The organism is Rhizobium sp. M1 (assembly GCF_002531805.1).
Classification (GTDB): Bacteria; Pseudomonadota; Alphaproteobacteria; order Rhizobiales; family Rhizobiaceae; genus Rhizobium; species Rhizobium etli_C.
This window is the reverse complement of sequence record NZ_NWSW01000022.1, coordinates 1-57671: the sequence shown is the minus strand read 5'-3', so window position 1 is coordinate 57671 and position 57671 is coordinate 1. Positions and strand designations below refer to the sequence as shown.

Here is a 57671-nt window from a genome sequence, read left to right as displayed (position 1 = left end):
GCTACTGCCGGTCTTGCCTCTGGAAAGAAGGCCGACAATTCGCCGACCACTTCACCTATGCGGTTCGAAAGCGCATCGGATGAAACCGCGTAATCCGCAAAATCGCGGTCGGACGCATAGACGGCCGTCGGTAGCGTATGGGCCATGAAGAAACCGAACAGCGGCCGAAGCTGATGCTCGACCATCAAGGCATGGCGGTCGCCGCCGCCGGTCGCCGTAATGATGATCGGCTTCGCGCGGAGCTCCTGCGGGTCGATCAGATCGATGAGGTGCTTGAAAAGACCGGGATAGGAGCCCTTGTAAGTCGGCGAACCGATAATCAGCATATCGGCCCTTACGATCTCGTCGACGACACGCCTGGCCTGCTCGTCGAGGTCCTTGCGCCACAAGGCGCGACCCAGCGACGGACCGAGATCGTGCAGATCATAAGTTTTGCTCGAAAAGCCGTATCTGATGCTGGCGCGTTCGGCGACATGCCGGACAAGCGCCAGTGTCTTCGATGGGCGGTTGAAGCTGCCGGCAATGCCGACGAGTTTGAAACCTGACATGGTTTTTCCTCTCTGTGGTTGCTTCAAATATTGTCTATAAAATTACTGGATTAAAGGAATGTGCGTCTCTCCTTCGCCGCTCGATTGAAAAAACATTCGTCTTGAAGTTTACGGTCTGTCGCCGCGCAGATGGCGTTCGAGGAAGGGCAGATTGTCCTGGCCCCAATAGAGCTCGCCGTCATAGACATAGCTGGGAAAACCGAAGACGCCGCTGTCGCGCGCATGCACGCGGTCTGCCGACCATTTGTTCTGGACGTCACCATCGGCTTGGCGCCTGAGAAGCGCCGCGCCATCGAAACCTGCTGCTGTCACGATCGCCTCGCGAACATCGGCCTTGCCGATATCCCTCGCCTCGCTCCAGAAAGCATGCTGCAGGGCTCTGCTAACGCCAATCCAATCCTGCCCGTCGAGATAGGCGGCGATCACGAAGAGGGACGCCGGCGTCGGATCGCTGAGCTCCGGCCGATGTTCCAGCCGCAATTCCTTGCCGCGCACCCGCGCCCAGCGCTTGAGGTCGCGCGTCCAATAAGCGCGGCGGATCTCCGGGCGGTTGCGCGAGAAGATGCCGCCATTCTCTTCGACCACCGTCGTCAGATAGGGCGTGATGACGACGTCGTTCTTCGCCGCCAGTTCGGTAAAGGCGTCGAAGCCGATATAGGACCAGGGCGAGCCGATCGAAAAGAAATATTCCACCGATTTGGTCACTGACGAATGTTCCTCGTAAAATGGTTGTTTGGTGCCGAATGGGGTACCGTCTGCCGACGGCCCTTCAGGAAGCGGCCCGAATTTCCGGCTGCGCTTTCCATCCGAGCTCCGGGGCGATTCTTGTCGCGAAGTCGTGGAGGATCTGGCGATATTCCTCGTGCTCGAACTCGTAAGGAAGCTCCAGCCGCAGCTCACGGACCTCGGGCAGAATCGGATCGGCGAAAAGCCGCTCCAGAATCTCGTCCGACGTGCCGACGATATCGCCGGCGAACAAGGTACGTCGCTCGCCCTGCGGCGAAAGCGTCCGTTCATGACGGCCGTCGGCATAATCGCGGTAGCGGCGACGCGTTGCCGCATCGGCGCTGTCGAAAGGCACGATGACGCGGCCGAGCGCAACGCGGCGCTGCGTTCCCGAATCGCGATAGGTTTTGATCAGCCTAGCTTGAGCAATGAAGAAATCGTCGGTCCCCTCCCCCGTTATCACATTGCCGGTCAACAGATTGAAGCCGTTGCGGCCGGCCCAGCCGGCCGAGCGCTGCGACCCGCCGCCATACCAGATCCGGTCGATCAGGCCCTTGGCATAGGGTTGCAGACGCGGCCGCTGCGGGCCGAAGGGCGTCTTGATGAAGGTCTCGTCGTCGCCGAGATAGGCGCCGCGCAGATTGTCGGCAAAGCGCAGCACGCGATCATGCGAGAAATCGTAACGCGTCCAATCGCCGTCGAAGGCGAGCGGACCGATCAGCTCGGCATGCAGCGGCCGGCCGGCGCTGACGCCGATATTCAGCCGGCCGCGCGAGAGAACATCGACCGTCGCAAGGTCTTCGGCCAGCCGATACGGACTTTCATAACCGATCGGAATGACCGCCGTTCCGAGCTCGATCCGGCTGGTGCGCTGGGTAGCCGCCGCCAGAAAGGCGGCGGCGGACGAGATCCCCGGCTCCAGGTGCCGCTGGCGGACCCAGGCGCTGTCGAAGCCGAGCGCCTCGCCATAATGCAGCTGCTGGAGCGTCTGCTCCAATCCCGACAAGGGATCGTCATCGGAATAGTTACCGGGGGTGAGGAAGCCGATATGGCTGATGGATATATTGCCGCCGCTCATGACCTGCTTCCCGCAATCAATATTTCGGCAGGCCGGGCGGATTGGTCTCGGATGACGGCAGAGCTTCCTCGGAAAGGTGCCAGTGAGCGAGAATCCTGGCATAGGTGCCATCCTTGATCAGGCCATTGGTGGCGATGGTCAGCGCATCGGCGAGCCCGCTTCCCTTGCGGGTGGTAATCGCGACGTCGGAACGATCCGGCCAGCCGGCGCTCAGCGTGCCCACCCGCTTGATGTTCTTGTCGCGCGCCGCAATGAAGACGAGCTGTGCGTGCGGCTGGACGATGACATCGGCCCGACCGGAGCGCAGCGCGAGAAGGCTCGCAGCCTCGTCGTCGTAATATTGCAGTTCGATCGGCTTCAGGCCTGCGGCGACGTCCTCTTCGTTCCACTTGACCAGGATACGCTCCTGGTTGGTGCCGGCGCCGACGATGATCCTCAGGCCCGCCGCGTCCTTCGGCTCCTTGATCGAGGTAATGGAACTATCGGATTTCACGAAGACACCGTGCAGGCCCTGTCGATAGGTGGAGAAATCGAACTTCTCCTTGCGCTGCTCGGTAACACCGACATTGGAGATGACGGCATCATATTTGCCCGATGTGAGGCCGAGCGGCCAGTCGATCCAGGCGACCGGGACGATTTCCAACGTCAGGCCGAGGCTGTCGGCGATGGCATAGGCATAATCGGGATCCGCGCCGACCACGGTCTTGGCATCGGTGGCGTAAGTCGCAAGCGGCGGGCCGCCGGGGCTGACAGCGATGGTGAACTTGCCCGGCGTGACGAACTTGAAATCCTCGGGGATTGCAGCGATCGCCGCATCGTTCCTGGCGGCATGAAGCCTGCCCGGCTGCTGCGGGCTCAGGTCGAAATCGTCGGCCGCATGGGCGGCACTGAGGCCAGTCAAGGCTGCCGTCAGCGCCGCGAAGAAAAAGCTGCGGATATCAAGAAAACTCGCCACGTTCGATATGTCTCCGTTTGCAGTGAAAGGCAGGGACGGACCTGCTCGAACGGCCGGCCGTCCCATAAACATTACGAACCGCTCTTCGGCAGGCCGGGCGGGTTGGTCTGCGCCTTGTCGATCGCCTCGGGGCCGAGATTCCAGGCGTCGAGGATCTTCTTGTAGGCGCCGCTGGCAATCAGGTCGTTGACGACATTGGTGACGGGCGCCGCCAGACCGCTGCCCTTGCGCGTGGTGACGGCGATCTCCGCCGTGATCGGCCAGCCGCCGCTGACGGTGCCGACGAGTTTGGTCTTGCCGTTGATGCCCGCCGCATAGGCTTGGGTGGCGTTGACGCTGAAGACGGCGTCGGCCCTGCCGGACTGGACGGCAAGATCCTTCACCGCGTCGTCGTCATAATACTGCACCTCGATCGGCTTGAGGCCGGCCGCGACATTCTGCCGGTCCCACTCCAGCAGGATCTTCTCCTGGTTGGTTCCGGCATCGGTGATGACCTTCAGGCCGGCAATATCCTTTGGCACCTTGATCGATGTGATCGGGTTGTCGGCCCTGACGTAGAAACCGAGCTCATCCTTGCGGTAGGTCGAGAAATCGAACTTTTCCTTGCGCTCTTCCGTCACCGTGACGTTCGAGATCACCGCATCGAACTTGCCGGAGGTCAGCCCCAGCGGCCAATCGGCCCAGGCAACGGAAACGAGATTGAGCTTCAGACCCAGGCTGTCGGCAATCGCCTGCGCCAGATCGACGTCATAACCGATGACCGTCTTGGAATCGGAGGCATAGTCGTGCAGCGGAAGATTGCCGCTCGAGCTGATGCCGACGGTGAAGACGCCGTTTTCGACGAACTTGAAGTCCTTGATTTCAGCGATGCGCTTCTCGTTCTTTTCCACCCGCAGCCGGTTCGGCTGTTCGGGGCTGAGATCGAACTTCTGCTGCGCCTGAGCGGAACCGAAACCGATCGCGCCAATGGCGACGGCTCCCGCTATGAGAAGCCTTACTCTATCTGTAAATGCCATGCCCCTTCTCCATTTCGTCTTCAGGTTGTGGTTGTTTGTCAGTCAACCGGAGCAGCCCGTCGCGGCCCGGCATTTCATCAGCGCTGTTCGGCGCTAGAGAACCTTGGCGAGGAATTCGCGCGTTCGAGGATGTTCCGCTTGCGTGAAGATCCGGGCCGGCGGACCGGCCTCCAGAATGCGGCCGCTTTCCATGAAGACGACGGTATCGGCGACTTCGCGGGCAAAACCGATTTCATGGGTGACGATGACGAGCGTCGTGCCGGTGCGGGCGAGCTCCTTGATGACGTCGAGCACCTCGCCGACGAGTTCCGGATCGAGTGCGGAAGTCGGCTCGTCGAAGAGCAGCACCTTGGGACGGAGCGCCAGCGAGCGGGCAATCGCCACACGCTGCTGCTGGCCACCGGAGAGCTGGCGCGGATAGGCATTGATCTTGTCGCTGAGACCGACGCGTGCCAGCAGTTCCTGCGCCAGCTGCACGGCTTCCTCACGGCCGAGGCCGCGAACAATCGGCGCCTCTATGAGGTTTTCGAGCACGGTCAGATGCGGGAAGAGATTGAAGCTCTGGAAGACCATGCCGATATCGGCGCGGCGTTTGAGGATCTCTTTTTCCTTGAGTTCGTAGAGCGTATCGCCCTTCCTGCTATAGCCGACGAAATCGCCGTCGATGGAGATGAAGCCCTCGTCGACACGCTCCAGGTGATTGATCGACCGCAGCAACGTCGACTTACCGGAACCGGAGGGGCCGAGAATGGCGGTCACGCTGCCGGCCGGCAGGTTGAGCTCGATATTGTCGAGGACCTTCAGCGAGCCGAAGCTTTTCGAGATGCCGTGGATGCGCACCGCACCGCCTGCCCGCAGAGCTCCCGCATCATGGAAACCAAGATTGCGTCCTTTATTGGCCGCGCTATCGAGAACCGGCAGCGGACGGCGGAAGCGTTCGAAAAATGCCTGGAACGGCAGCGGTGTCGGATTGCGGACGGCGCCCCTGGAGAAATAGCGCTCGATATAGTGCTGGGCCACCGACAGCACTGTCATGATGATCAGATACCAGACGGTGGCGACCATCAGCAGCGGAATGACCTCGAGATTGCGGCGGTAGATCACCTGGACGGTGTAGAACAGTTCCGGCAGCGCCAGCACATAGACGACGGACGTGCTTTTCGCCAATCCGATGAGCTCGTTGAAACCGGTCGGCAGGATGGAGCGCATGGCCTGCGGCAGCACGATGCGGAAGGCCTGGCGGCGGCGCGGCAGACCGAGTGCGGCTGCGGCCTCCATCTGCCCATGATCCACCGACAGAATGCCGCCGCGGACGATCTCGGCGAAGAAGGCCGACTGGTTGAGCGTGAGGCCGAGGTAGGCAGCGGCGAAGGGCGTCAGCAGCTGCACGGTGGGGTAATCGAGCAAGACCGTGTCGGTGAACGGGACGCCGATCCTGATCGTTTCGTAGAGATAGCCGAGATTGTTCAATATCAGCAGCAGCACGATCATGGGGATCGAGCGCAGCAGCCAGATATAGCCCCAGGAAAGGCCTGACAGCAGCGGCGATCTGGAGACGCGGGCGAGCGCCAGGGCTGTTCCGAGAATGGAGCCCGATATGGCGGCAAGGGCAGTCAGCAGCAATGTCCGGCCGAGGCCGACGAGAACCGGCTCGGCGAAGAACCATTCGGCAAAGACGCTCCAACCCCAGCGCGGATTGGTGAAGGTGGAATAGAGCACGGCGACGATGAGGACGGCCGCAAAGATCGTGCCCGCCAGCCGCTCGGGATGGCGCGCCGGCACGATGCGGTAACGGGAATGATCCTGCCTGGGTTCTGCCGTTCTGCTGCCGGGCTCAATGCCGGCGAAATCCGTCGTCAGTGCCATTCTTGCTTCCCTTTTATGATTATCGTCTTGTCGCTTTCAGAGATGTGCGCCGGCCACGCGCAGGCGCGGTTCGGCCACCTCGGTTCCGAAGACCGGCGGAACGAGATGGGTGATGTCCTTCTCGAAGGGCAGGCTCTTGTAGATCTCGGGATCGGCTGACGTGTCGAAGAGAGCGGTGTAGCCGTAGTTCAGATAGAGGCCGACGGCCTCGGGCTGCCGGAAACCGGTCGTCAGATAGATCCTCGTATAACCCTGGCGGGCCGCCTGAGCTTCCAGCTCCACCAGCAGCTTGCGGGCAAGGCCCTGGCGGCGCAGGTCCGCGCGTGTCCAGATGCGTTTGAATTCGGCGGTGCGATCATCGTAATGCTTGAAAGCGCCGCCGCCGATGGTTTCGCCATTGCGGATCAGCAGGAGAAAATTGCCGTGAGGCGGGGCGAAAGCTTCAGGGGGATAGCGGTTCAGCTCGGCCGCCGCGCCCTCGGCGCTGAAATAATCGCCGTAGCGGCTGTCATATTCGCGGATCAGCTCATCGATCAACGGCTTCGCGCGGGGATCGAGGGGGGTCGTGTAAAGAAACGTATCGCTCATATCGTTGATCACCCATTGTCTTCAGTGAGGAATGCTTCCGCGAGCCGGACCCAATAGCGGGCGGCCGGCGCGATGATCGCGTCGTTGAAATCGTAATGGGCGCTGTGGAGGGGCGCGCTGTCGCCGTTGCCAACGAAGAGGTAGCTGCCTGGATTGGCCTGCAGCATGAAGGCGAAATCCTCGCTTGCGGTTCGCGGGCGGAAATCCTTCTCGATCGCCGCGAGGCCGAGTGCGTCATAGGCGACATCCCGGGCAAAGGCCGTTTCCTTGGGATGATTGACCAGCGCCGGAAAACCGAGCCGGTATTTCACATCCGCCGCCGCGCCGAAGCTTTCGGCCTGGGCACGGGCAAGGGCTGGAATGCGCTCCTGCAGCAGCTGGCGAACCGTCTCGCTGAAGGCCCGCATGGTGAGCTTCATCTCCACGCTCTCGGGGATGACGTTCGAGGCGGAGCCGGCATGGATCGAGCCGACGGTGGCGACCGCCATGTCCTGCGGATCGACATTGCGCGAGACGACGCTTTGCAGCGCGGTGATGAAGGAGGCGGAAGCCAGCACCGGATCGACGGCGCGGTGCGGCTCGGCGCCGTGGCCGCCCTTGCCGATGATCTTGACGATCGCCTGGTCGACGGAGGCCATGGCCGGACCGGCGACGAAACCGAATTGACCCGTCGGCACACCCGGCCAGTTGTGTAAACCGAAGACCGCATCGACGGGAAACCGTTCGAACAGGCCTTCGGCGATCATCTTGCGGGCGCCGGCGCCGATTTCCTCGGCGGGCTGGAAGATCAGCCTGAGCGTGCCGCTGAAGTTGCCGTTTTCGGCGAGATAGCGGGCGGCGGCCAGCAGGATCGATGTATGACCGTCATGGCCGCAGGCATGCATGACGCCGGGATTGCTGCTGGCATAGGCAAGGTCGGTCGCCTCTTCGATCGGCAGCGCGTCCATATCCGCCCGGATGCCGATCCGCTTCCTGCCCTCGCCCCGCCTGAGGGTGGCGACGATGCCGGTGCCGGCAATGCCCGTCGCCACCTCGTAGCCCCAGGAGGAAAGGCGGGATGCCACGAGCTTGCTGGTCCTGAGCTCCTGAAAGGCCAGCTCGGGATATTGATGCAGGTCGTGGCGAAGCGCGATGATCTCGTCGAGATAGGCGGCGATGCCCGTCTCGATCGGATCGTTGCTGCGCGTGTTCAGAGCGATGGTGTCCATGGCGGTTCGCCGGCGCCTCAGGCGCCGACAGCCCTCCCCTGCTCGACCTGGTCGGCACTGACCGCATACCGGCTTTCCCGGAAGGGCAGGCCCAGATGATCCCGCAGCGTCTCGCCCTTCAGGACCGGATCGAAATAGCCGCGCTCGGTCAGGATCGGCAGAACGTGCTCAGCGAAATCGTCGAAGCCTTCGGCGATGACGGGGAAGCCGAGAATGAAGCCGTCGGCGGCGCCATGATCCACCCAGCGGATGATCTCATCGGCAATATGCTCCGCAGTGCCGATGAAAGCCGTGCGCGGCGTCGCGGAATCGAGCGCGACCTGGCGGAGCGTCAGCCCCTTCTCGCGCGCCGTCCTCTTGATGCGGTCGGTGGTGGCGCGGAAATTGTTCCTGCCGATATCGCCAATGTCAGGAAAAGCCTCATCGAGCGGGTAGACGCTGAAATCATGATGATCGAAGAAGCGGCCGAGATAGAGGAGCGCCTCCTCGATCGTGACGAGATTGCGGATCGCCTGGTACTTGGCTTCCGCTTCCTCGGACGTCTTGCCGACGATCGGGCCGATGCCGGGATAGATGCCGACTTCCGCCGCGGGGCGTCCCTGAGCAATGACACTGTCCTTGAGCTGCCGATAGAAGCCTCGAGCCTCTTCGAACGGTCCGCCATTGGTGAAGACAGCATCGGCATGTTTGCCGGCGAGCCGGATGCCGGAATCCGAAGCGCCCGCCTGGAAGACGACCGGCTGACCCTGCTTCGAGCGGCCGATATTGAGCGGCCCTTCGATACGGAAGAAGCGACCCTTATGGTTGAGGCGATGCATCTTCGCCTTGTCGACAAAGACGCCGGTCTCGCGATTGCGCACGAAAGCATCGTCGTCCCAGGAATCCCAGAGACCCTTGATCGCGTCGATATAGTCCTCAGCGATCTCGTAGCGCAGCTCGTGCTCGGGATGTTCGCGGCTGTAATTTCTGCCAGAACCCTCGAGCGGCGAAGTTACGGCATTCCACCCTGCCCTGCCGCCGCTGATGAGATCGATCGAAGCGAACTGCCGGGCAATGGTGAAGGGATCGCTGTAGGAGGTCGAGACCGTGCCGACGAGGCCGATCTTCGAAGTGGAGGCTGCCAGCGCCGAGAGAATGGCGATCGGTTCGAACCGGTTGAGGAAATGCGGGATCGACTGCTCATTGATATAAAGCCCGTCGGCGACGAAGGCGAAAGCGATGCCGGCCGCCTCCGCCTTGCGCGCCGTCGTCACGAAGAAATCGAAATTGACGCTGGCATCGGCCGGTCCGCTTGGATGCTTCCAGGCATTCATATGACCGCCCGGACCCTGCAGCATGATGCCGAACGTGACGTGTTTCTGAGCCATGGGATCGATCTCCTTGAAAAGGTCAGGCGACGAGGGAAAGCCGCTCGGCGGCGAGCAGCTCGATAGAGGCAAGGCGGTCAGCGGTTGAAAGCGCCGGCGTGTCGAGCACGAATTCCTTGACGCCGTAACGGCGATGGAGCTCGTCCAATTCCTTGCGGATCTGCTGTGCCGTGCCGTGCAGCACGCTCGGCACCTTCTCCTCGATACGGTAGTCGGTGACGCCGGCCTGGCGGGCAAACTCGGCAGCCTGCTCCGCGCTGCCGACATTGACGGTCTGCCCGTTCGGCAGGAACACTTTGACGATGCGCAGCTTGCCGACACGCTCGCGGGCATAATCCTCGCTTTCGGCAGCGAAGGCTGCGAGCGCCAGGATCGGTCGTTTGCCGCCGGATGCCTGCTCATAGGCCTCGAAGGTTCTGCGCAGATTGTCAGGATCGCCATTCAGGTGACCGGCAGAGACCAGTTCCCAGCCCTTCTCGGCCGCCAGTTCGGCGCTTTCGACGCTGGCGCCGAGCAGGAAACGATCGGGCGCCGTCGGCGGGAAAGGGGCTGCCTGCGCACCGTCGTAATTCGGATCGGCGGCGAGATAGACGTTGAGGTCGGAAAGCTGACTTGCAAAATCCGGCTTCCTAGACGGATCGACGCCAAGCTGCAGGGCGCGTGTTGCCAGCGGAAAGCCGCCCGGCGCCTTGCCGACGCCGAGATCGACGCGGCCCGGCGCGAGCGATGCCAGAAGATTGAAGGTCTCGGCAACCTTATAGGCGCTATAATGCTGCAGCATGACGCCGCCGGAGCCGACACGGATCTTCGAGGTCCTGGCGAGGAGGTAGGCGATCAGCGCCTCCGGCGCCGAGCTCGCCAGATTGGACATGCCGTGATGTTCGGCAACCCAGAAACGGTGATAACCGAGTTCCTCGGCCCGGGCGGCAATCTTTACCGTTGCCCGCAACGCATCCGCAGCAGTGAAACCCTGTTCGATCGGGCTTTTGTCGAGAAGGCTGAGGAGATAGGGCATGAGATCACGATCCGATCACTGGTTGCAAAGTTTAATCTATAAAATCAGTAGACAAACTTCATTATAAGAAATGACATTCTCTTTCGCGGAGGTTGCGTGAAAAAAAGCGGCCGCGCCTCAACCGGCAAAGGCTCCTTTCAATCGACCATTCGGTGATCTATATTTTGGTCGAAAGGGAGCGACCCCATGAGGCTGTCAGAAAAGGTGAAACCCATCAGCCATCTCAAGGCGCATGCGCCCGAAATCATGCGGACACTGAAGGACAATCCGCAGCCGGCCGTCATTACTCTTCACGGCGAGGCGAAAGCCATTCTGCAGGACGTCGGCCAATACGAGGAAACACAAGAGACCCTGGCGCTCCTGAAAGTGCTGGCGCTGACCAACCGGCAAGTCGAGGAGGGCAAGCTGCGCTCTGCTGCCGAATCCTTCGCACGCATCCGAAAACGTCTGGCCGACAGCCAATCCTGATGTCGTATCACGTTCTTTTCGCCGAGGAGGCGGAACGCGACATCGAGGATCTCTATCGTTTCACCGCCCGTCGCGACGGCGCCGAGACAGCCGAGCGTATTCTGACGGAAATCGAACGCGCATGTACCGATCTCGCAGAATTCCCTGCCCGTGGAAATAATCCGAAAGAGCTTACGAGCATCGGCCTCACCGGATATCGGGAGCTGCACCACAAGCCTCAGCGCATGATCTATCGCATCATAGGCACCGACGTCGTCGTTTACTGCGTTGCCGATGGGCGCCGCGACGCGCAGGCTTTCCTGGAGCGAAGGCTGATCCGCTGACATTCGACAAATCAAGCTGCAGCGGCCTCCAACCCTCGCACCTTATCCAGTTTTTCGGCCGGCCGGCGCATTTGCCCGCAGGAGCGCCATCAGCATCGGGCCGATCGCGAACTCTCCCTTTTCACTGCGCCGCGTCAAGTCGCGGAGGTAACCACCGGCCGAATTGATATGGCCGCCGCGCTCAAGGATGCATGCCATCACCGTCGCGGCATTTTCCGGTCCCATCGCGTTTGCGGCCTCCTCGTAGGCTGACGGACTGACGCCGAGCATCGATCGAACGGTCACGGCCGCGGCCATCAGATCGCGCCAGCTGCGGATTTCGCCATTCGCGCCGTAGGCAAGGATTTCCGGGCAGGCCTGCAGAACCAGGCCGAGCGGGAAGGATTTCAGCCTGCCGGCATCATCGCGCGCGCCCGGTCGTCGACCTTGCCTCTCCTCCTGCCTGCCCGGATGGGCAATCTCACCCCTCCCCTCTTCCAGCGTCACGGCCCCTCGCCCATTGTCTTGCTCCGGCATCGCGCCCTGCTTCGTGTCGAAGCTTGGTTCAAGTTCAGAGATGGATTCGGGGTTTGAATTCTGTATGTGACGCTCGATATAATCGGCATTGCCGCGTTGTTTTGTCGATTTAACTCGAATTTCCAGCCGGTTAAGGATATCCCCCCTGAGCGTCGTCAATGCTTCCAGCAATTGTTCAAGCTGTGCCGTCGTCGGCGACCGGGGCAGCCCTTCGACCAGATCCCGAAACTCCCGGTACAGGCCCTGCCAATCCCCCTGAACGTCTTCTTCAACAGCCGCTTCGATCAGCTTGGCGATATCGCGGCGGCAAAGCGTGATGCGTTCGCGCAGACGCTGAACATGCAGCCGCTCGGCCATCACCTCGGCGGCCAGCTGTTCGATCTCCTCGGCGCGGGCAAGCAGCGGCGCCAGCGAGAAGCCGAAAGCGTCGTTAACCTCCCCTGCCCTGTCCCTGCGGACATAACGCTTGCCGTTAGGGCTGTCCTTGCGCAGCAGAAGCCCCGCCTCGACGAGTGCTGCAAGATGCCGCCGCACGGTCTGTTCGGCCATGCCATGCGTTCTGAGCGACAGCTGGATATTCGACGGGAATACGATCAAGCCGTTTTCCTGAGCCAGCTCGTTCTTCGGATAAAAGCTCAAGAGCGCATTGAGCACGGCAAGCGCCCGATCGCTGATGCCGAGCAGCGGCTTTGCTTCGCACAGCGTACGAAACAGCTTCCATTTGTCGACCGCCTGATCAGGCTTGATCTCACCTGCCATCACCTGGCTTGCGAGCATGCCAAGCGTCATCGACCGCCGCCCGAAGGGCGTCGTTATACTTCCGGTTTCCATCTCTTCCACCTCGACGAGGCAAAAGAAATCCGCTCGCCAAAACGGCGCCAAAAACTCTTGACAGCGATTCTCGGAAGTGCGATTCTCGGAGGTGTTCAAGACTACGAGGAAAGCTTCCGTGACGGTGACGTTCGGGGGCTTTTTTCTTTTGCGGGTTATCTCCTATCCGAATTGTCAGCTGACAATCGGTCTAACTGCCTCATTTTCCCTCATTTTCCTCTTCGAACTCGGCGGCGAGGCCAACCAACCGCTGAGCCAGGAATTCTGAAAACGCCGCCGATTTGACGGTGATGCGAAAGGTTTTCCCGGACTGGGTCACCGAAGCAAGTTGCGTGCCGCCTTGGGTGCGAAGCGTTTGCTCGACTCGCTGCGGTGCGCTCTTTTCCTCCAGCGCCTTCCAGATGGCGTCGAAGCGGCTATTGCTCTCCAGCGTTTGGAAAGCGGCCGCACCAATTGCGGCCCGCGCCTTCTTCTGACCGCCTGCCTCCCTGAATTTCTCGGCAAAGGCCAACCAGCGCGGACGCCCCACTTTGGGCGCTGGCCCGATGGCAAGAATGATCTCGGGATCGATCGTCTGCGCCACCTGCAGCAGCCTTGACGTTTCCGGCTTGTCCGTCGCCAGCGCCTGGGCAATCATGTCGCGGCTGAAGCCGTGTTCATCCATGCGCCGCGCAAACAGCGCCCGTTCGATGAAGCTTAAGTCGACGCGCGGGCCGTTTTCCTGACCCTGTGCGAGGATCAGTTCTTCGTCCGTCAGTTTGCGCACCACAGCCTTGATGGGAACCCCGATCTCGGCAGCCGCACGCAGACGCCGGTGACCGTAGGCGGCCTGGTAATACCCGGCCTTCTCAGGATCCGGCCGCACCAGGATTGGAACCTGCTGTCCGCTTTCCTGGATCGACTGCTTCAACCGCTCGAATTCGGGGTCCTTGTCGACCGGGATGCGGTCGCGGATAAAGGACCTCTCGACGGCAGCCGGATTGATCTCCAGCACCCTGTCGCCGGAGGCAAGCGATTCGCGCAGCGCCTTGGCGGCTGCCGCTTCCTCACCCAATCGTCCGAGCGACAGGTTCATCGCCTTGACCGCGCCCGAGGGCCGATGCGGCGGCGGCGGCGCGCCCGGCGCCTCCGGGCGTGCCGGCTCCACGGCGCCGACCATGCTCTTCAGGATATCGCGACCTTTTGGGCTCATGTCCTGCTCCATGCACTGCGAATGAGTTGCTCGACCTCGGCATTGACATTGTCGACGGATTCGACGCCGCGGTCGTAGGTCTGGCGATGCATCGTCTCGCGTCCCGCCTCGTAGATCGTCTGCTTGGACAGGCCCGCATCCGAAACCGCCGTCGATTTGACCATCATCGAGGTCAGCACGCGCTCGCCGAACAGGCTGCGCAGGAAGGCGACGATCTGGGCCTGCGGACCGTCATTGGCCTCATAGCGGGTGACCAGATAGCGCATCCAGTCATAATCGAGGTTGCCGCCTGCCTGCTTGACCACGGCCAGGAGGTCGGAGGTCATCGTCAGGAACTGGTTCATCGAGGCTACGTCGAGCATTTGCGGATGAACGGTAATCAGCACGGCGGTGGCAGCGCACAGAGCCGACAGCGTCAGGAAGCCGAGGGTAGGGGGGCAATCGATGATGACGACGTCGTAGCTCTGCTCCAGCGAATGCAGCGCATTGCCGACCCGCATGAAGAACATGTCCTTGTCGTCGCGGTTGGTATCGGCCAGCGCCTTTGGAGTGTCGTGTTCGAACTCGTGCAGTTCGAGATTGCCGGGGATGAGATCGAGACCGGGGAAATAGGTCTGGCGGACAATGTCGGCGACGTCGCGGCGCGTCTCGTCGTACTTGATGGCGCCGTAAAGCGTTTCGTTTTCGCCGACGTCGAATTCCGGCTGATAGCCGAGCATTGCCGACATCGACGCCTGCGGATCGAGGTCGACGGCAAGGACGCGGTAGCCGCGAAGCGCCAGGAACTGCGCCAGATGGATGGATGTCGTCGTCTTGCCGGAGCCACCCTTGAAATTGGTAACGGCGATCACCTGGAGATGGTCGCCCGGCCGGCGCATCGGCAGATAGGAAGGCTTGGTGCGTCCGAGATGCTGGCGCATCGCATGAATTTCTTCGAGCGAGAACACCCGGCGGCCGGCGGCCGTCTTTTCGGGATTGATGCTTTCCACCTGGGCGGCGAGGTGGCGAACATAGCTGTCGGTGACGCCAAGCAGCTTGGCCGTCTCGGTGCTGCTGAACCGCCGCAGCGATTTACGGGCATCGGGCGAAAACAACCGCTCGAACAGCACCTGCAACTGGCTGCTGAGCATCGTCGAGTCCTGCGCAATCGTCTCGTCGATCGAGACCTGACTCGCTCTCTTGGCTTTCTCAACAATCGCGGCCTTGGTCGGCATTCACGCAAATCCTGATAAATCGGGTAATTTTGCGCAAATGATCGTGAGTCTCGTGATTCCGTCAAGCGATTTCTTGGTTAGCCAATCAATAACAAACCGGATTCGACGAAAAAATCATGTGGAATTCCGGAATCTTAGCGAAATTGTCAGCTGACAATGACGCCGGGACCGCATCCGCCGAAGCCGACCGAACTGCCAAACGTCATTGCCGGCTCATCGCGGACTGCTTCGTCGCTCGGCACGGCCCGGCTGAGGATGCAGTTTCTCACTTATAGACAGACGAACGGTCCAGGCTTTCGGCCTCCAGCCCGCGGACGGGTTCATTGCCGGAGGACTTGTCATTTGCGTCTTGGGCTTCGGGATCGCGGCGTGACGAGGCAAGGCCGAGCATTTGTTCGAGACGACCGGCATTGAGCGGAGCGCTTATTCCCTTGAAGTTCATCTTCCATCTTTCGTCTGCTTATGGGCTTGCGAGGAACCACAGAGATAAGCGCAATTTGAACCTGCGGAGAACTGCCCGCCGGCGTTATCACCATCTTTTAGATTCAAAGCCGGAAAGGGGAGGGGAAGGGGAGGAAGCGCGCGCCTGCAATACGGGGCAGGATTGTCCCGGACAAAGATGACAAAAGCTCCTGCTAGGCGAATCAGGTGCCGATGGATATGCTCGGAGGCCATAGACCGGCTGAATGATTGCCATTCTCCCAGCCCAACCGATCCCGCATTCCGCTACGAATGAACCGTCTCTAGCGGAACTTATGGACGGCTTCACTTCCGTCTGCCAAATTCCTCTTTATTTACCGACTATTTACCATAAGCCTTTGCAGCCATGCCTGCGCCAGCCATGCAGCGCGGACAGATGGTCAGCCGCTATCGCGCGTTCATCCCTTCGCGATTGGTAAAATGAGCATTGCCCAGGCCTGTGCCGATGGTCAGCACCGCCCATCTCGACACGTCGTGCATGAAGGGGATCTGCGACAATCCCTGCACGACGGCGTCGTTGTGCATCATCACGAATGTGCTGTGGTCGCCGATCTCGGGAATGGCCTTTATCAGCGCGGCGGGGAGATTGAAGCTGTCGCTTTCCCAATTCCCGCCCGGCAGATTCTGCCCACCGCGTTCGATCGAGCCGTCGGCCTTGATGATGCCGGGACAGCCGATCCCGATAATCGGCGCCGGTTTCAAATTGGCTTTTTCGGCCTTGTCGATCAGCCCCTGCAACATCGCCGCCAGCTTCTCTATCGTCGCACTGCGGCTCGGCTCGTCGTTGGCATGGCGCCAGATGACCGATTCCCAGACGCGCGCATCCGAAAAATGCGGCGTTTTTTCCTTTCCGAATTCAACGACGCCGGCGCGGACGTTGGTGCCGCCGATATCGACAGCCAGCATCGTCTCGTAGCCTTTGAACATCCAGGGTGGCATGAGATGCACGGAGCCGATCAGTCCCGCCTCGTCCGGATGGTGGACGATTGGCACGACCTCGATATTGATGCCCGCCGCCTTGAGCAGAACCATGGTCCTGGCGATCGTCAGCTCCCCGAAGCGGCTTTGCCTGAAGCCGCCGCCGACAACGATGCGCTCGGTCTTGCCCCAACGCTTGTCCTTCAGAAATTTTCCGATCACCTCGGCAAAGTCCTGCGCGAAATCCTCCACCGCACCCATGACCAGTGCGGCGGCCTCCATATCGTCTCCCTTCAGCAGAGCCTCGATCTTTTTCTTGGAGAGCTTTGCCGTTGCAACCTTGCCGATCGGATCGTCTCCGAACTTGCGGACATGTTTTCTCCAATCATCGAGCTTCTGCTGAAAGGTTTCCTTGTTGGCGTTGTCGCCGACGAAACCGTTCTTGTCGCGCAGTTCGTTGTTGTAGTCGTCGATGGTCACCAGCGGCAGAACAGCCGCACCATGCGCCAACGGCGCATTGACCTCCTCGCTATGCTTGGAACTGCTTTTGGCCATCAATGTACCTTTTACGGCGGGAGTGCTTGTACGGGCGGCCAGATAAAACGCCGATTGGCCTTCGGATGTTCCGGAGTCTGAATCTCACCTTGCCCTCGTCGGCCGGCGACCTAGCTTCAATGATTGCAGAGTTTGGAGAAGACCGTGCAGGACGACACCGCCACACAGGAAATGCTTTCATTGGTTTTGGACGAGCCGGAGCGCTGGGCAATGTTTCTCGACATCGACGGAACGCTGCTCAATCTCGCGCCGACGCCGGATGCGATCGAAGTCCCGGAGGCTCTTCCCGGACAGCTTCACCGCCTGTCGAACAAGCTTGGCGGCGCCCTGGCGCTGGTGACCGGACGGTCGCTTGCCTATGCGGACGCGCTGTTCAAACCCTTTGCATTCCCGACAGCGGGCCTGCATGGCGCCGAGATCAGAAGTGCCGCCGGAATGCATACGCTTGAGGCGACACCCGAGTTTCAGGCTCTGAAACATGCCCTGACCGCCGAAGCCGAGCACTATCCAGGCGTGCTGATCGAGGACAAGGGTGCCGCCGTTGCCGCCCATTACCGGCTCGCGCCCGAATATGAAAAAGTGCTCGAAGAGCGCATGCATCACTATGCCAAGGTCGCCGGGCCGAACTGGGCGCTGCAGCTCGGCAAGATGGTCTTCGAGCTGCGGCCGGCACGCTCAAGCAAGGGTGATGCGTTGGAGCGTTTTTTTCAGTCCGACCCATTCAAGGACCGCTGCCCGATCACCATCGGCGATGATCTGACCGACGAGTCGATGTTTGCGATCGCCAATGCGCGCGGCGGCGTTTCCGTACGCGTCGGGGCGATCGGCGCTCCGAGCTGCGCCACGAGCCGGCTGTCTTCGGCTGCGCTGGTCAGGAACGTCATCGCCGCCCTGGCCGCCTGACGTAGGTCTTTGGGCGATCTCCGATGCGGATTGTCGTCGTCTTTGCACCGCCTGCGCGGCGTCAACCGTCAAAAAAGTATCGGTTTTGACCGTGAATCGTGGTGGCAGGCGCGAAACGAGATCACTACACTCCGCTCAACAATAAAGCCAAAAAGGGAATTTGGCGGGTGGGCTTGGAACCCGTCCTCGGAGGAGGAAACGATGGAACCTGACTTGGAAGTCGTTCAGATCCGTCCGGGCGAATCTTTCGCGACGAAGGCGCACGGTTATCCCTATCATACGGTTCGCTGGCATTTTCATCCGGAATACGAGCTGCATCTCGTCGTGGCGACAACCGGTCGATATTTCGTCGGCGATTTCATCGGGGAGTTCGAACCGGGCAATCTCGTGCTTGCCGGCCCCAATCTTCCCCACAACTGGATCAGCGACGTCCCCAAGGGATCGAGCATTCCGCTTCGATGCCAGCTCATTCAGTTCAGCGAAAATTTCATCAGCGACACGATGAAGGTGCTGGCCGAACTCGGCCCCTTCGAGCCGGTCCTCGAAGCGTCCCGCCGCGGCGTGCTCTTCGGCGCCGAGACCAGCCGGCAGGTCGCGCCGCTGATGAACGAGGTGCAGCAGGCGCAGGGCGTGCGTCGCATCGAGCTCTTCATGATGATCGTCGGCCTGCTCAGCCGGGCGCAGGATGCCCAGCTTCTCGCCAGCCCAAGCTATCTGCCCGATCCATCCGGCTACATGTCGGCCGGCATCAACAAGGCACTCGCCTATATCAGGGAGAACCTGACGAAATCCTTCGACGAAGCCGACCTTGCCGGGATTGCCGGACAGTCCACCGGCGCCTTTTCGCGCGCCTTCCGCCGCCACACCGGTATGTCGCTCGTGCAATATGTGAAACGCCTGCGCATCAACCTCGCCTGTCAGATCCTGATGAGCGACGATCACGCATCGATCACCGATATCTGCTTCGAGGTCGGTTTCAACAATCTATCCAATTTCAACCGCCAGTTCCTCGCGGAAAAGGGCATGACGCCCTCCCGCTTCCGACGATTGCTGGGCGACAATATCAACGTGGTCAAGGCGGCTTAAGGGCGCCGGGCGAGCACGGTTCCGGGTAATAGGAAGCAACCATCCGCCGAAGAAGGCGATAGGGAGGACGGGAGGAGGGACAAAACTGACACTGGTTTGAACGCGAACACGCGATGAGCGGTTCGCGAGAGCAGGCGCTTGTCCTCAGAAAACTGCAAACTGCCGGGACAGGCGAGGAGGCGGCTCGTTTAGAGAACACCGCAACGACGAAACTACACAAGTTTTCCAATGGGAGGAGATGGAAATGATGAAATTCTCGACAAAAGCGGCAGGCGCGGCAACACTTGTCCTGTCATTGCTCGGCAGTGCTTCCGCCTTCGCGCAAAGCGCCGTTGCGGATGCGACGGTCGCATTCCTCATGCCTGACCAGGGCTCGACCCGTTACGAAGAGCATGACCATCCGGGCTTCGTCGCGGAGATGAAAAAGCTCTGCGCCTCATGCAAGGTCATCTATCAGAATGCCGATGCCGATATCGCCAAACAGCAGCAGCAATTCAATTCGGCCATCACTCAGGGCGCCAAGGTCATCGTGCTCGATCCGGTGGATTCGGCAGCCGCCGCATCTCTCGTCCAGCTCGCCCAGAGCCAGGGCGTCAAGGTCATCGCCTATGACCGTCCGATCCCGAAGGGCAAGGCCGATTTCTACGTCTCCTTCGACAACAAGGCGATCGGCAAGGCGATCGCGGAATCGCTCGTCCAGCATCTGAAGGCCAAGAACGTGCCGACCGACGGCGGCGGCATTCTGCAGATCAACGGTTCGCCGACCGATGCGGCCGCCGGGCTGATCAAGGACGGCATTCACGAGGGTCTCGCCAGCGGCGGCTACAAGACGCTTGCCGAATTCGACACGCCGAACTGGCAGCCGGCGAATGCGCAGCAATGGGCGGCCGGCCAGATCACCCGCTTCGGCAAACAGATCGTCGGCGTCGTCGCCGCCAATGACGGTACCGGCGGCGGCGCCATCGCCGCCTTCAAGGCCGCCGGTGTCGATCCCGTGCCGCCGGTGACCGGCAATGACGCGACGATCGCCGCGCTGCAGCTGATCATATCGGGGGATCAGTACAACACGATCTCCAAGCCGAGCGAAATCGTCGCCGCGGCCGCGGCCAACGTCGCCGTCAAGCTTTTGGCAGGGGAGACGATCAAGGCGGAGATGACGCTTTACGACACGCCGGCACAGCTCTTCGTGCCGGCTGTCGTCACCGCCGAAAACCTCAAGGCCGAGATCATCGACAAGAAGATCAACACCGCCGAGGAGCTGTGCACCGGCCGTTATGCCGACGGCTGCAAGAAGCTCGGCATCACCAAGTAATCGAGCCAAGGGAAGGCGCGGCCGGATCGCCGGCCGCGCTTCCGGTTTTCGCTTCTTCTGAAAGGCCAGGCGATGTCCGACACCTCTCATATTCTTGACGGCTCGCGCCAGCCCGTTCTCAGCCTGCGCGGAATCTCGAAGAACTTCGGGGCCGTATCTGCGCTCACCGATATCGAACTCGACGTGCATGCCGGCGAGGTCGTGGCGCTCGTCGGCGACAACGGCGCCGGCAAATCGACGCTGGTCAAGATCCTGGCCGGCGTGCACCAGCCGAGCTCGGGCACGATCCTGTTCGAGGGCAAACAGGCGGACCTGTCGAGCCCGAGTGCTGCCCTCGACCTTGGCATCGCAACCGTGTTTCAGGATCTGGCGCTTTGCGAAAATCTCGACGTCGTCGCCAATATTTTCCTCGGCAAGGAGCTCAACCCCTTCCAGCTCGACGAGGTCGCTATGGAGATTCGCGCCTGGAAGCTCTTGAACGAGCTTTCGGCCCGGATCCCCAGCGTGCGCGAGCCCGTCGCCTCGCTTTCCGGTGGTCAGCGCCAAACGGTGGCAATCGCCCGCTCGCTGCTGCTCGAGCCGAAACTGATCATGCTCGACGAACCGACGGCGGCGCTCGGCGTCGCGCAGACCGCCGAAGTGCTGGACCTGATCGAGCGTGTGCGTGAACGCGGCCTCGCCGTCATCATGATCAGCCACAATATGGAGGATGTGCGTGCCGTCGCCGACCGCATCGTCGTCCTTCGGCTCGGGCGCAACAACGGCACCTTCATGCCCGATGCCTCCAACGAGGCGCTCGTCAGCGCGATTACCGGCGCATCCAACAATTCCGTCTCGCGCCGCGCCATGCGCCGCCGGGCGCAAGGCCAGCAAAACGAAGAGGGCAGGCCATGATGAAGACGATCCCGAACGAACCGACAGCACCTCAGCTCCTCGACCGGCGTGACGAAAGGGTGCGCCATGACGACAGCCTCGCCGGCTCGATCCGCGCCTTTTGGGATCGCATCCGCTCCGGCGACCTCGGCTCGCTGCCTGTCATCATCGGCCTGGCGATCATCTGGACGGTGTTCCAGGCGCTCAATCCGGTGTTTCTCTCCAGCGCCAATCTCGTCAACATGCTGTTCGACTGCTCGACGGTCGGCGTCATCTCGCTCGGTATCGTCTGCATCCTGATGGTGGGTGAGATCGATCTTTCCGTCGGCTCGGTCAGCGGCTTCGCCTCCGCACTGGTCGGCGTTTTCTGGGTCAATCAGGGCTGGCCAGTGGTGCTCGCGGTCCTCGCCGCGATGGTCGTCGGCGCCCTGATCGGCTCGCTCTACGCCTTCCTGTTCAACCGTTTCGGCATGCCGAGCTTCGTCTCCACCCTGTCGGGCCTGCTCGCGGTTCTCGGCCTGCAGCTTTATATCCTCGGAGCGACCGGTTCGATCAATCTCCCCTACGGTTCCTGGCTCGTCAATTTCGGTCAGATCATGGTCATGCCGGACCCGGTCGCCTATCTGCTGGTGGTGCTGGCCGGCATTGCCTTTTTCCTTGCGAGCTACCGCACATCGGCGCGCCGCCGGGCAGCCGGCCTGTCATCGAAATCGACCGGCGGACTATTTCTGCGCGCCGTCGTCATCACCATCGCGCTGGAAGCGGTCGCATTCTATCTCAACCAATCGCGCGGCATTCCCTGGATGTTCGGCCTCTTCGTCGGACTCGTGGCGACCATGAACTATGCGCTGACGCGTACCAAATGGGGCCGATCCATGCATGCCGTCGGCGGCAACCGGGAGGCTGCCCGCCGCTCCGGCATTAACGTCTCACGCATCTATGCCAGCGCCTTTGTCGCCTGCGCGCTGCTTGCGGCGACCGGCGGTGTGCTCTCGGCTGCACGGCTGGCGACCGCAAGCCAGCAGGCCGGCACCGGCGACGTCAATCTCAACGCCATCGCCGCGGCAGTGATCGGCGGCACGAGCCTGTTCGGCGGGCGCGGCAGCGCTTATTCAGCCCTTCTCGGCATCATCGTCATCCAGTCGATCGCCAGCGGGCTGACACTTCTCGATCTGTCGTCGTCGCTTCGGTACATGATCACCGGCGCCGTCCTTGCCGTCGCCGTCATCGTCGACTCGCTGGCACGCCGATCCCGCATCTCGCACGGCCGGGCCTAAAACACTCAAGAAACAGAGGAAGAATATGGGACAGGATCTGTCTGGAAAGGTCGCGGCCGTCACCGGAGCCGCATCGGGTATCGGCCTGGAATGCGCCAAGGCCTTGCTTGCCGCCGGCGCCCGTGTCGTGCTGGTCGACCGGAACGAAGAAGCATTGAAGGAAATCTGCTCGGCGCTCGGTGCCGATGCCATTCCCCTGATCATCGATCTCACCGATCCGAAAAGCGTGGCGCGGATGATGCCTGAAATCCTGGCGAAGGCAGGCCAGCTGGATATTTTCCACGCCAATGCCGGCTCCTATATCGGCGGCGAGGTGCTGACCGGCGACCCCGACGCCTGGGACCGGATGCTCAATCTGAACGTCAACGCCGCGTTCCGCTCGGTGCATGCCGTCTTGCCGCATATGGTCGAGCGCAAGACCGGGGATATCATCCTGACGAGTTCCGTTGCCGGCATGGTCCCCGTCGTCTGGGAGCCGATCTATACGGCCTCGAAACATGCAGTCCAGGCATTCGTTCATACGCTGAGGCGGCAGGTGGCCAAACACGGCCTGCGCGTCGGCGCCGTCGCGCCTGGTCCCGTCGTCACCGCGCTTCTCAGCGATTGGCCGCAGGAAAAGCTCGATGAGGCGCTCGCCGCCGGCGGTCTGATGGAGCCGAAGGAAGTTGCCGAGGCCGTGCTCTTCATGCTGACGCGCCCACGCAACATCACGATCCGCGATCTCGTCATCCTGCCGCAGAGCACGGACATCTAATGAGGATGCGCCGCCTCCTATAATTGCTGAAAGGAAACGGACATGATCTTCGACAGATTTCGCCTGGATGGACAGGTGGCGCTCGTGACCGGCGGCACGCGCGGCATCGGGCTTGCGATCGCCGAGGCGCTCGGCGAGGCTGGCGCCAAGGTCCTCATTGCGGGAAGGAGCCGCAATGCGGCGGCGGAAGACCGGCTCGCCAAGGCCGGCGTCGATTGCGATTTCATCGCCGCCGACGTGACGAAAGACGATGCCGCCGACGCGCTCGTCACCGAGACGCTCTCACGGACCGGCCGGCTCGACATCCTCGTCAACAATGCCGGCATTGCCATTCATGGCGACAGCGGCGAATTCCCCGATGCCATCTGGCGCGAGATCATGACCGTCAATGTCGACGCCGTCTTCCGCGCCTGCCGCGCCGCACTCGCTCCGATGCGGCGCCAGGGCGGCGGCGCCATCCTCAACATCGGCTCGATCTCGGGCATCGTTTCCAACATTCCGCAGAACCAGGTGTCCTACAACACCTCGAAGGCGGCGGTCCATATGATGACCAAGAGCCTGGCGAGCGAAGTCGCCGCCGAGAACATCCGCGTCAACGCTATCGCCCCCGGCTACATCGAGACCGATATGTCACGCGGCGGCATCGACAATCCCGACTGGTTCCCGACCTGGCGCAGCATGACCCCGATGGGACGCGTCGGACAGCCGGAAGAGGTGGCCGGCGCCGCCCTGTTTCTCTGCTCGGCGGCGGCAAGTTATGTCACCGGCGAAGTCCTTGTCATCGATGGCGGTTATACCACGCGGTAAGCCTCGGAGAGGGGAGGGCGGGTTCCCGCCCGGCGGCTAAGCCGCTTTTCCCTGCGGGCGGAAGTTCAAGGCAACGTGCCGCAGGCGCTCTGATAATCGGCAAGCACGCGGTCGACCGCGGCAATCAATATAGTCTCGGGATCGCCGGCCTCAGCTGGCGAAAGCTGCGGCAGATACTGGTGCAGCAGCGTCTCCGGGATCGCCTTTCCGCGCAACGCCGCGAGCAGCGTCTCGAACGCCCGATCGGCCTCCGGCCTGTTCCAGTAATAACGGATGCGGTCGCTGTAGCTGTAATGCCGCTGCAGCCGTAAAGCCGTCTCGTCACCGTGATAATGGGCCTGCCAGTCGCCGGGCGCCGACAGCATCACCGCCTCCATCGCCGCCGCCAGCGGCCTGTCGCCGTAACCGGGAACCATCTCGGTCGCGATCATATCCAATGCATAGGCGGCTTCCCGCAGCGCAAAGGTCAGGCCGGGGCCGACCTTCAGGATCGGAAAGCCATCCTCCACCAGTCGTGTGAGGGCAGCCCGGGTCTGATAATCCGTGGAATGGGCCTCGAAGACGAATTGCGGCTCCTCGTCAAGAAGTGCGGTCAATTCGACCGCAAGCTCGGGCCTGTAGCCGATGACATTTTCGCTGCCGAACTCGACGCCCGGCTGGACGACGAAGGCGATGACGCGCGAAAAGGCGTCCTCCAATCCCGCCCGCGAAAAGATCTCGCGATGAATGGCGATCGTCGTTCGGGCCGCTTGCCGAGCGGTCGGCCGGAGTTCTTCGAGCGCATGGTCGGCGCCGCCCGGCACCGGAACTTCGGTGCCGAGAATATAGAGCGGCAGCGGTGCGCCGGTCGCCTTCGCTGCCCTTTCGCTGACCTGCGCAAGTCTTGCGGCCCGCTCGGCAATCGTTCGGTCGTCAAGTGCGGCCGGCTCGCCGGCGCAGCCCATCGAGGCATCGAGATGGATCTTGCCGAACCCGGCTCTGACATAGGCCTCGACCATCGCCTCGGCTTTCTCAAGCGCCGCCTCCGGCGTTTCCCGTCGCCACGGATTGGGACCGAGATGATCACCGCCGAAGATCATCTGCGAACGATCGAGCCCTTCCTCGGCCGCCATGCGCCCGACGAAGCGGATGAAGTCCTCGGGCGTCATGCCGGTGTAACCGCCGAGATGATTGACCTGATTGCAGGTCGCCTCGATCAGCACCGGTTCGCCCTCGCGCACCGCCCGCCGGATCGTGGCCCTCAGAACCAGGGGATGGGCGGAACAGACCGAAGTGATGCCGAAGGGCGTGCCTTCGCGCCGTGCAGCGGCAAGACGGGTCAATATCCGGTTCATCATCTATCTCCTCGGTGTTTCGGCAATGAAGGCCGTCAGTTCGGCAAGGGTGGAGACGCCCTCCATCGGGCCGCGCCTTGTCACATTGCGGGCGCCGGCCGCATTGGCGTGGAGCAGGGCCGCCTCCGGCGTCATGCCCTTGCGGCGGCAGGTGAGATAGGCAGCGCCGAAACAGTCGCCGGCGCCGGTCGGGTCGATCTCGGCGACCGCGAAGGCGGCACAATCGATGCGCGGAAGGCCGTGACCGAAGAAGGACGCGCCCTGTTCGCCGCGCTTCAGGACGATTTCGCCGATGCCGCTCTCCTGCAGTTTCGCGATGGCCGCGGCTTCGTCGGTCAGCCCGGCGGTGGCGAAAAGTTCTTCGCCGGAGGGCAGCAGCAGGTCGGCCACCCCGAGCACCTGATCGAAACATTCCAAGACGCCGCTGTCCGTCAGCAGCTCCTTACGAAGATTGGGGTCCAGGGAGACCGATCCGCCGCGAGCGCGCACAATCTCGATGGCGGAAAGGATCACGTCGCGAGCGCCCGGAATGGAAAGCGCCGTTCCCATGACATGCAGATGCCCGGCGCGGCGGACGAGATCGGCGGCGGCAGGCGTCGGGTCAATCCGGCCGGCAGCGGATGTGGCAATGTTGAAGACGAAGTCGCGCGCGCCATCCGGCCGGTAGCGAACGAAAGCGCTGCCCGTCGGCCAATCCTTGCTGACGGCGATGGCGGAGACGTCGACGCCATCCCCACGCAGGCGATCGACGTTCAGCCGGCCGAAATCATCGTCACCGACGCTGGCGACGATGCCGGCTCCGCCGCCCATGCGGGCGACCTGGTCGACGAAGATCGCCGGCGCGCCGCTCGGATAGGGCCCGATCAAGGACTGCGGCTCGAGAAAGCCGGCGCCGACCGTCGTCGCCATGATCTCCACCAAAATTTCGCCGACGGTGATCGTCGGGCCGAGCGCTTCCGGCGCGAGCGCCCTGTGAGGTAACGGCATCTGCAATCTCCTTCATGCGGGGAGGCGGCGTCGCGCGCGGCCGCTTCCGTAAAATGCGCCTTGATCCGCCCGTACCTCGCCAGCCGCAGTCCGTCAAGAAATAATTTTACGCGCGATAATTTTTGTTGCGATGGAGGAATGAAACTTATCCCGGCGCTGAACCGCCAAACTCTATTTTCGGGCATCAAACGGGGCCTTTTAGAGCAGTATGCCGGAATGCGTGCGACCTCATCGTCTAAAATCTGCTTGACAATATCTGTACGAATGACAGATAAAAAGTTTACGCATGTAATTTTATGCGTGAACATCCGTAAAGGAGGAGCGGAGACCATGAACAAGATCATTTGCATTCTATCTGCATCCGTCGCCTGCCTGGCGCTAACCGCCGGACTGGCCGGCGCCGAGGAGCTGACCATCGCCACCGTCAACAATGGCGACATGATCATCATGCAGAAATTGTCGCCGGAGTGGGAAAAGGAGACCGGCAACAAGCTGAACTGGGTGGTGCTGGAAGAAAACGTCCTGCGCCAGAAGGTCACGACCGACATCGCAACCAAGAGCGGCCAGTACGACATTCTCACGATCGGCGGTTATGAGGCGCCGATCTGGGGTAAACAGGGCTGGCTCGAGCCGCTCGACGACCTCGGCAACGATTACGACTACGCCGACCTGCTGGCACCGATCAAGACCGGCCTGACGGTCGACGGCAAGCTCTATGCAGTACCCTTTTACACCGAGAGTTCGTTCACCCTTTACCGCAAGGATCTGTTCGAAGCGGCCGGCCTGAAGATGCCGGAGCAGCCGACCTACGACCAGATCAAGGAATTCGCCGCAAAGCTCACCGACAAGTCGAAGGAGCAATACGGTCTCTGCCTGCGCGGCAAGCCCGGGTGGGGCGAGAACATGGCGTTCCTCGGCACGATGATCAACACCCATGGCGGCCGCTGGTTCGATATGGACTGGAAGCCGCAGATCAACTCCGAACCCTGGAAGAAGGCCGTCACCGACTATGTCGACCTGATGAACAAGTACGGTCCGCCCGGCGTCACCTCCAACGGCTTCAACGAAAACCAGGCTTTGTTCTCGACCGGCCATTGCGCGATGTGGATCGACGCCACCTCGGCGGCGGGCCGCGTCTACGACCCGAAACAGAGCCAGGTCGCAGACAAGATCGCGTTCACACGCGCACCTGTTAACGTCACGCCGAACGGCTCGAGCTGGTCATGGTCGTGGAATCTGGCGATTCCGGCGTCTTCTACAAAGGCCGAAGCCGCCAAATCCTTCATCAAGTGGGCGACGTCCAAGCAGTATGTCAAGCTTGTCGGGGAGAAGGAAGGCTGGGTCGCGGTACCGCCCGGCACCCGCACGTCGACTTATGCGCTGCCTGAATACCAAAAGGCCGCACCGTTCGCCGATACGGTTCTGAAGGCGATCATGTCCGCCGATCCGGCGCACCCGACCAAGGACCCGGTTCCGTACACCGGCGTGCAGTTCGTGGCGATCCCGGAATTCCAGGGCATCGGCACGATCGTCGGCCAGCAGATCGCGGCTGCCCTTGCGGGCCAGCAGAGCGTCGATGCGGCTCTCGACAACGCCCAGAAGCAGGTCGAGCGTGACATCAAGAAGGCCGGTTACCCCAAGTGAGGTAACGGCCCGGCCCGCGGTGTCGCGACCGCGGGCTCCTCCCGGAGGGTTCCGACAGCCAAGGCTGCCGGAACTCCGCCTTTGATCTTCTTCTCCATCGCTCCCTACGACCGCTGCCGTCCTGGCGGCCGTTGCCCCGCGAAGAGGTTTTCGATGACTATGATTTCGGGTGAATTCATCCGGCGGGCGCCGAGGCGTTCCAGCCGCTCGGTGCGCACCGGTCCGCTTCTTGCGCCGGCCGTCGGCCTGCTGCTCGCGTGGATGATCATTCCTCTGGCGCTGACGCTCTGGTTCTCCCTGCAGTATTACAACCTGCTGGATCCGTTGAGCGCGGGCTTCGCCGGCCTCGACAATTACGCTTATCTGATCACCGACGACGGCTTGCCGGCGGCGATCTTGCGCACACTCGTCGTTCTCTTCTCGGTGCTGGCCCTTTCGATCGGCTTCGGCATCGTCTTCGCACTCCTCTTCGATGTCGAGTTCGCAGGGCGCGGCGTGGCGCGGCTCCTGATCATCGCACCGTTCTTCGTCATGCCGACGGTGACCGCGCTCATCTGGAAGAACCTGCTGATGCATCCGGTAAACGGCCTGTTCGCCTCCCTGGCGAAGCTCGCCGGCGTGACCCCGGTCGACTGGTTCGTCCAAATCCCGATGACGTCAATCATCATCATCGTCGCCTGGCAGTGGATCCCTTTCGCCACGCTCATCCTGATGACCGCCATGCAGTCTCTCGACCGCGAGCAGATGGAGGCGGCCCGTCTTGACGGGGCGAAAGGCTGGTCGACATTCGTCCATATCATCCTGCCGCATCTGCTCCGGCCGATCTCGGTCGTGGTCATGATCGAGACGATCTTCCTGCTGGCGGTCTTCGCCGAGATCCAGGTCACGACGACGGGCGGACCGGGCACGGCCACGACCACCCTCACATACTTCATCTACAACAAGGCGCTTCTCCAGTGGGACGTCGGAGCGGCCTCGGCAGGCGGCGTCTTCGCGATCATCCTGGCCAACATCGTTGCCGCCTTCCTGATCCGGACGGTCGCGCGCAATCTGGAAAATTGAGGAGACCGGCTATGGCAAAACGAAACAGCATCATTCGGTCCCAGAAGCTGTGGTGCGGCGTCGGCGGCTGGGCGGCGTCCTTCCTCATGTTCTTCCCGATCCTCTGGATGCTGATGGCGGCGTTCAAGACCGAGATCGATGCCGTGGCGACCCCGCCGAAGCTCTTCTTCTCGCCGACGCTTGAGAACTTCGCCGACGTCAATTCCCGAGCGGACTACCTCCATTACGCCCTGAACAGCGTCGTCGAGAGCATCGGCTCCACCATCCTGTGCCTGGCGATCGGCATTCCGGCAGCTTACGCGGCCGCGTTCTTCCCCGGCAGGCGGACGAAGGATCTGCTCATGTGGATGCTGTCGACCAAGATGCTACCGGCCGTCGGTGTCCTTGTCCCGATCTACCTGCTGTTTCGCGACAGCGGCCTTCTCGATACCCGCAGCGGCATCATCGTCGTCTTCACGCTCTCGAACCTGCCGATCGTCGTGTGGATGCTCTACTCCTTCTTCAAGGACGTGCCGCATGAGATCCTCGAAGCCAGCCGCATGGACGGCGCGAGCACATTCGAGCAGATTTGGCATCTTCTCCTGCCGCTGACCCTTCCCGGCATTGCATCGACGGCGCTGCTTTCGACGATCCTCTGCTGGAACGAGGCGTTCTGGAGCCTGAACCTGACGGCGTCGAAAGCTGGTCCGCTCACCGCCTTCATTGCATCCTTCTCATCGCCCGAGGGACTGTTCTGGGCAAAACTGTCGGCGGCTACCACGCTCGCCATCACCCCCATTCTCGTCTTCGGCTGGATGACGCAGCGCCAGCTCGTGCGCGGCCTGACGTTCGGCGCAGTTAAATAGGAACTGACATGGCTACTCTTAGTCTCAAACAGGTGAAGAAGACCTTCGGCGCGGTCGACGTGATCAAAGGCGTGGACCTCGACATCCAGGATCGGGAGTTCGTCGTTTTCGTCGGGCCGTCTGGATGCGGAAAGTCGACGCTGCTACGCATGATCGCCGGGCTCGAGGACATCAGCGGCGGCGATCTCCTTATCGACGGCGACCATTCGAACGACGTGTCACCGGACCAGCGAGGGCTGGCGATGGTGTTCCAAACCTATGCGCTTTATCCCCATATGACGGTCAAGGACAATATGGGCTTCGCCTTGAAGCTCGCCGGCGTACCGCAGTCGCAGCGCGACACCAAGATCGACGAGGTGGCCGCTCTTCTGCAACTCGGACATCTTCTGGATCGCAAGCCGAAGCAATTGTCCGGCGGCCAGCGCCAGCGCGTGGCGATCGGCCGCGCCATGGTCCGTTCGCCGCGAATCTTCCTCTTCGACGAGCCGCTGTCCAACCTGGATGCCGCCCTCCGGGTGCAGATGCGCATCGAGCTTGCCCGCCTTCACGATCAACTGGGCGCAACGATGATCTACGTCACCCACGACCAGGTGGAGGCCATGACGCTCGCCGACAAGATCGTCGTGCTGCGCGACGGCAGGATAGAACAGGTGGGCACGCCGATGGAACTGTACCACAATCCGGCCAATCAGTTCGTGGCCGGCTTCATCGGTTCGCCCGCCATGAATTTCATTCCTGTCGGAGCTTCGAACGCCGTTTCATCCGGCATCTCCGTCACGCTGCCGGGCGGAATGACCGCCAAGGTTCCCATTCGCGCAACGCTCGGGAGCAAAACGGACCTCACGCTGGGGATCAGGCCGGAGCATCTGAAAATATCAGGCGAGGGACCGATCGCCGGAGAGATCATGGTCGTCGAGCGTCTCGGCGGACATAGCTACATCTATGTGCAGATCGCCCCGGGCAGGCTTATCATCGTCGAAACGGATGGCGCCGACAGCCACCGCCTGCACGAAACGGTCTCGCTGTCCTTCAATCCGGCTGATGCTCAACTGTTCGATGAGCGCGGCGTCGCTCTCAGGAGAGCAGCCGGCGAGGCGACCAGCAGGCCCATTTCGGCGTCACACTAGGCGCCTCAATTTTAACGGAGAAGCACCATGAAGCTCAAAGACAAAGTTGCACTCATCACCGGCGGTGCCCGCGGGATCGGGCTGGGATTTGCCGAAGCCTTCGCCAAGGAAGGCGCGAAGGTGGTCATCGCCGACATCAATATAGAGCGGGCGACGGAGACCGCCGAGGCGCTCGGCCCCAGCGTTTCGGCGATGAAGCTCGACGTCACCGATCTCGCGGCGATCGATGCCGTCGTCGATGAGATCGATCGAACCTTCGGCGGCATCGACATTCTCGTCAACAATGCCGCGATCTTCGACATGGCGCCGGTCAACGAGATCACCGAGGCGAGCTACGACAAGGTCTTCTCGATCAATCTGAAGGGCCCGCTTTTCGTGATGAAGGCCGTTTCGAACGTGATGATCGAGCGGGGCAGGGGCGGCAAGATCATCAACATGGCCAGCCAGGCCGGACGGCGCGGCGAGGCGCTGGTCTTGCTCTATTGCGCTTCGAAGGCAGCGATCATTTCGGCGACGCAGTCGGCAGCGCTGGCCCTCGTCAAATACGGCATCAACGTCAATGCCATTGCACCCGGCGTCGTCGATGGCGAGCACTGGGACATCGTCGATGCGCATTTTGCCAAATGGGAAGGGCTGAAGCCGGGCGAGAAGAAGGCCGCGGTCGCCAAATCCGTTCCGATCGGCCGCTTCGCCACACCCGATGACATCAAGGGCCTGGCCGTCTTCCTCGCCTCGTCAGACAGCGACTATATCCTCGCCCAGACCTACAATGTCGATGGCGGCAACTGGATGAGCTGATCGCCCTTCCGCAGTCACAAAGCCTGGAGCCAGAGAGATGGAAGCCATCTGCTATACCGAAAAGGGCGTCGCGGTGACCACGGCCCTGCCGTTGCCGGAGCTGAGGCCCGGCCATGCGCTGGTGCGCGTGCGCGCTGCCGGCCTTTGTCACACCGATATCGACGTCCTCCACGGCCGTTATGGCGAGGGCCGCTTTCCGCTGGTCGCCTGCCATGAATATGCCGGCGTGGTCGAAGCCGTCGCCGCCGATGTCTCCGGCCTTGCCGTCGGCGCCCGGGTTGTCGTCGATCCCAATCTTCCCTGCGGGCAGTGCCGGGCCTGCCACAAGGGACTGACCAATCTCTGCCGCGACCTGAAAGCCTATGGCGTGACGGAGAATGGCGGTTTTGCCGAATACAGCCTGGTCAGAACCGACCACCTGCATGAGATCGGCGACCTCGGCTTCAACCTCGCGGCACTTGCCGAGCCGCTCGCCTGCGTCTTGAACGGCCTCGGCAGCGCCGGCCTACGGGCCGGCGCTGCGGGCACGGAAACGGCGCTGGTCTTCGGCGCCGGGCCGATCGGACTGCTGCTCGCGCTTTCCCTCAAGGCCGAGGGCGTTTCTTCGGTGACGGTTGCCGACATCAACGAGGAGCGGCTGGCCTTTGCCGGGCGGCTGGGATTGGAGACGGCGGTCTCGGGATCCCAGGCGCTCGCCGGCCGTCGCCATGACTTCGATTTCGTCGCCGATGCGACCGGCATCGCCCGCATCGTCGAAGGCATGATCGACTTCGTCGCCGATGGCGGCACGGTTCTTGTCTTCGGCGTCTGCGCCCCCGATCAGCGCATTTCCATCGCACCCTTCGAGATTTTCCGGCGCCAGATCCGCTTTGCCGGCTCCCATTCGCTGAACCGCAACATTCCCGAAGCCCTTGCCATCCTGAAAAGGGATACCGGCGCCATGGCGCAACTGGTCTCCCACAGGCTGCCGCTCGACGACGTCCTTCCGTTTATCACGAAGAGGTCGCCCGATCCGGCAACAATGAAGGTGCAATTCTCCGTCGACTAAATTCGGATCGTCAACAGGCCGCTTTTCGTCCGGCGATGAGTCATCTAGAAACCGTCGGAGACGCCGCGTCAGGAGATCAGATGGTGGGAAAGACGATCAAAACCATGGAGGACTTTTCGGAGTTCGTCGGCCTGTCGCGTCCCACCGTCTCGAAATATTTCAGCGATCCGATGTCAGTGCGCCAGAAGACGCGGGAGGCGATCGAGCAGGCCCTGAAGAAATCAGGCTTCCGGCCGAACATATTCGCCGTCAATCTCAACCGGCGGCGCAGCAACATTCTCGGCGTCATCATTCCCAATTCCACCGATCCCTTCTACATGGCGCTCACCCGCCGCATCGAGATGATCGCCAACGAGACGGGGTTTCTCGCCTTCGTCCTGTCGTCGGACGGCAAGGCGGAGATGGAGGACCGGGCGATCAAGACGCTGAAATCGATGAATGTTGCAGGCGCTATCATCGCGCCGCTGGGCGTCGAATCCCACCATGCCACACTCGACGAACTCGGCCGCAGCGTGCCTCTCATCTACGTCGACTCGCCGCTCGACGAGACCTCCTCCTTCGTCGGCACGAACAACCGCCAGAGTTTCGGCCTGATCGTCGACTATCTCTGCCGCTCGGGCGAACCGCCCTGCTATTTCGGCATGCCGCACGTTAATACCAACGCCTTGACCCGCCAGACGGCCTATCTGGAGGCGATGGAGCAGTTCCGGAAGGAGCCCAGCATTGTTGAGCTTTCCGACAGCAAGAGCTGGGACTTCGAACGCTTCGGCTTCGAGGAGGCGACCCGCATCCTGTCGTCGGGCCAGGGCTTTCCGACGCGCACCGTGCTCTGCGCCAACGACCGCGTCGCCTTCGGCGTCATCGCCGCTGCATTCCAGCTGGGCCTCAAGGTCGGCCATGGCGCCGGATATGACCTGCGCGTCGCGGGACATGACGATCATCCTCTGTCCCGATACGCCTGCCCGCCGATCACGACGGTGGCGCAGAATTATAGCGAGATCGGCCGGCTGGCGATCGAGCTACTGCTCGACAGGCTCGGCGAGGGCGAGGGTCCCGCCAGGGCGCCGGCGGCCCGCATACTCCTCAATGCCGAACTCATGCTGCGAAGCTCGGCCTGATCTGACGCCTCAGTCGCGAGGCAGGCCCGCCGGCCTCAGATGCTTTCTCAGCGCGGCGATCCTGAAGATGGCGTTCGCGGCGCCATAACCGCGGTAACCGCGCCGCTCGACGATCTCGAAGAACAGTCCTTCGCCATAGGTCGGGCTGTAGAGCTGGAAATATTCGCCGGCCTCGTCGCGGTCGTAGAGGATGTTGTTGGCCTTGAGGCGATCGGCGAATTCGGCGTCGAGGCCGAAGCGAGCTTCGAGATCGTCGTAATAGTTCGGCGAAATCGCCAGCGAGACGAAGCCGTTGGCGGCAAGGGCAGCGGCAGTCGCGAAGATGTCGTCGGTCCTGAAGGCGAGATGCTGGATGCCGGAGCCGAAGGTCTCAGTGATGAAGCGGCCGGCGAGCGTATTGCGGTTTTCCGCGCCGTTCATGGTGATGCGCAGCGAGCCTTCTTTATTCTCGACCACCTGGCTGCGGACGATGCCGGAGGGATCGACGATATCGACCATCGGCGTCTTCTCGGCCTCGACAAGCGCGGTGTAGAACAACAGCCAGGTCAGCAATTCCTCGTATTTCATCGTCTGCGCCATATGATCGATCGACTGCAGCCCGGCCGGTCGGGAGGCGGAATCGTCCTCGATCGCATCGAATTCGATCTCCCAGATGCGGCCAAGCTCGGTCTTGCGATCGAGGAAATAGAGAATGCCGCCGCCGACGCCGCGCACCGCCGGCATTTCGATCTCGCCGGCATCGAGCGATTGCTCGAACCGTTCGGCGCCGAGCGTGACGGCGCGCTGCAACGCCGCCTTGGCATCGTCGACCATCAGGCCGGCGGCATAGGCCGAAGTGCCGTGCACGGCATAGGAAGCGCTGGCAAATCCCTTCTGTTCGGTGTTGACGACGAGATTGATGGCGCCTTGGCGAAACACCGTGACGCGCTTGCTCTTGTGCCTGGCCGCCTTGCGGAAACCGAGGCTTGCAAACAGCGCTTCGAGCGCAAGCGCCTCGTCTTCATCCGCGGTGAACTCGATGAAAGCGATGCCCTCGACCTTGGCGCGCGGCGGCATGGCCGGCACCGGCAGCGCGCTCTCCGGCTGCTGCCGCTTGACCTGATCGCCGAGATAAATCAGCGAGCGGCGGCCATCGACGGCGATCGCGTTGGCAGATCCGCCGCGGAACTGATCGTTGAAGATCTCAAGCGACAGATAACCGTCATAACCGGTAGCGGCAACGGCCTTCATGAAGTCGAGCACCGGCAGGTCGCCTTCGCCGGGCATGTTGCGGAAGTGCCGGCTCCAGTAGAGCAGATCCATGTCGATCAGCGGCGCATCGGCGAGCTGGATGATGAAGATCTTCTCCTTCGGGATCGACCGGATGGAGTTGACGTCGATCTTGCGCGACAGCGTGTGAAAGCTGTCGAGGATCAGGCCGATATTCGGATGATCGGCCCGCCGGACGATCTCCCAGGCGTCGCGGTGATCGTGGATGTGGCGGCCCCAGGCAAGCGCCTCATAGCCGACACGCAGACCGCGCCTGGCGGCGCGCTCGCCGAGTTCGTGAAAATCGGCCGCCGCCCGGTCGAGACCGCCAAGCGCAGCCGGGGAGACGTTCGAACAGACCAGCACGAGGTCGGTGCCCATCTCCTGCATGAGGTCGAACTTGCGTTCGGCCCGGTCGAAGGTGCGGCTGCGCAGCGGCTCCGGCATGCCCTCGAAATCGCGGAACGGCTGGAACAGCGTGATCTCCATGCCGAGATCGCGCACCATGCGGCCGACCTCCTTCGGGCTCTCGTCGAAGATCAGGAAATCATTCTCGAAAATCTCCACCCCGTCGAAACCGGCCTTGGCGATCGCCTCCAGCTTGTCGCTGAGGTCGCCGCTCAATGAAACGGTCGCTATCGATGTCTTCATCGCAGGGTCCTTTCCGACACGCGCTAGGTCGTCATCGTCTTGAAATGCGCGAGCATGCGGCCGGCATCCGGCTCCCTGCCGGTGATCAGGCGAAATGCGCCGACGGCTTGGAAGACCGCCATGCCGCCGCCGTCGAGCGTTCTGCAGCCGCGCTGCCTCGCCTGCCGCAGAAGCTCGGTTTCCAAGGGGAAATAGACGATCTCAGCAACCCAATGCCGTGGTTCGAGGAGCTCGGACGGAAGCGGCATGCCGGGATATTTGGCCATGCCCGTCGGCGTCGCATGGATCAGGCCCGATGCGTCTTTCATTGCTGTTTCCAGGTCACTTCCCGCAGCGATCGACGCGCCGGGAAAGAGCGCGGACATCGTTTCGGCCAGATCGACGGCGCGCTCGTGCTCGCGGTCGAAGACGGTCAGCCGCTTGAGGCCGAGCGTCAGGATCGCGTAGGCGGTCGCCACGCCCGCCCCGCCGGCGCCAAGCTGCACGGCGGAGGAAAGGTCTGCTTGCGGCAACCCGCGCCGAAAGCTTTCGGCAAAGCCCCACCAGTCGGTGTTGTGGCCAAAGCGCCGGCCGTCCTTCAGGACGACGGTGTTGACCGCGCCGAGCGCCCGGGCTTCGGGCGACAAGTCGTCGAGCAGGGGAATGACGAGCTGCTTGCAGGGATGAGTGATATTGAGACCGGCAAGTCCGCGCGCTTCGGCATCGCCGATCAGACGCGGAAGATCGGCCGACGACGCATTCAGTTTGAGGAGATCGATCAGCTCGTAGTCGTAATCCAGCCCCTGTGCCGCGCCTTCCTTCATATGCATGGCAGGCGTCAGCGAGGCCTGGATGCCGGAGCCGATCAGCCCGGCCTTCAATGGTTTCAGGAGTGTCTCGGCCATGCGCCAGTTCCTGTCTTGCTCGTGATGGGAAAGGCCCGCGGGGTCGCCCGCGGGCCTGATCTGCTTACTTGCCGCGAACCGTGTCGAGCTCCTTGAAGAGCTGTGTCACGGTCTCGGCGCCGATCTGAGCCGCGAACTTGTCGACCAGCGGCTTGACGGCGTCGCGCAGCTTCTGCGTCTCTTCGGGGCTGAGCTCGGCGACTTCCATGCCGGTCTTCTTGATTTCCTCGATCGCCTTGGCGTCCAGCTCCCTGGAAACCTTGCGCTGATAGTCGCGGGCTTCCGTCGCGGCCGCCTCGAAGACCGCCTTTTCCTCGTCGTTCAAACCGTCCCAGAACTTCTTGCTGATGAGCACGATCTGCGGATTGTACTGGTGACGGGTGATCGTCATGTACTTCTGCACTTCGAAGAACTTGGCATTGATGATGTTGGCGGCCGGGTTCTCCTGACCATCGACGGTGCCGGTTTCGAGCGCGGTGTAGAGCTCGGTATAGGGCAAGGGCACCGCATTGGCGCCGAGACTGTTGAAGAGTTCGATCGGGATCGGCGACTGGATGGTGCGGATCTTCAGACCCTTGATGTCCTCGAGCTTGGTGACCGCATGACGGTTGTTGGTCAGGTTGCGGAAACCGAGCTCCCAATAGGCGAGGCCGACGAGGCCGGTGTCGGGCAGGAGTTTCATCAGGCTGGTGCCGAAGGCGCCGTCCATCACCTTGTCGGCCTCTTCGCCGCTGTTGAACAGGAAGGGCAGGTCGACGGCGCCGAACTGCTTGACATTGCTTGCGAGAATGCCGGCGTTGAGCACCGTCATCTCGATGACGCCGCCCTGCAGGGCCGACACCGTCTGAACGTCGCCGCCGAGGACGCCGCCCGGAAACAGCTTGACCTCGATCTTGCCGCCGCTCTTTTCCTTCACCAGCTCGGCGAATTTCTCCATGCCCATGACCTGGGGATGGCCCTTATTGTTGGCGGCAGCGAATTTGAGGCTGTGTTCGCGGATTTCAGCCATAACAGGGCTGCTTGCCAGCAAGGCGAACGGCAGAGCCAGTCCCAGCGCCAGTTTCGTCAATCTATTCAGCATGTTTTCCTCCCAGGATAGAGCCGGCATCTCCCTCCGGCTGCGTTGAAATTCCATCGCCGACACGGCGACATCAGTGTCCGAACCAGGCGACCGGAGCGGTCACCAGCGCAGGGAATAGGACGAGCAGAAGCAGAACGATCAGCTCGGCGATCATGAAGGGAATGACACCCTTCATCAGATCCTCCATCGACAGCTTCGAAACGCCGCAAATGACGTTGAGCACCGTGCCGACCGGCGGCGTTATCAGCCCGATCGAATTGTTGATGATGAACAGCACGCCGAAATAGACTGGGTCGATCCCCGCCTGCTTGATGATCGGCATCAGCACCGGCGTCATCACCAGAATCGTCGGCGTCATGTCCATGGCAGTGCCGACGACGACGATGAGCACCATGATGGCAAGCAGCAGCAGCGTCTGATTGTCCATCAGCGGCTCGACGAGGCCGGCAAGTTCGCCGGGCACATCGGCAACGGTGATCAGCCAGGCCGAGACGGCGGCGCAGGCAACGAGGAACATCACCACCGAGGTGATCTTCGCGGCCGCGACGAAGACCTCGAACAGCCGCGACGGCGGCAGTTCGCGATAGACGACCATCGACACGAACAGCGAATAGACCGCCGCGACGACGCCGGCTTCGGTCGGCGTGAACACGCCGAATTTCAAGCCGACGATGATGATGACGGGAAGCATCAGCGCCCAGATGCTTTCGACGAAGGCCTTCATCCGCACGGCGTCACTCTGTTTCGGCGGCAGGGCGAACTGTTCCTTGCGGGCGACGATCAGCCAGGTGACGCAGAGGGCAGCCGCAATCAACAGGCCGGGAACAATGCCGGCCAGGAACAGCTTGGTGATCGAAACTCCGCCGATGACGCCGTAAAGGATGAAGCCGATCGAGGGCGGGATGATCGGGCCGATGATCGAGGCCGAGGCGAGCAGGCCCCCGGCGCGAGCCGGATCATGTCCCGATTTCAGCATCATCGGGAAGAGCAGGGCGCCAAGGGCGGCGGCATCGGCGACAGCCGATCCCGAAAGGCTGGATAATACGCAGGCCGCGAAGATCGCGACGAAGCCGAGGCCGCCTCTGATATGGCCGACCATGGCCATGGCGAGATTGACGATACGGCGCGAAAGGCCGCCGGTATTCATCACCTCGCCGGCGAGCAGGAAGAAGGGCACGGCCATCAGCGGGAAGCTGTCGGCGCCGTTCAACACATTCTGCGCGACGATCTGCGCGTCGAACATGCCGAGATACATCATCAGCGCCACGCCTGTTATGATGAGGGCAAAGGCAATCGGCACGCCGAGCGCCATGGGGCCGAGAATTGCGCCGAGGAAAATGGTGACGGTCATGACGGTCTCCTCAGTGCTTCGGCTTCAGCACGGGAAAAGCCGTGTGGGCGGGATCTTCGAGCGCAGCCTCTTCCTCGCTGTCGCGCACGAGCGCTGCCGTCGTCACATCGATGCGGTCGGTGACGATCGCGAAGGCGTCCCACAGAAGGATGAAAAAGGCCGGCACACCGAAGGCAAGTCCGGCGCCGTAGAAGACACCCATCGAAATACCGGTTGCCGGAGCCGAAACATGAAGATTAATCAGCGTCTGGGTCCAACTGCCGCTGATCATCAGCCAGGTGGCGGCGAGCATCATGCCATAACCGAGAAGCACGGCGAGTTTGGCGACGGGCTTCGGGAGGCGGGTGATCAGGGAATCGACGCCGAGATGCGCGTGCTCGCGCATCGCGACGACGGCGCCGAGGAAGGTCAGCCATACGAAAAAGATGCGCGAGAGTTCTTCCGAAGAGGTGATGCCCTGGTTGAAGGCGTAACGGAGCACGACATTGCCGAAAACCAGCACGACCATAGCTGCCAGCAGGAGCGCGATCGTCACCTTCAGCGCGAAGAAATAGAAATCGATGATACGGATCATTCGCTCCTCCCAAGCGTGGCCTTGCCCTGTCGGCCGACCGTCGTCAGACCCGCCAGAGCGCGTCGTGACCGAAATATTGCCGTCGCGATCAATTCCTCCACTGTTCGCCCTTCCAAAATGTACTAACTAGTTCGTATGTCAAGCGGCATCTATTGAAACATGTCGCCAACGTGAATAAGACTGACGGGCATCGGAAACAGAAACGCATGCTTCCACTGAAGTCGAAGACCGAAATTCGAAATATAAAACAATAGATTAGAAAGTGCGGTAGCGAGGCTCATGGCGGAACGGGGCGAAAACGGCCGGAAGAACGATCCACAGCAGACGAAGGAGGACATTCTCCTCGTTGCGACCGAAGAATTCTCGACCCATGGGCTCGCCGGCGCCCGCGTTGACTCGATTGCCGAGAAGACGCGCACCTCGAAACGGATGATCTATTATTATTTCGGCAGCAAGGAGGGGCTCTACCTTGCCGTCCTGGAACAGTCCTACCGCAAGATCCGCTCGCTGGAATCCGATCTGCATCTGTCCGATCTCGAACCGGAAGAGGCGCTGCGGACGCTGATCTCGACGACCTTCGACCACGACGAGGCCAATCCCGATTTCGTCCGCCTGGTCAGCATCGAGAACATCCATCACGCCGCGCATATGCTTCGTTCGGAGGCGATCCGCGATCTCAACGTTTCGGTCATTGAAACCATCGCCGGCATATTGGAGCGCGGCTTCGACCAGGGCATCTTCCGGCGCAAGGCCGACCCGATCGACATCCATATGATGATCAGCGCCTTCTGCTTCTTCCGCGTTTCCAACCGTTATACGTTCGGCACGATCTTCAGGCGCAATCTCTCGGACGGCGATACCATCGAACGCCATCGCGGCATGATTGCCGACGCCGTCGTCAGCTATTTGAAAAGCTGAGGGCAGGAGGCTCCAGCTCAACTGCGCGGCGATGGCACGGGCAGGGTGATTTCGAACTCGGCGCCGGTGCCGACCGTCGGCCGAAGTTGGATCGTGCCACCATGGGAACTCAGCATGGCGCGGATAATACCGAGGCCCATCCCGGTGCCGCCCTGTTCGCGGCGGGTCGAGAAGAACGGTTGAAAGATGCGTTCGCGATTAGCCTCGGAAATCCCGCTGCCGTCGTCACGAACGAGAAAGACGGCTTTGCGGTCGTCGCCCGAGATGACGAATTCCAACAGCGTGGCGCCGTGCTGTAAGGCGTTTTCGGCGAGGTTGGCAAAGACAATGACGGCTGCTTCGTGCGGGAGCGCGATCGATGTTTCCGCATCTCCGGCAGCCGAAACTTCAAGGGCGGGAAAACGTCCGCGCAGTGACGTTATGATGCTGGCGACACTGCTTCCGCCCTCGCTCACAGGCGTTTCCGCCTGCGCCAGATCCCGCAGCCGCTGCAATAATGCGTCGAGCCGGACAGCGTCCGCGACGATATTGTCGAGAAAATGCAAGCGCTGTGCTGTGGTCATCGATCTCTCGGCATCGTCATCGCGCAGAAGTTCCGCCGCCCCCCGGATGGCCGTCAGCGGCGATTTCAGCTCGTGGGAGACATGGGCGGCAAAGGAGCGGACATAGTCCGTGCGGTCGACCAGTTTTCCGGCAAGATCGAGGAAGCTTTGCGACAGCACCGCGATCTCCCGCGTTCCATAGCTGTCGAGCGGACGGATTGCCGCCTTGCCGCCACGGGCGATCTCTTCCGTGCGGGCGATCAGCGCGTCGATCGGCCCGGTGATGGTGCGCGTCAGCACATAGGCAATGCCGAGTGTCAGCATCGCGACAATGGCAAGCGCCCCGATTTCCGCCGGCGCCATCCGGCTCGAACTTGCCTCGACGGCACGAAACCAGACGACGATCAGGATCGGCAGAGCCATGACGGCGAGCAGCACGGCATAGACGATCAGCGCCAGCCTCGGCCGCCATTTCACCCTGACTTTCAGCGCCGGCATCAGGCCTTCCTCCCGAGTTCACCGCTAAGCTTGAAGCCGATGCCGTGAACGGTCGCGATGATTCCGGAGCCGCCGACGGCGGTGAATTTGGCTCTGATGTTGCGGATATGGCTGTCGATCGTCCGGTCGGCGACGTAGGTGCCAGCGCCATAGGCCGCTTCCATCAATTGTTCGCGGCTGAAGACCATACCGGGACGCGACAGCAATGCCTCCAGGATTGCGAATTCCAGCGCCGTCATCGCGAGGGCGCTGTCACCGAACATGACCGTCCGGCCGTGGCGATCCAGGCTGATCTCGCCGGCGATAAGGGCGGCATGGCGTCTGTCGGGCGCCGCCCCGTTGCCGCTTCGCTTCAATATCGCCTTGACCCGCGCGATGAGTTCGCGCGGGCTGAAAGGCTTGGTGACATAGTCGTCGCCACCGATTTCGAGCCCCAAGATCCTGTCGATCTCCTCGTCGCGGGCGGACAGAAACAGGATCGGCAGTGCCGATGTCTGGCGGATCTGCCGGCAGACCTCCAGACCATCCATATCGGGCATGCCGATATCGAGAATGATCAGATCGATGTTGCCGCGGCGGAAGGCCGCCATCGCCTCGGCGCCGCCGCGAACGGCGGTCGAAGTCAGACCGCCGCGCTCAAGTGCAAAGCAGATCACATCGCGGATGTGAGGTTCGTCATCGACGACGAGAATGCGGGGCGCCATCACCGGTCCTGTGTTGGTTTGTCGTGCCTGTTGTCATCGTTCTCGTTCTATCTTGCAATGGCTGCGGGAGAGAGAAGATAGCTCTCCAGCCGCGCGGATCGGAAGGTCCAGCTTCGCCAGTCGCGCCGGCGCATCTCAAAATTCCGGGAGAGATAGTAGCGAACCGTCACGGCCTCGCTCTTCTTGTCGATCAGGTGATCCGGCAGCATCTGGATATAGCGATCGAGCGCCGGAATGACGGAAGGGCCGAGCGAGGAGAGATAGTCGAGATCGAGCGGCGGGCCTTCCTGGCTGATCTCCTGGCTGTGAGCGACATTGAAGCGGGCGATGAAAGCCGGAAAATCGATGAGGGAGCTGATGTAGAGAACCGTAAGGAGGGAGGCGAGGTTCGCGGTGATCAGCCATGCGTTGGATCGGTTGAACAGAATGCGCAGCAGGATCAAGACAAGGCCGACGGCGACGATGCCCATCCAGAGACCGGCGGCGACACGCAGCTCCGTCAGCGAATAAACCTCGACGTAAAGCCCGAGTCGCAGCATCGAGGACAGGCAGAGCAGGACATTCTGGCCGATCCAGGCATGGACGAGGCCGCGGATCAGCACGCTATGATCGCCGGGGCCACCGCGGCGCATGGCGACGAGGACGAAGCCGGCGGCGAGAAGCGCCGTGGCAATCAACGGGTAGGCGCCGCGATGGGCATATTCGGCGTGGCTCATGTGCTCGGGCAGATCGGCGCCGCCCCAGAGATAGACGAGATCGAGAAGCGTCTGCACGGCAAAAATTGCGTTGAACAAGACGAGGGATCGCAACAGCGAAGCATGGCCAAACGGCGCATTCCTGGTGGGCACGATCATGAACGATCTGCCGCCTTGCGATCTTGCAGCGCGACGCTTCAGGCGCGGCCGCAGCATCGCCCACACGACAATAGCGATCATCATCCAGAAGCCGATCCGCCAAACATCGAGAAACTGCAGCAAAACGGCAAAATCGATGCTGCGCAGCGCGATTTCGATCAGCGGATTGGCCGCGGCAAAGAGAGATACGAAGATCGCTGCGAGAATGACCGGCATGATCCAGAGGCCAGCGCCCTGTCGGACCACAGCAAAAGAAAACCCTTTGGCCGGCGTCGCAAGATATTTCCGGATACTCTCGGCAAGCCGCAAGGGAATGACGAGAGCGAAGCGGAAAAACACCAGGGGCAGGCCGGTAAGGCGGCGGGGCATCAGTCTGGCGCTGACGAGAGCAACCGACGTCAGTGCGCCGAAGCAGAGGACGAGGCCGGTGAGCGAGGGCGCTTCCACAAGCGGCGCCGACGCCAGGACCAAAAAGCCGAGCAGGAAAGCCGCCATCGAAAACTGCGGCCTCTTCCTGGCCGAATACAGAATGCCGGCGCAGACGGCGAGCGCAAAAAGGAAGAGGTTTATCCCGAGCGCCTGGCCAAAGATCAGAAAATCCGCAAGCGCCACCAGCGCAAGCAGCGCCACGGGACGGCCACCGCCCCGTTTGATCGGCATCGGCTCTGTCAAAATATCGGCTGTATCCATGGCTGCTCCTCTTGCAAAGGCCGCGTTGCGATCACGATGAGCCTGGTGTCCGATCTCGTCGCGGCAGGGGTGTCTTGAGACCCGTCCGTCAGCCACCATCCGTCATTGCAGAGGCGATCCGGTAAAGTGGAGGGTGCGGGACGGGGCGGGCTGGCTTTCTTGCTCATGGCAGGAAGATGGCGCGCCGGATTGCAGATTTTGTGCAGAAAGCGAGGAGCAATTCAGGAAATTGCCCCAAAGCGCCGCGCGTCCGTTCAGACGCGCAGAGGACGCTGCACCATTAGGCAGTCGCCCGCGAACGCAAGGTCAGGGCCTAACCTTGGGCGTATGTCGGCGCCGTTCGTCTTCCGCAAGCAAGGGCGAAGGAATTAAGAAGGACACTATCGGAATCGCTGTGCACGTCTGGCATTGTGCAGCAGCTCGCAGGCTGTCGCGAAGGGCCCGAAAAGTTTGAGCAGCATCGCTTGTTCCTCGGCATCGATATGGTGACGAGCGCAGAATTCCGTGACGGACCAGACTTTCGTCAGATCGTCCGTTTCGATTTGCCTGGGTTCGATGTGTTCGGTCAACGGCGTGTCCTCCGAACAACGAAACTACCCCCCTGAGGATTTTATAAGAACTAGCTAAAAAGGATTACGGGCAACTATATCCAGGAAGCATGTATCAGGAACGCGGATGCGAAAACGCCCGCCGATTTTGCGGCGGGCGTCGCGTTTCGCTAACCTGTTATGGGCGATCAAACCGTATGAACGTCCGTACCGGTGATGTTGAGCGTCACCAGGGCAGTGTCCGTGTGACCTTCGCCGTCCGAAATCTTGTAGTACCGCAGAACCTCCGTGTAGGTCTGATCGGCATTCAGATCAGTGTTCAGCTCGTAGGTGAACTCGCCGTTCGACTTGACGTGGAACGTGCCATACGTGCCGGCAACGTCGGTTACGGCGTCGGCAGGGGAGTCTACCTGTGTATTCAGGAACTGACGCAGGAACATCTTGCCGTTGTCGCCGGCGATGTCGTTGTCCAGAACGTTACCGGTGATGGGGCTGCCTTCGGTGAAGCTGTAGGTATCGTCGACCGCGACCGGCTTAACCTGGATAACGCCCTGGATATTCAGGGAGAATACACCGACATCGGTGTGACCGTTGCCGTCGGAGATCTTGTAGGAGACGCGTTCTGTCAGCGTTTCACTATTGGTAAAGCCGATCTTGGCAGCATCGCTCAGGACATAAGTATAGCTGCCGTCCGGCTTGACGAAGAACGTGCCGTAGTCGCCCTGGATCTCGGTGACCTGGCTGTTGCCGCCCTTGGCGCCGACCGCCTGCTGGTCGAAGGCGCGCAGGAACAGGCGGCCGTTGTCGGAGGAATCGTTGGACAGAAGATTTCCGGAAATTACGTCGGTTTCTGCAAAAGTTACACTATCGTCAGTTGCGTGAATCAGGGAAGCCATTAGTTTCTCCTAAAATTGTTTTATCGGTGGGTCATTTTGACCTTAGCGAGCGGCTTCTTTAACAACTTATTAATACTACAAGTCAATGGGGTATTTAACGCAAGGTTAACATTCACCCATAACGTGCATTGACGTTTATGAAGCGACCAATACGTTATCTGATTCAATCAAATTTGAAGCAAATTCGACCAATTTACACCCGGTAAACTTGAAGGAACCTGCCCGGTGACTATGTTGCGGCCGTGCTCTTCTGACGCTGCTTCTATCCCGGCTGCACACCGTTGCAATCATTGACACCGGCACCTACCTTAGAGCCGCAGCCGATCTCACCGGACACTCGAGCAGTGCCGACACGGGAATGAAAGCAAAAGGATCGGCCGCATGCGCCATCCGGGCGGCCCATGGGCAATCCCAGCAGCAAGATTTCCGGCTACGGCCGTCAGAGGATTTCTTTTTGAACCCACGAAATATGGCGACTGTGGCTGCGGTCGTTGATCGGCCGGCGCAAGGGTCGCGATGCTGTCCCAGACTGCTGGAGCGTGAAGGGCGTTTGCCTCTTTAGCCGCCGTGAATGCAGGCCTGATTGCCTGATAACGCGGTCGGCCCACCATCCAAACAAGGAGAATGCGAATGCAGGTACTCGTCAGAGACAACAACGTCGATCAAGCCCTGAGGGCGTTGAAAAAGAAAATGCAGCGCGAAGGACTGTTCCGCGAAATGAAGGAGCGGCGCGCCTATGAGAAGCCGTCCGAACGCCGCGTCAGAGAAAAAGCCCAGGCGATCAGCCGGCAGCGCAAGGCCGCACGCAAGAAGATGCAGCGCGAAGGACTGCTGGCCGGGCGGAAGCAGGCTGCATCGCGTTGATAGCTTTCCCGAAAGGATAGACAATGGACGAATTGAATAGCCTTGCCATTTCAGAAGAACGCCTCGAGGATTGCCGTGATGTGGTCGAGCCGGATCTGCAGGATCTGATCCAGCGTGCGCTGACATCGGGCTTTTCACGGGAAGAAATCCTCATATCCGTCAGCGAACTGGTCGCAGAAGACTTCGCAATGGTCATGGAAACTCCAAGCGTGCATTGAGGAGCGAATGGTGACGGTGACGGCGCAGAAGGATCTCTTTGGTGTGGCCGACGACCGCCTTCCGAAGGGGTTTCGATATTCCCCGGATATCGGAACCCCGGATTTGCAGCGCTCCGTTCTCGAAGCGATACCGGCACTGCAACTTCGTTCAAGCCGGGTTAGCTGACGCCTTGACGAAATCGATGAAGGCGCGGAGCGGTGCCGGCACCAGGCGCCGTCCGGGATAATAGAGAAACGGCCCGGAAAAGCGCTGCCACCAGGGTTCGAGAATGGGCTCGAGAACGCCACTGTCAAAATACGGGCGCAGCCAGTCTTCGAAAATGCTGATCACGCCCGTGCCCGCTATGGCGGCGTCGACAGACAGATCGGTCGCCCCGCCGACCTTGACGATCAATGGTCCTGACGGTTCGACCCGTACCACTTCGCCGTCCCGCTCATATTCCCAGGGCGTCGTCAGCGCACCGCTGTCAAACCGGCCCAGCAGACAGGCATGGTCGAGGAGTTCGCTCGGATGTTGCGGCCGGCCATGGCGGTCGAGATAGTCGGGGGACGCGGCAGTGGCAAAGCGCTGCTGGCGCGGCCCGATCGCTATTGCGATCATATCCTGCTCCAGCCGCTCGTCGTAACGGATGCCGGCATCGCATCCGGCAGCCAGCACGTCGACGAAGCTCTCCTCGGCGACGATCTCGAGGCGAATATCGGGATAGGCGGCGAGGAATGGCGGGACGATGGCTGGCAGCACCAGGCGCGCCGCGCTGACCGGCACGTTGAGCCGCAGAGAACCGGCCGGCCTGTCGCGAAATCGGTTGACCACGTCGAGCGCGGCCTCCACCTCCGTCAAAGCAGGGCCAAGCCGTTCCAGCAGGCCTTTGCCCGCTTCGGTTGGAACGACGCTGCGCGTCGTGCGGTTGAGCAGTCTGACGCCGAGCTCAGCCTCGAGGCGCCGCACCGCTTCGCTCAAGAAAGAGGCGCTGCTGCCGCTGGCCCGCGCCGCCTGGCGAAAACCGCCGGCCCGCGCCACGGCGACAAAGGCATTGAGATCGCTCAAATCTGCTTTCACTGTTCGCCACTCCGCACGACCCGTACGGATTGTACCCGATTATCACACGCTCCGCCAAGGCGTAGTCTTGGCATCACCTCTTGAAAGGAGTGAGATCATGTCCATTATCGATCGGGCCGGCAGCTTCAATCTCGGCGACAGCAACGTGAAGCGACTTGGTTATGGCGCCATGCAGCTCGCAGGGCCTGGCGTGTTCGGCCCGCCCAGGGATCATGGCGCCGCGCTTGCGGTGCTGCGCGAGGCGGTCGCAAGCGGTGTCAATCACATCGACACCAGCGATTTCTACGGTCCGCACGTCACCAACCAGATCATCCGCGAAGCCCTCCACCCCTATCGCGATGATCTCGTCATCGTCACCAAGGTCGGCGCCAGGCGCGGCCCGGACGGGTCCTGGATTCCGGCTTTCTCGCGCCATGAGCTGACCCAGGCAGTGCACGACAATCTGCGTAACCTCGGCCTTGACGTGCTCGATGTGGTCAACCTCAGGATCATGTTCGACGTGCATGGCCCGGCCGAAGGGTCGATAGAAGCACCTCTGACGGTGCTTGCCGATCTCCAGCGGCAGGGTCTCGTCCGCCACGTCGGCTTGAGCAACGCCACCTCGCGCCAAGTCGCCGAAGGCCGCGGGATCACCGACATCGTCTGCGTGCAAAACCAGTACAATCTGGCACATCGGGCCGACGATCCGGTCATCGAGGCGCTCGCCCGTGAGGGCACCGCCTATGTGCCGTTCTTCCCGCTCGGCGGGTTTACGCCGCTGCAGTCGTCCACCCTCTACAAGGTCGCCGAGCGCCTCAGCACTACCCCGATGCAGGTGGCGCTCGCCTGGCTGCTGCATCGCGCGCCCAATATCCTGTTGATCCCCGGCACGTCGTCGCTCGGCCATCTCAGGGAAAACCTCGCCGCTGCCAGCCTCGTGCTGCCTGATGAGGCCATCGAAGAATTGAACCGGATGGCCGATATCGCTGCCTGACGGCATGCGATGGCCGTAGACGGTCTGCCGCTACGCCACGCCTCGCGTGGCGCAGCCGGCGGACTGCGGATTATCGATGTTTCGGCAGCTGACCTGTCGCGCCGTGCCTACAACAGCGCTCAATAGCGCTCCGGCACGTACATTTCAGCCGGAACCGGCGCCCTGTTGTAATCGGCATGGCGGATGCGATCCGGCAGCTGGATCTCCGGCTTCGGCACATCCTCATAGGGAATCTGCTCGAGAAGATGGGCGATGCAGTTCAGCCGCGCCCGTTTCTTGTCGACGGCCTGCACCACCCACCAAGGCGTCTCCTTGGTGTGCGTGCGCGCGAGCATTTCTTCCTTGGCCTTGGTATATTCCTCCCAATGGACACGGCTTTCCATGTCCATCGGTGAAAGCTTCCACTGCTTCAGCGGATCGTGGATACGCATCTTGAAGCGGAACTCCTGCTCCTCGTCGGTGATCGAGAACCAGTATTTGATCAGCACGATGCCGGAGCGGACGAGCATGCGCTCGAATTCCGGCACCGAGCGGAAGAATTCCTCGAGCTCGTCGGGGGTGCAGAACCCCATCACGCGCTCGACGCCGGCGCGGTTGTACCAGCTGCGGTCGAAGAGCACGATCTCGCCGGCTGTGGGCAGGTGCGGAACGTAACGCTGGAAATACCATTGATGGCGCTCACGCTCGGTCGGGGCGGGCAGTGCGACGGTGCGGCAGACGCGCGGATTGAGCCTTTGGGTGACGCGCTTGATCGCGCCGCCCTTGCCGGCCGAATCCCGGCCTTCGAAGAGCACGACGACCTTCAGCTTCTTGTGCTGAACCCAATCCTGCAGCCGCACCAGTTCGTGCTGCAGTCGGAAGAGTTCGCGGAAGTAGATCTTTCGCTCGAGCGTCTGCTCGGCCGGTTCCGACATTCCCTCGGCGACCAGATCGTCCAGCCGGTCTTCCTCCATCTGCATTTCCAGCTCCTCATCGAAGCTGTCTGCGATTTCGGCCTTTATGCGGTCGAGTTGGTCCTGCGGTGTTTGAGCCATGGTTTTTTCCTTCCTGTTGTTTTGACAGGAGCATGTCAGTGCGAAGGTTATATGACGACCACTGATCGAGCTGAAACGGCTACCCGCGTCTCTCGTTCCAAGCGCGCCTTAGAGCTGCCCCGCACGATATCGGTCGGCAAGGTTTCGGCAGGCGCGGATCGTCAGGGCCATGACGGTGAGCGTCGTGCCGGCGATGCCGGTGTCGCGTGAGAGGGAGCAAGTTGGCTCTTGGCCCGCGTGCTGCGCGAAGCGCGCAATTGGACGCCAAGCTCGTTCGGTATTGCGCCTGAATGGCTGTGCGTCGAGCATCTTTTTAGCAATCTCCGTGTGTCCGGTTGATGGCCGGCGGGAGCATTAACGCTGCCGCCAGCGAGGATGTCGATCAGAAAGCAACCGGGGCGACCGATCCGTACCAACGGCCAACCTTGGCCCGGCTCTCGTTCATCCATATAGAAGAAGTACGTCCATCACCGGTTTGACAACCGGTTGAGCCGGGTCGTCGGGCGCATTGTGACCGTCCCGCGAAAGATTTTCAACGAGCCACCGTCCCACTATTCCGTGACGTCGTGAAGCGCGGAGAAACCCGTATCGATGAAGGAAGTGGCTCCAAGACGTAGTCGAGCAACCTCCGAGAGCCGGTCTTAATTTCAACAGTCACTGTCATTCCTGCGGATAAAATAACATCATGCCCCTCGGCGTGAATGCTGTTCTTTGAGGGCGTGATGACGACGGGATAGACGAGATTTTGGGTCTGTCCATTGACAGTAATGTTGGTATTTGATTTAGCAAGTTGTGGCGGATCGCGCTTGTCTATCCGATACCAATTTTGCCCTCGCGGTTAAGATCTACAACAAAGTGCTAGTTAGAATAGAATTCCACTTGATTGATTAAAATACTTCGTTAACCTTCCTAATCTGGCGATCTTCTCGTCCGTTTTTGTTCCGATCTTGTTTTCGCATATTTCTTTTCGGGCAGTTCATTATTTTGGCTTTGGGGGGCATTTTATGAACAGGATGCGGCCTGTCGCGACCGACGACCTTTTCTCCTTTGTTAGAGGGGCACCAATTGGCGGCAATTTGCTGGCTAATGACTCAGACGACAATGGCCGTCTATTTTTGCGGGCTTTCGATCATGTGAAAGTCGCCGCCAAGTCCAATGGTCCGCAAGAGACGGTCGTCCAGGGAAAGTATGGGACGTTCACGGTCAAGCCGGATGGCACTTTTAGCTATGTGCTTGACGAGTCCAATCCGCTTGTAGCTGCGCTTCGCCCCGGGGCAACGCTGACTGAGGAATTGTCATACAAAATTTCCGATGGATCGGGTCTGACTGACACCGGCAGGTTTGCCATGCAAATCCACGGCGCGGCTAACGGGCCGGCTGTTATAGGGGGCCAATCTGAGGGATCGATCGCCGAAGATGTGGATGTCGATGGCTTTGGCGAACTTCAAACTTCGGCCACGCTTTCAATCGCTGATCCTGATGTCGGTCAGTCGAGCTTTATGTCCCAGCCAAATGTCGTTGGCGAGTACGGCACATTTTCGCTAGCGGCGAACGGAGCATGGACTTATGCCGCGGCGAATAATCAGCAAGACATCCAAGCTCTAGGCGCAGGTCACTCTGTTACTGATGCTTTTACTGCGGTTTCCTCCGATGGCAGCGCCAGCCAGGTTGTAACCGTCACAATCAACGGGACAAACGACGCCGCCCTGATCGGGGGCATCTCAACAGCATTGATTGCCGAAGGTGATGCGACCGACAGCGCAGGTAATCTTAGGGCTTCCGGTGCACTCTCGATTGCCGATGCCGATGTTGGCCAGTCTGTTTTTGTTGCTCAGACCAGCATCGCTGGCACGTACGGCACATTTACGCTGACGGAGGAAGGGGCGTGGACCTACGCCGCGTCTGCCGACCAATCGGCAATTCGCGATCTAGTAGCCGGACAATCGATCGTCGATAGCTTTGTCGCAGCGTCGTTTGATGGCAGTGCGTCCAAGACTGTCGAAGTCACGATCAATGGTGCAGACGAGGGCGGAGCTGCCTCAGGTCAGGCGCTGCTGGATTGGCATCACATTATGCTTGAGGCGATACGGCTAGATGGCAGTAACCCCGCTTATGCATCGCGGGTTCTGGCGATTGAGAGCGTTGCTGTCTATGATGTTTTGAACGCATTGAACCACACGCAAACCTATCTGGTGAATCTGGCTGCACCTGATGGAGCCTCGGCAGATGCAGCAGTGGCGTCGGCAGCGCACGCCGTACTCAAGTACCTCTTTCCAGTGCAAGGAAGCGACCTCGACGCCAAGCTGGCGCTGAGTTTAGGGTCGATCGCAGACGTTAGCGGACGGGATTTAGGAGCGGACTTCGGGGCCAGCGTGGCGGCCGCGATTATTGCTATCCGCGACCATGACGGCTGGGACGACTTTGTCGTGGATAATGGCGGTTCCGAACCTGGGCAATGGCGCCCCACGGCGCCGGTTTACGCGCCAGGCATGGCGCCCCAATGGGCGGATCTCGCCCCATTTTCGTTGACCGATGGTAGCCAGTTTCGTCCCGAAGCGCCGCCTGAGCTCGATAGCGCGGAATATGCCGCCGCACTCCACGAGGTGCAGACTCTGGGCTCCGCGACTGGGAGTTCTCGAACCGCCGACCAAACGCAGATCGCACGCTTTTGGGCTGATGGTGGTGGGACCTACACGCCCGGCGGACACTGGAACGATATAGCAGCTCAAGTCGTAACTAACTTGGACTTAGGCGCTGTGGAAATGGCTCGTGCGCTGGCCATGCTCAATGTATCACTCGCTGACGCTGGTATCGCCGCCTGGGACTCCAAATACGCCTACGATCTGTGGCGCCCCATTACTGCGATACACGACGCCGAGTTTGACGACAACGCAGCGACGCTGGATGACGACGACTGGCAGCCACTGCTGATTACACCTCCCTTCCCAGAATATGTATCGGGCCATTCCACATATAGCGCAGCCGCGGCAGCAGTCCTCACCAGTCTGTTCGGCGACGACTACGCATTCTCTTCCACGAGCAGTGGCTTGCTTGGGGTGACGCGCAATTTCGATAGCTTCTGGGACGCGGCGTCGGAGGCAGGCCGAAGCCGGATCTATGGCGGTCTTCACTACGAATTTTCAAACCAAGGCGGGCAAACCCTTGGAGCGAAGGTGGGAAATTGGGTCTTGGACCAATTCTCCACAACAGAAGATAGCGCCGGTCCCAAGATTATAATCGACCAGGCCGCAGGGCTCGTAGATGACCACGGTCCAACCATTTCCGGCTACGCTCTCGACAACATGTCGGGCGTCGAACAACTATTGGTTTCGCTGGACGGCGGTGCCGCGACTGCGGTTACTATTGGAGCGGATGGTCGCTTCAGCTTGCCGAGCGGCCTTGCCGCGGATGGCTCCGACGACGGCTCCCACGTCCTAGTTTTCTCTGCAAACGACCATGCCGGCAATGCGGCCAACGCCGTCGCCTTTGATTTCATCTTGGATACCGTCGATCCGATCATCGATCTCAAGAGCCTCCTCGACGGCGATGCCCTGACGCCAGCCAGCCGGCTTTCCGGTACGGTGAACGGAACCGGGTCCGACATCGTCGCGCTCACCTATCAAATCGACAATGGCCCGGCCGTGCCGATCTCGTTCAATCCCGCCACCGGAGCCTTCGACACTGCCCTGGCGCTTAGCCCACTTTCGGCTGGCGATCATCTGATTAGAATGACAGCCACTGATGCGGCCGGGCATTCCTCTGTTCTCGACCGTGGCGTAGGTCTAGGTGCGCTTATCCCATTTACAATACTGGAAGTTAATCCCAAAGACGGGACAGGCGAAGTTGGGGCGACTTTTCGGCCGTACGTCTCTTTCTCGCGAGCCGTTGATGTCTCGACCCTGACGGCCCAAAGCCTCTTCCTGAGCGATGCTACCGGCGCAACAATCCCGACCAAAATTGTTCCCGCGAGCGATGGTCTCAGCGCCTGGCTTTTCGTTGAAGGCACCCTTCCGGGCGGCAGCACGATCAAAGTGCATGTCGATGGCGGCGCCATCCGCGCGGCCGCGGACGGCGCGGCTCTCGATGCGGACATGGATGGGACAGCGGGGGGCGACCTCGAAACCAGCTTCACCACGGTCAGTCTTTCCACGGTGCCGGGTACGAGCGTTACGGGCTTCGTGGTTGGCCCTGGTGTTGATCTCAAACCGATGACTTTTGACGACATGCGGGCAGGACCGGATGGGGTCATTCGCACGGCTGACGACGCGTTTCTTGAGCGGATTGCCAATGCCAGGGTCTGGATTCTTGGCCTTGAGGACCAGGCTGTCTTTACAGACGCCCAGGGCAACTTCACGCTAACGGACGTGCCGACCGGCAATGTGAAACTGGCGATTGATGGGCGCACCGCCACCAACGCGCCGGACGGGGCCTTCTTTCCCGAGATGGTCATGGACCTAAACGTCAGGCCTGGCATCGCCAATACCGTCATGGGCTCGATGGGTACGCTGGACCAGCAACTGGCTAATCTGCACCGCGGCGAGGTCTACCTTCCGCGCATTCCAACCTCGATCTTCCAGACCGTGTCCGACACTGGCACCACTGAGATCGATCTGCCTGCCGTGGGTGCCTCCAACATCACGCCGGAGCAGCGATCCGAGGTCAAGCTGGTCGTTACCGGCGGTAGCCTGGTCGACGCGGACGGCAACATCCTGACGAACGCACAGGTCGGCATTTCGACCGTGCCGCCTGAGCTGGTGCGCGAAATGCTGCCACCGGGCCTGTTGCAGCATACTTTCGACATCACCATCCAAGCCCCAGATGCCGCGGTGTTCACCACGCCGGCGCAACTAACATTGCCCAACATTTTCAATTCGGCGCCCGGTACGAAGCTGAACTTTTTGTCGTTTGATCATACGACAGGGCGGTTGGTGATTGAGGGAACCGCGACTGTTTCGGCCGACGGGTTGTCGGTTACAACGGATCCGGGAACCGGGATAACCAAGCCCGGCTGGCACGGTTTGACCCCTCCAGGAACACCCACGGAGGGACCAGAGGAGCCGCCCCCGCCGTGTGAGCAGGAAAATGTCACCTTCGAAGAGTATGTCAAAATTGCTGAAGCTGCGACTGTAGGACTTAAGAATGTCCTCGTAGAATTGGGCAAAGTTGGTCCGATAGTGAATGCTGCATTAGACGCCGCACTCAACATTAGAACTCTGATAAAAGAAGTTATAGATCTCTTCAATGTTTCTGACGGTGCGGACAAGTATGCCGTTGCAAAAGAAAGGTTTGAAGCAGCCGATGCTGCTAGGGCTGTAGCAAAGCAAGCGGTCGAAGTTGCCATCGAAGGCGTAAAGACGGGAGTGATTAGTAAAGGTAAGGCGGTCGTTGCCGGTACCGAGGGTACGATTAATACAGCGATTGAGACGCTAGAGGCACTTCGAGATCCTGAATGTCCAAATCCTAGCCTGATTGGGGCGCTTGCCGCTCTTAGAGCTACCTCGTTCACCATCTCCAACGTAAAGAATACTATTAATCTTGCTGAAAATTTGGTCGAGAAAATTGCAATCAAGGCGACTTTTGCCGCTATAGATAAGATCTTTGACTCTATAAATTTCATAATAAAGCTTGGAGAATTGAATAATCGAACAAATGAGCAAATTGTAGAATTTTCTCTGGTTTCTAACGATGATGATCGTGCTCTTGAAGATATTTATAGCCCTAAGCAGCTCAATGAGCTTAGGGAGCATTTGAAATCGGCACAGGAATTGTTGCCAACTTTCTTGATTGAGCTTGAAGAGGGTGGTGTCTTTGCGGCAGCGGTAGCCGGCATTGGTGACATAATAGATGTCTCTGTCGATGCGGCGTCGAGCGCATCTATCTTCTTGATCAGCGTTGCTGGTCTACCGGCTAATGCGCCTTACTTAATTGAAGGGTCTGACTTTGCACTCAGAGGTTTTACTGATGGAAGTGGCGGCATAGATGCGTTTCTCCCGTCAGAAGTCGCGCTTACCATTTCGATCTACGATCACGAACTGGGCATTTGGGGCCGTGCGGAATTCATTACGGAGACGTCGGGAGCAATTACAAAACTGCCTCTCCCTGTCTTTGCAGGGCTGGACGGCGAGGTTGACAGCGACGCCGATGGTTTGGCGGACATAGCCGAGCATACGGTTGGTACGTCGGCGTCTCTCGCGGACACTGATGGAGACGGGGTTTCTGACGGCTCGGAGCTCGATGCTGGGACCAACCCCCTTGATGGTCTGCTGGTCACCACAGGTATCCTCTCGTCTGTCGACTTCACCAACCTGTCTGGCGGCGCTGCCAGTGTCGGTCGCGCTCTTGTAATCGAAGGCCCCACCGCCTTCGTCGCGCTTGGTACCGCGGGCCTCGCTATCGTCAATATCGCCAAAGCCTTCTCGCCCACGGTAAGCGCCATCGTCGCCCTGCCCGGAAACGCGCGCGACGTTGCGATCGACACGACGCAGGAGGTCGCGGCTGTTGCGACCGAAACCGGAGGGCTCGTCTTTGTCGACGTTTCCAACCCTGCCGCGCCCGTCGTCATTCGAACAATCCCCGGTAACGCAATAGAAGTCGAGATCGTTGACAGTGTCGCCTTCGCGGCGATCGGCTCAACCCTCCAGGCGATCGACGTTGCATCGGGCGATGTTTTGCAGGTGCTGAACCTGCCTGCGGGAACGACGATCGTGGACGTCGTTCATGAAGGCAACATGCTTTACGTTGCCGACTCGTCCGCAACTCTGCGCATCTATGAGGCGAATGCGGGAATTCTGGTTCTTCGTGGTTCAGCATCGGAGCCAAGCCTGGCTGGACTGGCTGGAACAGACCGACAGCTCTTTGTCGCCGATGGGGTGCTCTATATCCCAACGACCAACGGCTTTAACGGCGGCTTTGCCACGGTGGACGTCAGCGATCCAACGGCGCCGACCTTGATCAGCAACGCCGACGACACCAGCCTTGCGGGTACCGCGATCGCCCTCAACGGTTCCGGCTTGGGTATCCTCGTTGGGAATCCTGGTGGGGCTTTTGGTCAGAATGCGCTCGACATCGTGCGCACCGACGACGCCGCCAACACCGGGGACTTTGTCACTCGCGTTGTCCTTGCCAGTACGCCAAACGCCGTTGTGATCGGCAATGGCCTCGCCTTTGTTGCGACAGCCGATGGCAAGTTGCAGGTCGTCAACTATCTGCCGTTCGACGCCCAAGGCGTGGCGCCGACCGTCGCTCTGAACTCGGTCGTCGCGGACCTTGATCCTGTTACGGACGGGCTCCAGGTTCAGGAGGGCCAGACGATCCCCTTTGGCGTAACGGTAACCGACGACGTGCAAGTCCGTACCCTTGAACTGCTCGTCAACGGCGAGGCGGCGAGGCTGGATTCATCATATCCGTTCGACCTCAGAGCGGCACTGCCGACGATTGCGGCGAACGGCGGAGAAACAGTAACGCTGCAAGTGCGCGCAACCGATACTGGCGGCAATGTCGGCCTGTCGCAGTTGGTGACAATCGAGCTTGTGCCGGACATCGTGGGACCGTCGCTGGTCACCGCCAATATTACTGACGGTGCGTTAGTCGGGCCATCGTTCCGAACCTTCCGAGCGACATTCTCTGAACCCATTCGCGACGATGTGCTCACGAATGGCGCGTTCACGCTGATTGACGCCGAGGGCAATGTCATCGCTCCCATCAGTACACTGCTGCGCGACGGGGGCCGCACGGTGCAGTTCACGGTGGCGGCGCTAGAGGTCGGCGATTACATCATCCGCTCGTCGTGGGACCTCGTCCGGGACCTTGCCGGAAATTCCCTGGGTAACGACATCGAAGACACGCACTTCACGATTGGTACATTCTCGGTGGAGTGGGCATCTGAAAGCGGTGGTGACTGGTTCGCCAACGCAAATTGGAACACCGGATCGGTGCCCGGCGTAGACGACGATGTCTTTATCGGCCTGCCGGCCACCGAGACAGTCGCGCTCGCGTTCGGCACACCTGTCAGCATACTTGGGCTCAATAGTTCGGCTATCGTCGCACTGAACTTCCAGCAGCTTGATATTGAAAACGACGCTACAACTGCCGGTCTGCTGGTGACCAATAGTTCGTCATTCTCGACCAGAAATGCGACCATCGGGTCCCTGGACTTCGGCGGGGGCACGTTCGCAGTGAACAACAGCGCAACCATTGGGTCGTCCTTCGCCTGGAGCGGCGGGACGATCGATGGGGCCGGCACCA

52 protein-coding genes (1 of these 52 running past the window's edge) are annotated in these 57671 nt (G+C 60.9%); 23 read left to right on the top strand and 29 right to left on the bottom strand.

The genetic code is table 11. The features are described from left to right. The 10 genes from msuE to CO655_RS21670 all read right to left on the bottom strand — a co-directional run. Nucleotides 1–548, bottom strand: the 5' portion of a protein-coding gene (gene msuE / locus CO655_RS21715; RefSeq protein ID WP_097666505.1) for an FMN reductase. The gene continues 13 nt to the left of window position 1, outside the view; 548 of the gene's 561 nt are visible here — the first part of the coding sequence; its start codon is at nucleotides 546–548; the stop codon falls past the left edge of the window. A 108-nt stretch (nucleotides 549–656) separates the two neighbouring features. After that, entirely contained in the window at nucleotides 657–1253 is a 597-nt protein-coding gene (locus tag CO655_RS21710; RefSeq protein ID WP_097666503.1) for a DsbA family protein, read from the bottom strand. A 64-nt stretch (nucleotides 1254–1317) separates the two neighbouring features. Then, nucleotides 1318–2352, bottom strand: a complete 1035-nt coding sequence (locus CO655_RS21705) for an LLM class flavin-dependent oxidoreductase (protein ID WP_097666501.1) — start codon at nucleotides 2350–2352, stop codon at nucleotides 1318–1320. A gap of 16 nt (nucleotides 2353–2368) precedes the next feature. Next, a complete protein-coding gene (locus CO655_RS21700) occupies nucleotides 2369–3307 on the bottom strand; it encodes an ABC transporter substrate-binding protein (protein WP_097666499.1) in 939 nt (312 codons plus the stop codon). A 71-nt stretch (nucleotides 3308–3378) separates the two neighbouring features. Then, a complete protein-coding gene (locus CO655_RS21695; RefSeq protein WP_097666497.1) occupies nucleotides 3379–4323 on the bottom strand; it encodes an ABC transporter substrate-binding protein in 945 nt (314 codons plus the stop codon). A 93-nt stretch (nucleotides 4324–4416) separates the two neighbouring features. Continuing rightward, nucleotides 4417–6189 (bottom strand): amino acid ABC transporter permease/ATP-binding protein, encoded by a 1773-nt coding sequence (locus CO655_RS34685; protein WP_097666495.1) that lies wholly within the window; start codon nucleotides 6187–6189, stop codon nucleotides 4417–4419. Nucleotides 6190–6225: 36 nt separating this feature from the next. After that, nucleotides 6226–6789 (bottom strand): GNAT family N-acetyltransferase, encoded by a 564-nt coding sequence (locus CO655_RS21685; RefSeq protein WP_097666493.1) that lies wholly within the window; start codon nucleotides 6787–6789, stop codon nucleotides 6226–6228. Further along, a complete protein-coding gene (locus tag CO655_RS21680; RefSeq protein WP_097666491.1) occupies nucleotides 6786–7985 on the bottom strand; it encodes a M20 aminoacylase family protein in 1200 nt (399 codons plus the stop codon). The genes CO655_RS21685 and CO655_RS21680 overlap by 4 nt, the downstream gene beginning before the upstream one ends. A gap of 17 nt (nucleotides 7986–8002) precedes the next feature. Further along, a complete protein-coding gene (locus CO655_RS21675; protein ID WP_097606158.1) occupies nucleotides 8003–9352 on the bottom strand; it encodes an LLM class flavin-dependent oxidoreductase in 1350 nt (449 codons plus the stop codon). 22 nt (nucleotides 9353–9374) lie between these two features. Next, on the bottom strand, nucleotides 9375–10367 hold the full coding sequence (locus CO655_RS21670; protein ID WP_097666489.1) for an LLM class flavin-dependent oxidoreductase: 993 nt from the start codon (nucleotides 10365–10367) through the stop codon (nucleotides 9375–9377). A 186-nt stretch (nucleotides 10368–10553) separates the two neighbouring features. Between CO655_RS21670 and CO655_RS21665 the strand changes: the two genes are divergently transcribed. Together CO655_RS21665 and CO655_RS21660 are read left to right on the top strand one after the other, a co-directional pair. Further along, a complete protein-coding gene (locus tag CO655_RS21665) occupies nucleotides 10554–10835 on the top strand; it encodes a type II toxin-antitoxin system Phd/YefM family antitoxin (protein WP_097666487.1) in 282 nt (93 codons plus the stop codon). Beyond that, a complete protein-coding gene (locus CO655_RS21660; protein ID WP_097666485.1) occupies nucleotides 10835–11158 on the top strand; it encodes a type II toxin-antitoxin system RelE/ParE family toxin in 324 nt (107 codons plus the stop codon). Before CO655_RS21665 ends, CO655_RS21660 begins: the two co-directional genes overlap by 1 nt. A gap of 42 nt (nucleotides 11159–11200) precedes the next feature. Here CO655_RS21660 and repC read toward each other — a convergent pair whose 3' ends face one another. The 5 genes from repC to CO655_RS21635 all read right to left on the bottom strand — a co-directional run bounded on the left by repC (nucleotide 11201) and on the right by CO655_RS21635 (nucleotide 16864). Next, nucleotides 11201–12505, bottom strand: coding sequence for a plasmid replication protein RepC (repC, locus tag CO655_RS21655; RefSeq protein WP_097666483.1), 1305 nt, complete (start codon nucleotides 12503–12505; stop codon nucleotides 11201–11203). Nucleotides 12506–12704: 199 nt separating this feature from the next. Continuing rightward, nucleotides 12705–13697, bottom strand: coding sequence for a plasmid partitioning protein RepB (repB, locus tag CO655_RS21650; protein WP_097666481.1), 993 nt, complete (start codon nucleotides 13695–13697; stop codon nucleotides 12705–12707). After that, nucleotides 13694–14911 (bottom strand): plasmid partitioning protein RepA, encoded by a 1218-nt coding sequence (gene repA, locus CO655_RS21645; RefSeq protein WP_097580800.1) that lies wholly within the window; start codon nucleotides 14909–14911, stop codon nucleotides 13694–13696. The genes repB and repA overlap by 4 nt, the downstream gene beginning before the upstream one ends. A gap of 265 nt (nucleotides 14912–15176) precedes the next feature. Beyond that, on the bottom strand, nucleotides 15177–15353 hold the full coding sequence (locus tag CO655_RS33915) for a hypothetical protein (protein ID WP_176539283.1): 177 nt from the start codon (nucleotides 15351–15353) through the stop codon (nucleotides 15177–15179). A 425-nt stretch (nucleotides 15354–15778) separates the two neighbouring features. Next, a complete protein-coding gene (locus tag CO655_RS21635) occupies nucleotides 15779–16864 on the bottom strand; it encodes a glucokinase (RefSeq protein ID WP_097666479.1) in 1086 nt (361 codons plus the stop codon). Nucleotides 16865–16987: 123 nt separating this feature from the next. Here CO655_RS21635 and otsB point away from each other — a divergent pair, with 123 nt between their 5' ends. The 7 genes from otsB to CO655_RS21600 all read left to right on the top strand — a co-directional run bounded on the left by otsB (nucleotide 16988) and on the right by CO655_RS21600 (nucleotide 23876). Further along, nucleotides 16988–17767, top strand: a complete 780-nt coding sequence (gene otsB, locus CO655_RS21630) for a trehalose-phosphatase (protein ID WP_170964793.1) — start codon at nucleotides 16988–16990, stop codon at nucleotides 17765–17767. A 201-nt stretch (nucleotides 17768–17968) separates the two neighbouring features. Next, entirely contained in the window at nucleotides 17969–18853 is an 885-nt protein-coding gene (locus tag CO655_RS21625; RefSeq protein ID WP_097666477.1) for an AraC family transcriptional regulator, read from the top strand. A 238-nt stretch (nucleotides 18854–19091) separates the two neighbouring features. Continuing rightward, the gene (locus tag CO655_RS21620) at nucleotides 19092–20165 is read left to right on the top strand and encodes a sugar ABC transporter substrate-binding protein (RefSeq protein WP_176539282.1); all 1074 of its coding nucleotides are present in this window, start codon (nucleotides 19092–19094) and stop codon (nucleotides 20163–20165) included. A gap of 72 nt (nucleotides 20166–20237) precedes the next feature. After that, the gene (locus CO655_RS21615) at nucleotides 20238–21059 is read left to right on the top strand and encodes an ATP-binding cassette domain-containing protein (RefSeq protein WP_097666476.1); all 822 of its coding nucleotides are present in this window, start codon (nucleotides 20238–20240) and stop codon (nucleotides 21057–21059) included. After that, entirely contained in the window at nucleotides 21056–22315 is a 1260-nt protein-coding gene (locus CO655_RS21610) for an ABC transporter permease (protein WP_097666475.1), read from the top strand. The genes CO655_RS21615 and CO655_RS21610 overlap by 4 nt, the downstream gene beginning before the upstream one ends. A gap of 25 nt (nucleotides 22316–22340) precedes the next feature. Next, nucleotides 22341–23069, top strand: coding sequence for an SDR family oxidoreductase (locus CO655_RS21605; RefSeq protein ID WP_097666474.1), 729 nt, complete (start codon nucleotides 22341–22343; stop codon nucleotides 23067–23069). Nucleotides 23070–23111: 42 nt separating this feature from the next. Continuing rightward, nucleotides 23112–23876 (top strand): SDR family NAD(P)-dependent oxidoreductase, encoded by a 765-nt coding sequence (locus CO655_RS21600; protein WP_097666473.1) that lies wholly within the window; start codon nucleotides 23112–23114, stop codon nucleotides 23874–23876. Nucleotides 23877–23941: 65 nt separating this feature from the next. On the opposite strand, the gene CO655_RS21595 is transcribed toward CO655_RS21600, so the two are convergent. Both CO655_RS21595 and CO655_RS21590 read right to left on the bottom strand, forming a co-directional pair. After that, on the bottom strand, nucleotides 23942–25210 hold the full coding sequence (locus CO655_RS21595; protein WP_097666638.1) for a D-tagatose-bisphosphate aldolase, class II, non-catalytic subunit: 1269 nt from the start codon (nucleotides 25208–25210) through the stop codon (nucleotides 23942–23944). Between the two features lie 3 nt (nucleotides 25211–25213). After that, nucleotides 25214–26197, bottom strand: a complete 984-nt coding sequence (locus CO655_RS21590) for a sugar kinase (protein WP_097666472.1) — start codon at nucleotides 26195–26197, stop codon at nucleotides 25214–25216. A 330-nt stretch (nucleotides 26198–26527) separates the two neighbouring features. Between CO655_RS21590 and CO655_RS21585 the strand changes: the two genes are divergently transcribed. From CO655_RS21585 to CO655_RS21555, 7 genes are all read left to right on the top strand, one after another. Further along, the gene (locus CO655_RS21585) at nucleotides 26528–27841 is read left to right on the top strand and encodes a sugar ABC transporter substrate-binding protein (protein ID WP_176539281.1); all 1314 of its coding nucleotides are present in this window, start codon (nucleotides 26528–26530) and stop codon (nucleotides 27839–27841) included. A 153-nt stretch (nucleotides 27842–27994) separates the two neighbouring features. Continuing rightward, on the top strand, nucleotides 27995–28903 hold the full coding sequence (locus tag CO655_RS21580) for a sugar ABC transporter permease (RefSeq protein ID WP_097666470.1): 909 nt from the start codon (nucleotides 27995–27997) through the stop codon (nucleotides 28901–28903). Between the two features lie 11 nt (nucleotides 28904–28914). After that, a complete protein-coding gene (locus CO655_RS21575) occupies nucleotides 28915–29748 on the top strand; it encodes a carbohydrate ABC transporter permease (protein WP_097666468.1) in 834 nt (277 codons plus the stop codon). An 8-nt stretch (nucleotides 29749–29756) separates the two neighbouring features. Next, entirely contained in the window at nucleotides 29757–30875 is a 1119-nt protein-coding gene (gene ugpC / locus CO655_RS21570) for a sn-glycerol-3-phosphate ABC transporter ATP-binding protein UgpC (RefSeq protein ID WP_097666466.1), read from the top strand. 27 nt (nucleotides 30876–30902) lie between these two features. Beyond that, nucleotides 30903–31673, top strand: a complete 771-nt coding sequence (locus CO655_RS21565; protein WP_097666464.1) for an L-iditol 2-dehydrogenase — start codon at nucleotides 30903–30905, stop codon at nucleotides 31671–31673. A 37-nt stretch (nucleotides 31674–31710) separates the two neighbouring features. Continuing rightward, nucleotides 31711–32721: a zinc-dependent alcohol dehydrogenase family protein gene (locus CO655_RS21560; protein WP_097666462.1), complete on the top strand. Its 1011-nt coding sequence runs from the start codon at nucleotides 31711–31713 to the stop codon at nucleotides 32719–32721. 104 nt (nucleotides 32722–32825) lie between these two features. Continuing rightward, complete coding sequence (locus CO655_RS21555) at nucleotides 32826–33839, top strand: LacI family DNA-binding transcriptional regulator (protein ID WP_097666634.1); 1014 nt, start codon at nucleotides 32826–32828, stop codon at nucleotides 33837–33839. A 9-nt stretch (nucleotides 33840–33848) separates the two neighbouring features. Here CO655_RS21555 and CO655_RS21550 read toward each other — a convergent pair whose 3' ends face one another. The 5 genes from CO655_RS21550 to CO655_RS21530 form a co-directional block, all read right to left on the bottom strand. Next, on the bottom strand, nucleotides 33849–35738 hold the full coding sequence (locus CO655_RS21550) for a sugar phosphate isomerase/epimerase and 4-hydroxyphenylpyruvate domain-containing protein (protein WP_097666460.1): 1890 nt from the start codon (nucleotides 35736–35738) through the stop codon (nucleotides 33849–33851). Between the two features lie 23 nt (nucleotides 35739–35761). Continuing rightward, complete coding sequence (locus tag CO655_RS21545) at nucleotides 35762–36622, bottom strand: shikimate dehydrogenase (protein WP_097666458.1); 861 nt, start codon at nucleotides 36620–36622, stop codon at nucleotides 35762–35764. Between the two features lie 64 nt (nucleotides 36623–36686). Beyond that, nucleotides 36687–37703, bottom strand: a complete 1017-nt coding sequence (locus CO655_RS21540; protein WP_097666456.1) for a TRAP transporter substrate-binding protein — start codon at nucleotides 37701–37703, stop codon at nucleotides 36687–36689. Nucleotides 37704–37773: 70 nt separating this feature from the next. Continuing rightward, nucleotides 37774–39054 (bottom strand): TRAP transporter large permease subunit, encoded by a 1281-nt coding sequence (locus tag CO655_RS21535; protein ID WP_097666454.1) that lies wholly within the window; start codon nucleotides 39052–39054, stop codon nucleotides 37774–37776. A gap of 10 nt (nucleotides 39055–39064) precedes the next feature. Continuing rightward, the gene (locus CO655_RS21530; protein ID WP_097666452.1) at nucleotides 39065–39628 is read right to left on the bottom strand and encodes a TRAP transporter small permease; all 564 of its coding nucleotides are present in this window, start codon (nucleotides 39626–39628) and stop codon (nucleotides 39065–39067) included. Between the two features lie 279 nt (nucleotides 39629–39907). Between CO655_RS21530 and CO655_RS21525 the strand changes: the two genes are divergently transcribed. Beyond that, a complete protein-coding gene (locus CO655_RS21525; protein ID WP_064685073.1) occupies nucleotides 39908–40546 on the top strand; it encodes a TetR/AcrR family transcriptional regulator in 639 nt (212 codons plus the stop codon). A 17-nt stretch (nucleotides 40547–40563) separates the two neighbouring features. On the opposite strand, the gene CO655_RS21520 is transcribed toward CO655_RS21525, so the two are convergent. From CO655_RS21520 to CO655_RS21495, 5 genes are all read right to left on the bottom strand, one after another. Further along, nucleotides 40564–41586, bottom strand: a complete 1023-nt coding sequence (locus CO655_RS21520) for a HAMP domain-containing sensor histidine kinase (RefSeq protein WP_097666450.1) — start codon at nucleotides 41584–41586, stop codon at nucleotides 40564–40566. Beyond that, nucleotides 41586–42290 carry a response regulator gene (locus CO655_RS21515; RefSeq protein ID WP_097666448.1) on the bottom strand — a complete coding sequence of 235 codons (705 nt, stop codon included), beginning with the start codon at nucleotides 42288–42290 and terminating at the stop codon, nucleotides 41586–41588. The genes CO655_RS21520 and CO655_RS21515 overlap by 1 nt, the downstream gene beginning before the upstream one ends. 47 nt (nucleotides 42291–42337) lie before the next feature. After that, entirely contained in the window at nucleotides 42338–43834 is a 1497-nt protein-coding gene (locus CO655_RS21510; protein ID WP_097666446.1) for a DUF4173 domain-containing protein, read from the bottom strand. Nucleotides 43835–44214: 380 nt separating this feature from the next. Beyond that, the gene (locus CO655_RS21500; protein ID WP_010029109.1) at nucleotides 44215–44403 is read right to left on the bottom strand and encodes a hypothetical protein; all 189 of its coding nucleotides are present in this window, start codon (nucleotides 44401–44403) and stop codon (nucleotides 44215–44217) included. A gap of 167 nt (nucleotides 44404–44570) precedes the next feature. Next, nucleotides 44571–45278, bottom strand: coding sequence for an Ig-like domain-containing protein (locus tag CO655_RS21495; protein WP_097666442.1), 708 nt, complete (start codon nucleotides 45276–45278; stop codon nucleotides 44571–44573). A 630-nt stretch (nucleotides 45279–45908) separates the two neighbouring features. Here CO655_RS21495 and rpsU point away from each other — a divergent pair. From rpsU to CO655_RS21480, 3 genes are read left to right on the top strand one after another with little or no spacing between them, the layout of a single operon-like run. Continuing rightward, nucleotides 45909–46142 (top strand): 30S ribosomal protein S21, encoded by a 234-nt coding sequence (gene rpsU / locus CO655_RS21490; RefSeq protein ID WP_097666440.1) that lies wholly within the window; start codon nucleotides 45909–45911, stop codon nucleotides 46140–46142. Between the two features lie 23 nt (nucleotides 46143–46165). After that, the gene (locus tag CO655_RS21485) at nucleotides 46166–46360 is read left to right on the top strand and encodes a hypothetical protein (RefSeq protein ID WP_097666438.1); all 195 of its coding nucleotides are present in this window, start codon (nucleotides 46166–46168) and stop codon (nucleotides 46358–46360) included. A 7-nt stretch (nucleotides 46361–46367) separates the two neighbouring features. Beyond that, the gene (locus CO655_RS21480) at nucleotides 46368–46526 is read left to right on the top strand and encodes a hypothetical protein (RefSeq protein ID WP_245423869.1); all 159 of its coding nucleotides are present in this window, start codon (nucleotides 46368–46370) and stop codon (nucleotides 46524–46526) included. Here the strand turns inward: CO655_RS21480 and CO655_RS21475 are convergent. Continuing rightward, entirely contained in the window at nucleotides 46509–47420 is a 912-nt protein-coding gene (locus CO655_RS21475) for a LysR family transcriptional regulator (protein ID WP_097666436.1), read from the bottom strand. The genes CO655_RS21480 and CO655_RS21475 overlap by 18 nt on opposite strands. Nucleotides 47421–47517: 97 nt before the next feature. Here CO655_RS21475 and CO655_RS21470 point away from each other — a divergent pair, with 97 nt between their 5' ends. Continuing rightward, on the top strand, nucleotides 47518–48393 hold the full coding sequence (locus CO655_RS21470) for an aldo/keto reductase family oxidoreductase (protein WP_097666434.1): 876 nt from the start codon (nucleotides 47518–47520) through the stop codon (nucleotides 48391–48393). Nucleotides 48394–48512: 119 nt separating this feature from the next. On the opposite strand, the gene ppk2 is transcribed toward CO655_RS21470, so the two are convergent. Next, the gene (gene ppk2 / locus CO655_RS21465) at nucleotides 48513–49427 is read right to left on the bottom strand and encodes a polyphosphate kinase 2 (RefSeq protein WP_010034250.1); all 915 of its coding nucleotides are present in this window, start codon (nucleotides 49425–49427) and stop codon (nucleotides 48513–48515) included. Between the two features lie 51 nt (nucleotides 49428–49478). On the opposite strand from ppk2, the gene CO655_RS33910 reads away from it, so the two are divergent. Together CO655_RS33910 and CO655_RS21455 are read left to right on the top strand one after the other, a co-directional pair. Continuing rightward, complete coding sequence (locus CO655_RS33910) at nucleotides 49479–49637, top strand: hypothetical protein (RefSeq protein ID WP_176539280.1); 159 nt, start codon at nucleotides 49479–49481, stop codon at nucleotides 49635–49637. A 737-nt stretch (nucleotides 49638–50374) separates the two neighbouring features. Further along, the coding region (locus tag CO655_RS21455; protein ID WP_141514344.1) for a VCBS domain-containing protein at nucleotides 50375–57671 on the top strand (7297 nt) is incomplete at its 3' end.

Coding starts and splice junctions, on each gene's coding strand:
- CO655_RS21705 (WP_097666501.1), bottom strand. CDS start 2,352: ATGAGCGGCGGCAATATATCCATCAGCCATATCGGCTTCCTCACCCCC.
- CO655_RS21695 (WP_097666497.1), bottom strand. CDS start 4,323: ATGGCATTTACAGATAGAGTAAGGCTTCTCATAGCGGGAGCCGTCGCC.
- CO655_RS34685 (WP_097666495.1), bottom strand. CDS start 6,189: ATGGCACTGACGACGGATTTCGCCGGCATTGAGCCCGGCAGCAGAACG.
- CO655_RS21680 (WP_097666491.1), bottom strand. CDS start 7,985: ATGGACACCATCGCTCTGAACACGCGCAGCAACGATCCGATCGAGACG.
- CO655_RS21675 (WP_097606158.1), bottom strand. CDS start 9,352: ATGGCTCAGAAACACGTCACGTTCGGCATCATGCTGCAGGGTCCGGGC.
- CO655_RS21670 (WP_097666489.1), bottom strand. CDS start 10,367: ATGCCCTATCTCCTCAGCCTTCTCGACAAAAGCCCGATCGAACAGGGT.
- CO655_RS21665 (WP_097666487.1), top strand. CDS start 10,554: ATGAGGCTGTCAGAAAAGGTGAAACCCATCAGCCATCTCAAGGCGCAT.
- CO655_RS21660 (WP_097666485.1), top strand. CDS start 10,835: ATGTCGTATCACGTTCTTTTCGCCGAGGAGGCGGAACGCGACATCGAG.
- repC (WP_097666483.1), bottom strand. CDS start 12,505: ATGGAAACCGGAAGTATAACGACGCCCTTCGGGCGGCGGTCGATGACG.
- repB (WP_097666481.1), bottom strand. CDS start 13,697: ATGAGCCCAAAAGGTCGCGATATCCTGAAGAGCATGGTCGGCGCCGTG.
- repA (WP_097580800.1), bottom strand. CDS start 14,911: ATGCCGACCAAGGCCGCGATTGTTGAGAAAGCCAAGAGAGCGAGTCAG.
- CO655_RS33915 (WP_176539283.1), bottom strand. CDS start 15,353: ATGAACTTCAAGGGAATAAGCGCTCCGCTCAATGCCGGTCGTCTCGAA.
- CO655_RS21635 (WP_097666479.1), bottom strand. CDS start 16,864: ATGGCCAAAAGCAGTTCCAAGCATAGCGAGGAGGTCAATGCGCCGTTG.
- CO655_RS21625 (WP_097666477.1), top strand. CDS start 17,969: ATGGAACCTGACTTGGAAGTCGTTCAGATCCGTCCGGGCGAATCTTTC.
- CO655_RS21620 (WP_176539282.1), top strand. CDS start 19,092: ATGGAAATGATGAAATTCTCGACAAAAGCGGCAGGCGCGGCAACACTT.
- CO655_RS21615 (WP_097666476.1), top strand. CDS start 20,238: ATGTCCGACACCTCTCATATTCTTGACGGCTCGCGCCAGCCCGTTCTC.
- CO655_RS21610 (WP_097666475.1), top strand. CDS start 21,056: ATGATGAAGACGATCCCGAACGAACCGACAGCACCTCAGCTCCTCGAC.
- CO655_RS21605 (WP_097666474.1), top strand. CDS start 22,341: ATGGGACAGGATCTGTCTGGAAAGGTCGCGGCCGTCACCGGAGCCGCA.
- CO655_RS21600 (WP_097666473.1), top strand. CDS start 23,112: ATGATCTTCGACAGATTTCGCCTGGATGGACAGGTGGCGCTCGTGACC.
- CO655_RS21595 (WP_097666638.1), bottom strand. CDS start 25,210: ATGAACCGGATATTGACCCGTCTTGCCGCTGCACGGCGCGAAGGCACG.
- CO655_RS21590 (WP_097666472.1), bottom strand. CDS start 26,197: ATGCCGTTACCTCACAGGGCGCTCGCGCCGGAAGCGCTCGGCCCGACG.
- CO655_RS21585 (WP_176539281.1), top strand. CDS start 26,528: ATGAACAAGATCATTTGCATTCTATCTGCATCCGTCGCCTGCCTGGCG.
- CO655_RS21580 (WP_097666470.1), top strand. CDS start 27,995: ATGACTATGATTTCGGGTGAATTCATCCGGCGGGCGCCGAGGCGTTCC.
- CO655_RS21575 (WP_097666468.1), top strand. CDS start 28,915: ATGGCAAAACGAAACAGCATCATTCGGTCCCAGAAGCTGTGGTGCGGC.
- ugpC (WP_097666466.1), top strand. CDS start 29,757: ATGGCTACTCTTAGTCTCAAACAGGTGAAGAAGACCTTCGGCGCGGTC.
- CO655_RS21565 (WP_097666464.1), top strand. CDS start 30,903: ATGAAGCTCAAAGACAAAGTTGCACTCATCACCGGCGGTGCCCGCGGG.
- CO655_RS21560 (WP_097666462.1), top strand. CDS start 31,711: ATGGAAGCCATCTGCTATACCGAAAAGGGCGTCGCGGTGACCACGGCC.
- CO655_RS21555 (WP_097666634.1), top strand. CDS start 32,826: ATGGAGGACTTTTCGGAGTTCGTCGGCCTGTCGCGTCCCACCGTCTCG.
- CO655_RS21550 (WP_097666460.1), bottom strand. CDS start 35,738: ATGAAGACATCGATAGCGACCGTTTCATTGAGCGGCGACCTCAGCGAC.
- CO655_RS21545 (WP_097666458.1), bottom strand. CDS start 36,622: ATGGCCGAGACACTCCTGAAACCATTGAAGGCCGGGCTGATCGGCTCC.
- CO655_RS21540 (WP_097666456.1), bottom strand. CDS start 37,703: ATGCTGAATAGATTGACGAAACTGGCGCTGGGACTGGCTCTGCCGTTC.
- CO655_RS21535 (WP_097666454.1), bottom strand. CDS start 39,054: ATGACCGTCACCATTTTCCTCGGCGCAATTCTCGGCCCCATGGCGCTC.
- CO655_RS21530 (WP_097666452.1), bottom strand. CDS start 39,628: ATGATCCGTATCATCGATTTCTATTTCTTCGCGCTGAAGGTGACGATC.
- CO655_RS21525 (WP_064685073.1), top strand. CDS start 39,908: ATGGCGGAACGGGGCGAAAACGGCCGGAAGAACGATCCACAGCAGACG.
- CO655_RS21520 (WP_097666450.1), bottom strand. CDS start 41,586: ATGCCGGCGCTGAAAGTCAGGGTGAAATGGCGGCCGAGGCTGGCGCTG.
- CO655_RS21515 (WP_097666448.1), bottom strand. CDS start 42,290: ATGGCGCCCCGCATTCTCGTCGTCGATGACGAACCTCACATCCGCGAT.
- CO655_RS21510 (WP_097666446.1), bottom strand. CDS start 43,834: ATGGATACAGCCGATATTTTGACAGAGCCGATGCCGATCAAACGGGGC.
- CO655_RS21495 (WP_097666442.1), bottom strand. CDS start 45,278: ATGGCTTCCCTGATTCACGCAACTGACGATAGTGTAACTTTTGCAGAA.
- rpsU (WP_097666440.1), top strand. CDS start 45,909: ATGCAGGTACTCGTCAGAGACAACAACGTCGATCAAGCCCTGAGGGCG.
- CO655_RS21485 (WP_097666438.1), top strand. CDS start 46,166: ATGGACGAATTGAATAGCCTTGCCATTTCAGAAGAACGCCTCGAGGAT.
- CO655_RS21480 (WP_245423869.1), top strand. CDS start 46,368: ATGGTGACGGTGACGGCGCAGAAGGATCTCTTTGGTGTGGCCGACGAC.
- CO655_RS21470 (WP_097666434.1), top strand. CDS start 47,518: ATGTCCATTATCGATCGGGCCGGCAGCTTCAATCTCGGCGACAGCAAC.
- ppk2 (WP_010034250.1), bottom strand. CDS start 49,427: ATGGCTCAAACACCGCAGGACCAACTCGACCGCATAAAGGCCGAAATC.
- CO655_RS33910 (WP_176539280.1), top strand. CDS start 49,479: ATGACGACCACTGATCGAGCTGAAACGGCTACCCGCGTCTCTCGTTCC.